Here is a 57,671-nt window from a genome sequence, read left to right as displayed (position 1 = left end):
TCACGGAAAATCGATGGCAAAAGTCCAGATGGGTCATTCCCTATTGGAGCCGTCTATGAACTCTTCGAGCGATGGTGGGTAGGGGGTCACAGCGAATACTTCCGGCGAGTAACACTCTCCCCACGCCAGCGCATACACGCCAATCCGAAGGACAGTATGCCATGGCGAGCGGGTTATCTCGCGAAAATACAGATCAATAATAGCATACCCCAGAATGAAATCGCAGCGACACTCGATGCGTTTGGGGGTGCAATATTGATGTCAGCAACCCTCTCGCCGCTCGACATTTACAGCGAAGTAACTGGCGTGACAAAACTCAAAAACGGTACTCAGCCTTCCGGGAGCCTTGTGACGAAAGCAAAAGGTGAGTCTGAGCGACAACACGAAGATAAAGACCCACGAGATCAACTTCCTGATTTGAGTGCTGTCGGAAAGGTTGGCTCATCCTCAGACAAGTCGATGCAAGAGAAGCGCCGAACAGTCGGTCACTCAGAGTTCGAACTTGGGTTTCCCAAAGAGCACCGGCTTTCGGTGGCGGTTGACGTACCGAAGTTTACGTACTCGAATCGGTGGCCCCCCGAAGAAAACCCCGGTCTACGTAACACCTACAACACTGCCCTGTCTACCGTGGTTAGAACAACACCAGGGAACGTGCTGGTGTGTATGCCATCTTATGACGAGGCTGCGTGGGCCAGTGATATCCTCAACGAGGACTCGAACGTTCAAAAAGAAATTCTTACAGACTCACCTAGTTCCGACGGACAAACCCAGTACCTCAAAGAGGAGTTTTTCGACGGCCCGCCGAAGGTGCTAACGACGAGCCTTCGGGGAACACTGACCGAAGGAGTAGACTACGATGGCGATAAGCTCCGCGGCGTCGTCATCTGCGGCGTTCCGATAACAACAACTGGGACACCTCTCGCCAAAGCAATCGAAACTGCATACAACCATCGGTTCGATGGGAAAGGCTTCGAATATGCATTCACGGTGCCCGCTGTGAGAAAGGCACGACAGGCTATCGGGCGCGTCATTAGAGGCCAAGACGAAGTCGGAGTCCGAGTGCTTATCGACCAGCGGTATGTCCAGACAGACAGTTACACTTCCGTACGTGAATACTTCCCAGAACACGCTCGCGAAGAGTTCATTCCCATTGGTATTGACGACCTCGGGTACGAACTACAAACGTTTTGGAAATCAGTCTGAAATGAATAGCGCAGTGCAACTCTTACCTAACATTTGAAAGGATTCCCGTGGGCGTGTTTGGTAAGATAACCGTCCGAAACTGTATTTTCTGTGGATCTTCGAGGGGGACAGAGTGATTTTTATCTCTCAATGCGAATTAGGAGATAGAGGTAGATAGTCCCCACACAACTCACCCCATGGAGACTAAGGATATTTGTGAGGGGGGTCTGAATACCTTATCACCGATAACAAGACTATGTCCCTGCAACTCTCAAATGTGAGTAAACGGCTGAAGTCGAAACAACAATGGATCTGCTGGCGGACCACAATGCGGGACGGGAAAGAAACCAAGCTCCCCGTCGACCCAAACACCAACCAGATGGCGAAAACCGACGATCCCAGTACGTGGGGTTCCGTGATGGACGCCGTCCGTGCATTCCAGAGCAATAAACAACTCAAGGGCATCGGATTCGTATTCACCGAAAACGATCCCTTTGTCGGCATTGACCTCGACGACTGCCGTGACCCTGAGAGCGAGGAGTGGGATGACTGGGCGCTCAGCATCCTACAAGACGTTGATGGGTTCCGTGAAATCAGCCCTTCCGGCACTGGCGGCCACATCATCACCATCGGCGAAATCCCTGGCGACAGAAACCGGAAGGGGAGTGTCGAAATGTACGAATCCACTCGATACTTCACCGTCACTGGGGACATCATTTCTGAGGATGGTGAGCGTACCGACGAAGTTCCGGAAATCCAAGAAAGCCAGAATGGTATTAATGCCGTCTACGACCAGTTCCTAGTTGACGAGGACAGCGACTCTGCGAACGACACTGAAGTTGACGTTCACCTCTCGGGGTTAGACCATCTTGAACTGGAGAATCACGGCAACGGCCCCTCTGGAACGTACACAAGCGGAGCAAATCTCGACAGTCTACCCGAAGAAGAGCAAAAAATCGTCAAGACTGCCAAAGGGTCAAAAAACGGCTACAAGTTCACCCAGCTGTGGCATGGTAACTGGAAGCAAGTCTATCCTGGCGAAAGCCATTCAGAAGCCGATATGGGGTTCTGTGATATGCTGGCGTTCTGGTGTTCTGGAGACCCAGAACGAATCGACCGCGTATTCCGTGCATCTGGACTCATTCGTCCCAAATGGGACGAGCAACGGTACTCAGATGGGTCCACCTACGGAGAGCGCACTATTCAACGAGCCATCGCGAAAGTTGACGACTACTATGACCCCGATCACTTCGACAATATCGCCAACGAGAACAGTGACGATACCGATAATGAAGACGAAGGGAGAGAAGAAAGCGCTGACGAGGGAAATGAGAGCTCCGAGGCAAACGGGGAAGACTCAGATGGCTCTTCTGATGATCAAGAGACGCCGCCAGCAGAAGACGACGAATCCGAATCAGATTCCAGTGACGACCAATCTGAGTTCGTTGACGAGACAGGTTCTGATAAGCAGAACGCACCGAAGCGGCGGTCGCGGCGAAGTCGCTCCAACTCTACAGTCTTCGCAGAAAGCAACTCTAACAGCCCATCGGAAAGCGTGGCGAAAGAGGATGCTCCCTCTGAATCTAGCAAGGAAGAACAAACAGAAGAGGACGACAGCACTGCAACCAGCAGCGATCCGAACATAAACTCCAGCGGAAACGCGGAAGAGAACAAGAGTAATGCCAGCTCCAGAGATAGCAAAACAACTGATGACGGACTTAAGACCACAAACGGTACTCGGAGGTCGCGTGGTGGGCAAAACCGGATTGATAACAGTTCCGAATTCGACCCCGTGAACGTCAGCAGTTCCTCGAGTGAGACAACTGAAGACGGCACATCAACGAAGAGCGAGAATGATTCCGGCACACCAACCCCCGTTGAGGACGGTGACAGCTTCTTCGATCGAGAATTCGATGACGACGGCTTCCTTGACGATGCTCTCGAAAACAGTGATGAGGAGAGCACTCTTGGTATCGACCGAGAAGAAGCAAAAGGAATCTACGACGGTGACGATGATAAGGAACCCACGTCTGATTCCGAGTCAAGGCAATCGACCCCCGATTTGACCCCACAGGAGGGGGACAGTGATCAAGGCTCTTTTGATTCTCGGATGTCAGCAAACGGAAATCGAAAGATTCCGGGTGTGCTCGACGCCAAACTCCATGATATCGTTTCCGAGGTTGACCGACTACGCGAAATTGTCACCGATCTAGAAACAAAGCACGACAACGATATCGCTCAACAAGCGGACAAAATCCAACTCCTCCGTAAGGAGATCGCATTCTACGAAAACCTCGTTGACCAGCAAGAACACAAGATCAATCAGCTCTCTCAAGTCGTCCTGCTCTTATGTCAACACCATCCAGAACCGCTCTTCGATCAGGTTGAGCAAGCCCTTCTCGATGGCGAAGAAATTCCGGTGGAAGATATCGTTGACCCATCCCAGCAACCTCGATGGGAGAGTTCAGCGGACGGTCGAGATTCAGATACAAGCAGCGAATGGGTCGAACAGAGCCAACGTTCCAGAACCAAGAAGAAAGAAAAGACGAGCGACTTAGACGAGGAAGAGGTCGCAACTGAAGAAGGAAAAGACGATGATGAGAATATCCGAGACCATTTGTCGAGATTCTTCTAAAATCACTCCTGTTTTAGGTCGCGACCGTAATCAGACCGAATAAAGAGGTCAGTAGTTGGGTGCGCTTTTCGCCGGTTAGTTGACCGCTAGTTTGATATAGAGCGGTTTAGATAATCAAGGTATACGTATGACCGCTTCAGCGAAGCGAATCGGACTAGCTACTTTAGCAATCTCTCTCGTGTTCCTCAGTAGCGGAGGGGTTGTAGGTACCACGCTCGCACAGACAGATTCTTGCGACCTCAGTGGCCCCGAATCTCTCGAAGATTGCGAAGACCCTAGCTTGAATCCGTTCGAGAACGTACTGAACAATCTCTACAAAATCTTTCATACGCTTCTCCAGTATCTCGGGTTCGTTGCGGTATTCGCTGGTTCAACACTATACTATACTTCAGATAAGAACTCTTCACGGGGTCAGACCGGTCTTTGGCTTTTCGTTGGTGGTCTAGCACTCATTGTGCTTTACTTCGGCATGTCCGCCTTCATTTCGATGGTTCGAGGGATTGCGGAAGGCGGTGCGATGTAAGCACGAGTCAAGAAGAGTCTCTCCTGGTTTTCCTTGTTCACAATACTAGGAGAGAACTGCTCTCTGTTCTAGTTAGTCCACCTCGGACCGCACGAATGGACTCACTGAAACACCGTTACACTGTTTCAAACCGCCTGCCGTATAACAATTACATATAAAAACCAAAATCTGGAACAGCGTAACTCTGTTTCACCAATTTAATCGAATACCACTCTTGTACCCCGATTTCCGATAATGGGTTGTCCGATTGACCGGTACATTAATATCCTATCTATGTTTTGTTGATACTGAAGTATGGCTAATTCAGTCAAGCGAGTCGGTCTAACAGCACTGCTGATGTCCCTAATGGTTTTCACAACTTTCGGGGCCAGCGTCGGCACGGTTGCCGCGCAGTGTGAGGACCCGACCAACGTCGACAACTGCGAAGGCGGGATGGATCAGTACGTAAACATGCTGGACAACGTTTATGAAGTGGCCCATACGACCCTACAATATGCAGGGTTCGTAGCGGTCTTCGCTGGTGCGGTTCTCTGGTTCACGGCACGTCGGTCCTCCGACCGCGCCCAGACTGGCGTCTGGCTGCTCATCGGTGGCCTGATCATGATCGTGTTCTACTTCGGCTTCACAGCATTCGTCAGCCTGCTGAAGTGGATCGCTGAAGGCGGGTAATCCCGTTTCACACAGCAACCACAATAGCAGCATTCCTGAGCGGCTCGTTCCCTATTTTTAAGATGACAGACCCAGTACCGACTGTTATAATTAGCATGATCCCCCGTCTGATTAGACATCTTACCCTTGAGGCTCATTCCCAAGCACTACCAGTGCTCACGCGGGGACCGCCTCTACTCGACATCCAAAGTGACATCGCGAGTTCGTTCTCCAAATTCCAAGGTGTGGACGTCGTGATGTACTACGTAGGGCTCATCCTCGCCGTTCTCGGATTCATGGCGTGGAACCTGAGCAAAAAGCACCAACCACGTCGGGCGTGGGGGAAACGCCTCTTTGGAATCGGAATCACGTTCATCTTGATCGGTCAGAACTTCAGTTGGTTCTTCAGCCTTGTCAATTATGTCCTCAACACATAACCGGCCATTCACTGCAACGATTTTCGCCGCACTAATTGTCACAAGTGGGATCGCTGCCTTCGTACCAGTTCCAGCGAGCGCAGCATCACCCCCAGAAGCCAGCTTCACCTTCGACCCATCCGCACCCAACGCGGAAGATACAGTTACGTTGTCCGCATCCTCTTCATCCGCATCAAACGGCAGTATCAGTGAGTACAGATGGGAATACGAGGTCTCTGATAACAGCACAGAAACAGCATACGGCAAACAAATCTCTCACATGTGGAACTCTGCAGGTGAATACCAAATCACGCTCACTGTAACAGACAGCAACGGGAATACAGACACTGCACGACGCACGATCGGTGTCGCTCCGAAACAAATCGATAGCTCAGAAGGCAACCCGCTAGTGGAAAACGAATCTGGTGCATATCGACTCTTAACCAATAACGACCACGAGTTGAATGGAACCGGCGAATACGGCACGATGTACAGTATCCCGGTTGCTCGGCTTGAACAGCGAATAGTCGCTGAAGGCTCACCGTTGATCCGGATTGACAACCAGGCGCTGACTCTCTCACAGGCTGCCCAGTTCGGACTACTCACTGATTCGTACCGAGAAAACCTCTACTTGCCTGTTCGACTGCCGACGAACGACACATGGCAATCTATACAGGATGTCGAGGTCGTCGATACGTACTTCCTCGGGTTCTCAGCAAACGAAACACACGGCCAATGGACAGGGGACAGTCGACTCATATGGGTAAAAACCAAATCTGGAGTCGGGTGGAAGCCAGTTCGGAACGCTCACGTCTATCGGAGCCACAGCGATGGCGAATACAGCACCGGCGAGTTCTACATCGACAATAAGGATGAAGCGGAGGTCTACAACGGGGATACAATCAACTACACCGAGTTCAATCAGCAAGTTGTCGAAGAGACGTTTATCAAAACCGGCCCAGATAAGTCCCAAGTTGTCGTTTCAGAAGGAGAACCCCGATACAGTCTCGGGAACGTCTCTGTCTCAGGACGTTGGAGTGGTACGCACGAGGTTATCGTCGACCAATATGCAAGTACCGCCCGTATCGACGGAGGTGCAATTTATGACGATTTCTGGTTGGTCAACCCCGACGGGATCAACGTCACTGTCCTCAATGACTACCGTCTCCAAACACCGTCAAGATATGAAAGTGAGAGTGATTGTACGTACACCGTTGGAAACGAAACCAAGCACGGAACCGACACAAAATGGGAAGAGTGGACGCGAACAAACTACGATAATACCGTCCGGATCTACCACGCTGGAACGTACTATGAACCAGAGACTGGAGAGTACATCTTCAATATCCAAGACCCACAAGACTCAAAGCTTGTTCCGTACTCTCGGACTGAAGTAACGTTCACCCATGAATACGGTGTGGACAGTACGTGCCCCGGAAACGACTGGTCTGAATCGGAAACCGTGACTGTCTCAAACACCTACAACGCCACCTCTCACAACATCAAGCCTGCGACAGCCGAAGATCTAAACATCACCGTCTACCTCGTTAACCAAGGGCAAGAGCGGGCCGTGTACTTCGACACAATTGGAGACAAGCGACCCGAAGCCAATCCACTCGATAATATCGAGCTCGTCGCGGACGGCGACCGGGTGAGTAGAAAGAATCTCATCCTCCGTACACCATGGATTTTCGTCTCGCAATCCCTGTACGACAGAGTCGAGATGCGTCAAGAGGGGTTCGACGAATGGCGGTACACAAGCACCGAACCCGAAGCCTCACTCCACAATCTTCACCGTGACTACTTAGACGCTAACAAATATAAAATTGGCAATCAGGGGAATATCAAAGTGACCGTCAATGAAAGAAGGCATTCACAGGTCTACGAGGGTGTGAACGTTAGCCCATACGTGAACAGCACAGCTGGGAACGTTCAACTCTACCAGACGGTTGGTGCAAAAATAACAGAGGTTCCTGGCGACCGCGAACTCAACAACCCCCGAGCATACGCTACTGATGTCTTTGGAAACAGATGGGAAGTTGATGTAGTGAGGCGGAACTACACAGAAACTGATATCGAACTTGAGCCCTCCGGAAGTAGAATTGACGGCCAACTTATTGACAGCGAAGGCAACGGTGTCCCAGAGAAAAAACTCTCCCTCAGCGGGGCTCAAAACTCCACAGTGACCACCAACAAAAACGGGAATTTCAGCATCTACGTTGCGGATGATGCCCCCATTACGTCCGTGGAATTCAAGGGCGACTCTTACCGAGCAGACCACGATACATACTACGATTCCTCCAAGACGCGAATCGCCACAGCTACCAATATGATAAACATCATCGGGACTCCGATGGGGTACCTGAGCGATATGATTTCGAATCTTATGGTCTTCGTCGAGTGGATGGCACTCGGCCTGTTCATCGTCTATTGGTTACGGTTCCGCGATCAAGAACCCCGAAAATAGTAGCAATCCAGTTCCCCTATTTCCGTACTGCCACATAACTCACACCACGCGATGATGCGGCGCAAGAAATAAATTCAGCGGGTCCGACTCCCGCAATATGGCGGACCCGAATAGAGACGATAGTGAGAACCGAGAACGAGACGACCCACCCTCTCGAGAATCTGTTGAAGGAAACGATAGGAATCCAGATACACCGACAAGTGAGCCGACTTGGGGGTTCGAAGACAGCAATCAGTCCGATACAGCCACCGAAGACGATCTGTCTCTAGGCGAGGATTCCCACTCCCGTCATCCAAAAGACGATGTCGAAGGTGGACTCGGCGATTTATTCAACGAAGACTCGTCCCCAGTGGAACAACGTAACGATGTTTCAGACACTCGATCTACTGACCCTCGGGACCAGACCAACGGCAGTCACACCAAGAGACACTCCAATAACACACACCAGGACAAACACTCTGGCCCTCAACCGCACCAGCAGTCGTCTGAAGATGGCAGAACCGAAGAAGCCCAGCGGCGAACGAAACCTCACAACAACCAACCAACTGAGGAGGAGGCCGACCCGAGTGAACACTTCGATGCAGAGCTTCCGAACGAGAAAGATGAGAGGGACGTAGAGGACTTCATCAAGGAAATTGAGACCTCGCAGGAGTACATCAAGATTCTCCCTGTTCGGGACAAAATCAACTCTGAAACGGTCTCCCGTGAACTGTATGGCCTTCACAAATACGGGACAGGGAGGAAGCTCCCGCTCGATATGGAGTTGCATATTGACGCTATACAAGGCGTCTCCAACTTCGAGTTCATCATCTACAAGCCCGAAGGATCGTCCCACTTCGACTTCTATCTAGGCCCCGGAGAGCGTGGCGACGTCTCCACCGATCGTCTCGAAAGTGCCACACGGTCGCAATATCCCGAAGACTTCGAGTTCGACCGGAAAGGCTTCGATATCACTACCATCTTCAACAATGTTCCCCACATGGTCCGTTACGAGGGCCGTGAGGAACGCCGCAAAGACTGGATGACTACACTCACAACCTACGACACAGAAACCGTCGACCGGTCTCCTCTCTCGAATCTTCTCGAAACCGCGATTCAGAGCGATGGATCCGTCATCTTCCAAGTTATTTTCGAACCACGCTCGGACTGGTCTCGGAAAGCCGAACGGCAGAAAGGTCTCCTCAAACAAGGCGTCAATTCCACCGCTGGGATGATTGGACGGACAATCCTCGATGGAATCCTCGGTGTATCTGATGAAGAGAAAGCGGAACGTCATCGGGCGGATGCGCCCCAAGAAGTCGGTGGAAGCATCCACGACTCCCAGACAGCTGGCCAACGTCATGGCACCGACCGGATGGGTCAGATCGACCTGAAAGACCCTTCCCACACCTACAACGTGAGCATCCGCGCAGCAACAAGCCTCAAAGACTGTGCAGAGAATCTCACAGACTCGCTAAACCACCTCAGTGGGCAATTCTACACCATAGAAGGGGAGTACCTCGGCCAGAACGAGTACGAGTACAAACGAATGCTTTCTCACGGCATCACGTACCCGAATGGGTACGAGATCGTCGGACGGCAAAAGCCGTTCCTCGTCTGTAACGTCAAAGAGCTCGCGAACTTCATTACCGTCCCAAGTATCGATTCACTCCCGAAAGCCAGCCGAGCGGGGACCGGCGGCACCCCGAAGGCACAGTCTCCACTCACCTCTCCGAACGAGGAAATATTCCGCGAGTTCTCGGATGGAATGACTATTGGACGCGCTGTCACCGCTATCCGTGATACAGACGTACCTCCCTCAGATATCAGCGCCATCGAGAGCAAAAACGAGTGGTGGGACCAGCTGAACCAACGCCACGCCATTGGGCTTTCAGCGAGTGACCTCACACATCACTACTTTCGCGCAGCTACCACTGGATCGGGGAAGACCGTCGCCACAGTCAATGACATCCTCTCCACCTACACCACCCTCAATGGCCCGACAGTCGTTGTCGACCCAAAAGGAGGTGATATGTGCGAGAACTACCTGCGTTGTCATCGCACCCTCTTCGGGGACCTTGACGACGTCGAGTACATCAAAATCCCCGAAGAAGACGGAATGATTCCGGGCATCCCCTTCTTCGACCTTCGCCCCCTCGTTGAGGCCGGTGACCTCGAACGTGCAACAGCTGTCCAGAACATTGTCGACCACTACTTCCAAGTACTGTACTTCGCGCTGGGAAAGGAAACAGTGGACCAAGCGTTCGTCGCCAACGAAATCCTGACGAACCTCATCAAAGCCTGCTTCGACCCCGTCTACGGCAGCGACCACTTCTCTATTGGAGAGCTACTGGAGGTAGCTCAGAACTTCCAACAGTTTGGCGCACAAGTTGATGATCTTCAAGACGATGCCCTCGCGGTGAGTCAAGCACTCCCGCAAGTCAGTGACGATCAAGTCGAAAGCATCCTACTGTCGCACCTGCAAAAGGACCAGCGTCAGTTTATGAACACAACTGATGCAGTCCTCAATCGAATTCGGAAGCTAAAGGAGCGCGACTTCATCTGGGATATGCTTTCGTTCGACGTCGATGACGAACACTGGGACCACGATACGGGCTGGTACGACCGCGAAGCAGTCCCAATGCTGGACCTCAAGAGCGTCCTAAACTCCGACAAGGTCATTCTCATCGACACCGGGGATATCCACGGTAAGTCCAGTAAGATGTTTACTATGCTGTTCCTCAGCCACCTCTGGACCTCAGTGCGTTCTATCTGGACGCCTAACGACGACGACTACATTGCGAACGTCATCATCGAAGAGTCCGCAGACATCGCCAGAACCGAGATCGTCTACGAAGACCTCCTTCCAAAAGGCCGCGAGTTCAACATGAGTCTGGGACTCATCATGCAGTATCCTGAGCAGGTTCTCGGTGACGATCCACAGGCAAACCGACGCGCCTACAAGGAGATTCTCAATAACGTCAATACCAAGATCATTGGCAACATCGCGACCGACGATATGCTCGCAGAATCATTATTCCACGAGGACTTGGACAGTGACGAGGTCAAAGACCGCATCGCCGGCCTTCGGCGTGGGGAATGGATCGTTCAACTCCCCTCCACTGGATTCCACGAGCAGAAACCCGAGATTCTCACCCTCAAACCACTCCCTATCCCACCAGGACACGATGAAGGCCCATTCGAGGTTCGCTCCCAAGCTGAGTTGATCCGCCGCCGGAGTCGTGCCCGACACTGCGTCAGTCGCGACCACGACGCCATCGACGTCGCGAGCGCAACGGCGAACAGTCGCGCCCCAAGCGAAGCAGAGCAGGAAGTCAAAGACGAGGACAAAGACGACATCGAAGGCGAGGGACTCTCGCATAAGCATCTCGCGTATCTGGAACTGGTCTTCGACGCGCTGACGGATGGTGTCGACGGGTACACCCTCGGTAAATCGATGAAGGAGTTGTCCTTCAGCGAAACCAGCGACGACCTGGAGGCGAAGGGGTATCTGGAGAAGGAGTATCTCGGCAACAACGAGATCTACTACAAGCCGACAAAGAAAGCAGAGACCACTGTCGACCGAACGCTCTCCCCAGAGGGTGGAGGCGAAAAGGGCAATGAAAGCCTCACTCACCGGATCGGCGTGCGCCTGACCGCGACCTACTACGAACAGCAAGGCTACGACGCAAAGATGTACCACAGTCCGGACGGCGACTCCAACGTCTACGACGTGTTCGTCGCCCCGGATGATAACTCTCCGAACCAACGCCACAAGATCGTCGAGGTAGAAACGTCCCCCGAGAAGCGCGGGCACGTCGAAGGGGACTACGACAAGCTCACAATGGCCTACGGGGAAGCAGTGTGGGTCGTAGAGAACTTCAAAGGAGCGAAGAAGCTACTGCGTTCCCTCTCTGACAAACTCGAATCCACCATCTCCACGGAGAGTGGGAACTTCTCCAGCATCAGCGACAAACTCGATTCGCCGGGTGCCCACGAAATCCTGAGCATCAACAACCTCCGAGACGAAGTCGAACAGTAGACTTCTCCGACACAGTTTCGCTCTTCGCACGACGCTTTCTCAACGCCGTTCTCAGACCGAACCTCAACAGTGACCACACGATTGACCCACAACGGAGCCCCCAAAGCGCTCGGCGGCTGACCACTACTCCGCTGGACGACTCCTCGGCGTGTAACCAGCCGAATCACGAGCGCTCACAGCGGGCAGTCAGTCACCATCGACGAGACTGCTATCAGATTCTGTATGTATGGGGCGGATTCGGCGGAACTAATCACGGTACGGGTACGTGATTCAGCGTCCTTCTAATCAAATCACTAATCACGGGACTGCGGTACGATTGGGTGGGTTCGTAATCACAGCCCGAAAACTGCGCTCAGATTTTCGTAATTACCACACGGCGTCGAGATAGGGCATATTCGTAGTTACATCGTTAATCACCGGACAGCGCCCAGTTTTCGAGGGTGTTGTAATCACGCAGCTGTGGCAGCGGAAGTGGTACCGATCCGGCTCCCACCTGCTCGGTAATTACGGGACAGCGTTGGGTTTGGTACCATCTGTAACTACTTCTCTAATCACGGTACGAGGGCAGGATTCGGGGGGTTCGTAATCAGCCGCGACGACGACGGCTAACGCACTGATAATCACCGGACAACGTGGCGATACGCCCACTTCGTGATTACTTCCGAGGCCACCGGCCAAATTTCATAATCACGGCACGGGGGCGGGATTCGGGGGGTCTGTAATCAGGCTACACCACCACACGATTCGGGCTGTATGGGCTTTCGCGGTACGAGAGGGCTTTAGAGCATCTCTAATATATCGGAGAATCGCTCCTGTATGGGCTGGCCAATTCACACAAATAGGGTCCAAGGGAGCTACCTACTCAGGGGTAGTCGCGTAGCGGGGGGTTCAGGCGGAGCCGAGGAGAGACAAGGGACAGGTGGGGGTTGCCAATGGGATGGACTACCAGTTTGCTGACAGAGTGATGGGACCCTGGTCGAGCGTTCGAGAGGGGGAGACAAAAGGCATCGAGAAGGACTGGAGAGAGTGGACAAAAATCGAAGGTTCGGTGATCGATGCTAGAGTGGATGGACAATGTTCGACGAGGAGACGGCACCAACAATTTCAACGCCGACAGGGACAGCGAGGACAGCAGCGTGCAGCGATGGCGGAAGCGGGACGGCAGCGACAGCGAGAGGGAGAGTGGAGCGAGGTCGCGTTCGAGTGGACGTTCGGTCTGGTCGCGCTCCGTGGGGGGTTCAGTCTGAGTGCGCTCGGGGAGAGTAGATCGGCGGTCGGGGCAAGACGCAGGAAGAAGAGTCCGGCTGCATGGCGAGAGAGGATTTGAGGCGGAACGCAACGGGAGGGAAAGGCAAGATCGCATTTCATCTCGCAGACGGGGTGCTGGAAGAGCGCGAAAGCGACGGCGGCGACAGCTTCAACGACGACCGGGATCGCACTCGAACAGCATCAGCGACGACGACGGCGAAAACAAAGCAACGAGAAGGAAGTTGAGCGAGTGAGCTTCGCGAGCGATGTCCAAGATGGATAGCACCGCAAGAGAGACCGCATCCAAGAGAGCGTCGACGGTTCGACGTCGACGTGACCCGGCCCATGTTCGGGATGGTCCGGGAGAAGGGGAAGCGTGGGCTAACGAGACCCACGCTAAAAGAACACATTTGAGAGCGTCAAAGTGTGTGTGTGTGGCACTGGGGGCTTCAGAGAGTGATTGGATGTGGATGAGGACAAGGCGGGAAGCACTCCCCCTGGTTGCCGTCGGCGAGATGTTCAGGACGGAGCCGACGCGATAGCACATAGGCGGGGAGTAGCCGGGGCCGGCAGACCGTGAGAGACAGCAGGGTCTGAGGGGATGGGAGCTCTCGCCGCCTTGTGAGATCGCGGATAGAGGAGCAACGACTTAGTAGGGTCGCCGGAAACGGGTGGGTATGGGAAAGCGAATCTCCGGCTATGTGTCTGATGAGTTGGGCAGCCAGATTGAAGCAATTGCAGATCACCACAACGTCGCTCGAAACCGGGTCGTGGAGATGCTACTTCAGCAAGGGATGAGTAACTGGGATACTCGGGTTCGGATTCTACAATTAGAAGCGAAGCTGGACTTGATTGTGGATAACTTTGCAGAGGAAGAGAACGCGAAGGACCGAATGCAGGAGCAGATGAGCGAGGCGTTGGAACTACCCCTACCGGACGGCGCAGTAATCGACGACATAGCTGAAGAACCATACGCGGCGTTTCAGTCGCTAGGGATTCGACCTGACGAGTGGAGTGGACCAGAGGGAGTTCAGACTGGAGTAGAAAATGAGAGCGACGACTGACCGAGCGAGCTCAGAGTCATAAAGAGGCCTCATGTGACGGGACACTTTCAGGGTGTGTTCTGGCAGTCAGTCGCAGTTCAGAGAGCTTGAAAGCCCTCGGCGGCTCGCGGTCGCTCAGCGACATATCCGCTAAGCGGATAGGGGTCAGCTGAGGCGACACCATCGCGAGCCACCTCGCCCTTTCAGTCCACCAGGATCGCAGTTCGTCTGCGGGTACTCGCTTCGGGGTGTCTGGCAGACATGAAACCCCCGACCATTCTCGGTAGCTTTTCCGACCCTCCTCGAACGGCATCTCGTCTCAAACGAGGCTCTCGACGAAGCGGCCTCAGGACTCACTCCACTGCTGCCCTCTCGTGAGTCGAGTTTTTACCCTTCCAAAACAGGTAGAAAGATGATTAGTACTGAAGCGCAGAACACGCAACCCGGCACGCAGACCACCAGCATCACCACACTCAGTTCTACCGTCTCAGGGCTCCCATGGGACATCTATCTCAGCAAGCATCCCCACCACGAGAAAGAGACGGTGACATTCACGTCCGAGCAAGTCGGCATCCTGAAGCACTTTGTCGAAGTCCGTCCGGTCTACACCAACGGAGAGTGCTGTGGCTACCGCGTCAGCCGGTACCACGACGGCCAGGAACAGCCGACCGTCCTTGAGGAGTGCGCTCCATCGCGTGATGAAGCACTCGACACCGCCCACGACTGTATGAAACAAATGACAAACTAACCGGAACGAGACTGTCTTTCTGGGTTGCTCCGTAACCCACAGTGCAGAAGAGAAACGAACCTGATCGTATTTTCTCTCCTCCAACAACGGCTGGTCCGCCTGACCGCAACCGAACACCGGAATTTTTACCCCTCACTGGCGAGTGAGAGGAATTCAGAATGAGCAAAGACTTCGATCCCGACTCAATGAGCATCGAAACCCCAACCGAATACGACAAAGTCCCTAACGCCAGTAGCCCCATCGAAATTCTCGTCGACGGACTCGCAAGAGACGAGGCGACATACCTCTGCCAGCAACTCTCGTTGTTCATCGAGACACACGACGTCGAGGCGCTTGGTCGCTTCGGCGCTGCGCTCCAAGACGCGACAAGCGACCAACCCCAGTCGGTCGTCAGACAGCGATTCGAGGGTGGCGAGCGGCGGCCCGGTCTCGAATGGCACACCGACACCGAAGCCGATCTCAACTCAGACTAACCTCTTAGAACTCATCTTCGATCAACAGCTGACGGCATATTTTTATCTCGCATCATAGCGAGCGATGACTGAATCAACCTCGCGCGAATCGATGTTCGCCAGTGCTCCAACTGAGGCAGACGCAGTTGAGGTCTTCACCGGTCAGGACCTTGACGCGCTGTCAGAGCTTGACTTTCAGCCAGGTGAGTGTCGTTGTGTCACCGGACTTGCTAAGGGCCGGTGTTATCATCTCCGGGTCGGAAACCTCTTGCTTGAAATCACTGCTGATGGCGTCCAACAGCGCTTGCCGTCAAACATCCACTTCGAGGAATCGTACGGATTCACAGAATCTGTTGACCCTGGAGAGGCCTTCGAGTTTCTCCATGGGGATTACAGTCCACACAGAACTTACATGTGTGCTGGGTGTGGAGCTACTCATCATGGAGAGGATGTTTGTGACTGTCCACTGGGGAGCAGTCTAAGTTCGATTGAGTGGCCAGATATCCCAACTCGGTCTCCCCGGAGGGTTGAGAGAGGCGAGTTACTCACCTGTTCTAAATAGGCCTACTAGCGCTTCCCGTTGCCCTCCTCATTGTCAGTGAGAGGGTACGGGGTCAAGCTCCCGCACGCGTTTGTTCGGATGATCCCATCAGAAAAAAACAACCGTTTCAGTGTGGAATCCGATAGGTCGTCACCCGAGAACTGTGCTTTTTCTTGAGGAGCCGTCCGTCTTCGGTTAATTCCTCTAACCGATTTCGGATTGTCTCCCGGCCTGCCTCAAATTCACCCTCCAATTCTGTCACCGTATACGGCTCACAGCCCTCAAGATGTTCATACAGCTCCTCAGTGCTTACAGCAGTTGGCCGACCACCACTCGCGGACTCGCTATCTGTCATTGTATATCTACTCGTACGGCCCCATCGTATTTACTATTTGGGTTCGTGCCCAATATGGGCAAAGTAACACTGTTGTTGACTTCTGGAGTGTCGCCAGCTCCGACGCTTCAGACTACTTCTTCGGACTAACCAGAACTGCCACTACTGCTACTACTGCTTTCACTGACACCGCAAGCACCTCGAAACCCCTCACCCGCTCGCGGCCGCTCAGCGACATATCCGTGCAGTAGCGCGGATAGGGGCCGCTGAGGCGACCAAGTAAACGCAAGCGGGCTCGCCGTTTCATCCCTCCAGGGCAACTACAGCGGAACCGCGAGACGGCGGCAAGAAACGCCGTATTCTCGACCCCGTAAAGGGGGCAACACTGCCGCCCCCTTTACGCGATCTCCGAGACGGGGATTCCCGCCGTCTCGCGGACACTAGTGCAACCGCAACAAGAATCCGCACAACCCGACATCCCCAACCTCCATAAATCACCTTCTAAAATCCTCTACAGGGTTTTTGGGCACGTAACCAAACATACTTATGCATGGCACTATATGTGTTAAATGGAGACAGACAATGTACGACACCAACGCCACTGAGACCGGAGCGCTTGAATCCAGCCACCACGATACCCACGACCTCGAATACCAGACGCAGACGTTCCAGTCGATTCCTCTGGGCAACGCCGTAGACAACGCTACCGGTATCATTGGCGATGCGCGGACTGTTGACAACAATGAGATGCGCATCGGCTGGGAGCGAGAGCAAGCTATTGAGAACCGCGCCAGCCGACGGCCAGACGAGCGTGTGGACCCGGACCGGCAGGACATGACCACTGAAACTATCGAACGCATCAACGGTGAACAAGAGGAACTCGAACGCCATCACGAGCGTGCCCACCGAGCCAAGGCCGCCGAACACGACAGAGCCGCCGCCTGCCGTGACGAGGTTACTAACACTGACCGCCACTACACCACCCATCTTGAAGATGGCCGTCCTGTCAGAGCCACCCCCGCGCCCGCCGACCACGACCTTTCGACCCGCTTTACGCCTATTTCAGACGACACCCCTGACACTGACACCCTTCCGAGTGACCCTTGGCCAAGCCTCAGTCAAGAAGAGGTCGCCGAAATCAACAAGTCCGCAAAACGGCTCTCCGAACAGTTTAGCGGCGAAACGGCAATGGGTCGCGCCTCGTTCGCCTCCCTCCTTGCGAAGTATGTGGCTGACGGTAGCACGGTCACAAGTGCCCTGTTCACGGTCAAGGAGGGGCTTGAATCCCTCCCGACGGTCTGCCAGCCAATCGCAAACATCGACCCGTACGACCAGTACGAAACGACCATTGAAGCCGAAGTTGTCACTCTCTGGCAGCCGAAAGGCGACGGTCAGAAGCAGGTCGGAGTCGTCCGTGACGATAGCGGCGAATCGGCCAAACTCACCATTTGGGAGAACGCAGGCGACAAGCCAACCCTCCACGAAGGCGACACGGTTCGGGTCGAGCGGGTCAAGGTCAACGCCTATCAAGGAGACGCCACCCTCGCTGTCGACTCCGAAGCAGTTGTCACCCGCCTCACTCACGGAGATGGGGACGCACCTCAGTCCCAATCGGCCACTGACGACCCGACTATCCCCGCGTGGAGAGCCGACAGCGACACCCATGAATGGCTTGAACAGGGTGACGCTGGTGGCGACCCCGATGCCTTCCTCACCCACGCAGAGAAAGAGCGAGCAAACGCCTTCGTCAAGGGGAACATCAACGCCGGCCAATTCATCGGTGTGGACGACTGACACCACCACCCGGTTGGTCTTCACCACCACACAGCCTCGGCCCAGCTCCGCAGCCGCACCGCTACCACATACAGCAGCCCTCCCCCGAAGCCCGGAGGGTCGGCCTCCGCCCTCCCCTCCTCCCCTCCTCACGGGCTCTCTCCACACCGCCCGAGCCCGTTCGGCTGCGCCTCTCGTACGCCGCCAGCGCCGCTACGGTACGCGCTCCCTTGGCGCACTCGCCCTCCAGTTCGCGGGTCTTAGAGCCATCCGACCACGTTCCTCGGTGTCAACAGCACGACGAATCCAACAGGGGCTTTCCCTGTCGGCCATCAACGGGGGTTATCGGGTCGCCAGAGGGGTAAAGCTCCCGCAATCGCCCTTCCGGTGCAGTAGCGCCGGCTTGCGATTGTCCCGATGGGATTCCAGTAGGACGGCAGCAATACACCCTCTGGCGACCCGCGCCCCACTTACGATGGCCGACGAAGTCTGCCCCTGTCTGGATTGCGACGCGCCGATAGTTGACTCCGAGTCCGCAGTGGTCGGAGACTCGCGCTCCCCTGACCCGCGAACCGAGTTCGTCGTCGAGTGCGCCGACGGACACAAGCGCGTACCGTAGCGGCTCGCGGCTCCAACTTCCGCGTCTATCGAACCTCCCACCGAAGCCGGAGCCCGACGGACGATGTTGCGTCGGCCTCCCCCTCCTCACGGGCTCTCTCCACACTACCTGAGCCCGTTCGGCTGCGCCAAAAAAGCGCACTCACAGATGCCTATACAAGTTGGAAATTAAGCAGATTGCACTCTGTGATAGCTCTGCAGACGACCAAGATATTACCTGAACCAGTAATTGGAGTTGCACCGGAACCCACAGACAGCACTACTGAATCGCACAGTAGTTTTTACCCCTCCAGTCGAAGTACGAGGAAAATGTCCAATTCAACTGCTTCAGACGGAGGGAAGCACGGCACGCCGACCCGCGTCGGCCACTGCAAGCGAAACGATTGCAGCGTCTACATCGGACGAAACCGCACGGACGGCGAACTTCGGCATATGAACAACACGCCAGTCAAGACACGCGGATGGCTGGGGAATCCGTATCCACTTGACGACGGCTACTCTCGCGAGGAGTCCGTCGCGAAGTTCACCGAAGACCTGTTAGCGCGAGTGGATTCCGACCCCGAGTTCCGCAAGGCGCTCTATGAACTTCAGGGGGAAACGCTCGGGTGCTGGTGTCAGGGACTCTCCGATGATGGGCCGCTGTGTCACGGCGAGCCGCTCTCAAGGGTTATCGACGCGATAGAAAAGCGCTAGCCGACCGTCGCAGAGCTGAGTTGAACAGGCACACCCTCCGAATCTGTGACCGCGACCTCAAAATCCTCTCATCACTCGCGATTGGTCAAGATGACCACGTAAGTGCTACGTACACACTTTTTCCTCACCTACCGCGACAGCCCCACGACCGCTCAGCCCCGCCAACCACGACGCGCGCGTTCCTCACGCGCGATTTCTTCGAGCCGACGGTCCACGCTCCGATTCGCCTGCTCTGCACAGATCGTCCTCACCGTTTCGGTACCAAACCGGGGGTAATCGGGTCAGGAGAACGTGAACCCGTCGCCGCTCGTCCCTCGCGGTTCCCTTCGGTCACCCCACAAGGGGGCGAGAATTCATCGGCTCCTGACCCGCGCCCCCGGATATGGCACCGACTTGCGAGGAGGACGATTGCGATGCAGAGCTTACCGAAATCGAGCGCGTGGCGTGCGTCGACTCGAAGTACAGAGGCGATGCCGTTGGGCGCTACGCTGGCGCTTGCGCCAACGGCCACCTCTCGGTCTGGGACGAGCTCGAGGCCTGACCACCAGGCCTCGACTCGTCCGACCTCGCGACCACGTTGCGCGCGTCGGAGTCACGCGCAGTTAACGAACGTCGACCGCACCACACGCCCGCTCAGCAGCCCTCCCCCGAAGCCCGGAGGGTCGGCCTCCGCCCTCCCCTCCTCCCCTCCTCACGGGCTCTCTCCACACCGCCCGAGCCCGTTCGGCTGCGCCGAAGGGCATCACCACCAAGTTTTTATCCGGCCCAGAGAAGTGACCCGTATGAGAATATTTAGCTACAACTTCGGATTCGATGGAGATCTTGATGAGCCGGGCAAGGAGAAAGAAGTGAAGTCAACAATACGAGGCTACTTCGACTCTCGAGACGACACTGAACTCATCAAATTCACGGGTAATCCTGACAATGTAGCAGCCGATATAATGACCTGCCGAGTACGAGTCTTTGAGGAAGATAGAGTCGATGGGTATAACATCATCGACGATCTGGTGGGCTCAGATGGGACGAATCTCGACAACGACGTGTATATCATACAAGGCGGTCCGGAATAAACGACTGCCATCTCTGACACCACCTCGAAAGCCCCTCGCGTTGTCGCAGCCGCTCAACGACATATCCGGACCTCACGCGCCGGCTCGGTCCGGATAGGGGTCGTTGAAGCAACCAAGCAAGCGCGACAACGCGAGCCCCTTTCATTCCCACCCACTACCACTCTGTCCAGCTCCGCCAACGACGACGCGCGCGTCCTTCGCGCACGGTTAGAATCGAGAAGCGACACGACGATCAGAGATAGTCGGTCGCTCTCATGTGGGTGATTTGGCCGTGCAAGGGTACCGGCGGCTGATTTCCGGGACACTGCTCTACGCGCGTTGGACACCTGAACCCGCACGCCTCCGGCGAATCGCGTAGCTTTCGCCGGACGCGCACGGCTCAGGAGTCAACCCCCGAGAGTCGATGTCTCCTTCGACCGCCAAAGACGGGAATTGCGCGGCCCCGAACCCACCGGATGTCGGCGGAACCTGCCCGCGCTCGCAAGCCTCGCGCGGGTCCTTTCCACCGACCTCCGCCGGCTCGGGACACCGCTCATAACCCGTCTCCGACGGCCTTCAGTCCCATCGAGTCGTGCTACGACCAGGTTTCCTCACTCCGTCTGCTCCCTTGCGTTGGCGCTGACGTAGCAGCGCCACGCACCCGCCGCGTTGGAACGCTGAGCCACCAGCGATATCCGGCGGACCCTACCCGCCCCACCGGGCGGGTCCCATCCACCGGATATCGGGCGGCTCTATGACCAACCCGACGGGTCGGGACGCCGCCGGGAACGCGCCCATGGAACGCCGACCCCACCGGAACCGCGTCGGTCGCTTCGCTCCCCTCCGTCACTTCGGAACGGTTGGCTGAACCGGACCGGGTCACGATTCCGCCAGACACTACCCGCGCAAACCGCACGCGGGTCCCTTCTCCCGGAATCGACCGGTTCAGCCACCGTTCTCGCCGTCGCTCGTACTCAGCGCGCGATTCGAACAGCGAGCGGCTCTGAGCCGGCTCACGATTCCTGTTGGGAATCGACCGGCTCAGAGGCTACGCTCGCTCTACGAATCACCCGTTCGAGGCCGACGGCTCATTCCTCCGCCCGACCATATCCGCCCGATTCATCGGCGTTCGCCCACCCGCGCACGGCTCTCGATCTCGGCAGACACTACCCGCGCAAACCACGCGCGGGTCCCTTCTCCCGAAATCGACCGTGCGCGGCTGGCTCACATTGTGAATCGACCGGATTTGACGGGTTCGTGCTTCCGGCGGCTCGGCGACCAGGGCACGTACCGGGCGGCGTTCCGGCGGTGGGGGCCGACCGCCGGAATCAGCGGAGCCACATCAATTTCTTTGCACTTAAGCGCCCACCGTTCCGCGCCGGGCCGACAGACCCACGACGCGCGCGTTCCTCACGCGCGTTTAGCAGCATTGCTGTCGGCCCGCCCCGGAACACGACGGCGCTCGCGGCAATCACCCAGCCGCGAGCACCGCCGTTCCGACAACCTGTGGGCACTGACACGGGTGATTCTGCCGGACCCTACCCGCTTCGCGGGTCCCTTCCGATTGAATCACCCGTCTCAGCGCTCCTCGCCGTGTCGGAAGGAACGCTTAAGTGCAAACCAACCCCCCCACTTGTCGGCTATCGACTGCACGCCTTGGGGAGCCACTTGCCGGTTGGAACTGCCGCGTCCCCACGCCGACCGTGGCCGATTCCGGCCGGACCCTACCCGCTTCGCGGGTCCCTTCCGATTGGAATCGACCACGTCGACGGGGACCCGACAGTTCCCTTCCAGCTTATGGCGGTGAGCACGTCCTCGATATCGACGGACCCTACCCACTCGAATCCGGTAGGTTCTCGTGGGTCCCTTCCATCGATATCGGCGCGCTCCCCGGCCAAGGCGCACAGTTCCTTCCAACTTTTGGGGGGGTTTGAAATCATAGGGGTAGGTGAGCCCACACGGGTCGTACCGGCCATCGGCGGTCGGTTGGACGTTCTCGTCCATCTCGCGGACGGACGTAGAACGTTCCGCGCGTTGTTTTTTATCCCCCTTCGAGGCCGAAGGGGGGCTCGCGTGACGCCCCTCGTGGACTCGGAGTGTTAGTTATGCACGACAACATCGATGCCACCGACAGCGGCGCACTGGAAGCTAATCATCACGATGCACACACGCTGGAGTACCAGACGCCAACGTTCCAATCGATGCCTCTCGGCGATATGGTTGAGGACGCGAGCGAAATCGTTGAGGGTGCTCGGACGCTTGAGGGCTACGAGATGCGCGTTGGCTGGGAGCGCGAACAAGCCATCGAACACGGAGTTGACAAGCGTCCCACCGAGAGCGTTGACCCGGACCGTCAGGATATGACCACGGAGGTCATCGAGCGCATCAATGGCGAACAGGAGGAGCTCAAGCACCAGTACGAGACTGCACACCGAGCCGAGGCGGCAGAGCACGACCGCGCTCAGGCGTGTCGCGGGGAGGTTACCTCAGATACCTACTACCAGGAGACGACACTCGACGAAACGCCAGAGGTGGAGGGTCAATCCGAGAACCCGTGGACGGAGCTGTCACAGGATGAAGTAGCGTCAGTCAATCAGGGCGCGAAGCAGTTGGCGGACCGATTCAAGCATGAGACGGCGATGGGGAGTGCATCAATGGGCAAACTGCTGGCCCAGCGCGTGACCGAGGGTCAGAACCCGGCGTCGGCAGCTCTAAATCTCAAGGATAGCATCGAGCAGTTGCCCGAAGTGAAGCAGCCCATCGCGTCTATCGACCCGTTCAATCAGTACGCAACCACCATCGAAGGGACGATTGACGTCCTGTGGTCTCCGAGAGGGGCAGGTCAGCGTCAGGTCGGACTGATTTCAGACGAATCGAATGAATCCATCAAAATAACCGTGTGGCAGAAGGCTGGACAGAAACCGACGCTCCACGAGGGAGACAAAGTGCGTGTCGAACGTGGGAAGGTTAACGCCTACCAGCGCAGCGGTAAGTGGGAAACGTCCATTGCCATTGATTCCGAAGCGCGAATCATCCACTTGGAGCAGGGAGACGGGCCGGCTCCTCGTCAGAAGAGGATGAGTGACGAGCCCCGACAGGCTCCGTGGGATGTAGACTCTCGCGCTCACTCATGGGCGAACCAGCACGAAATGGGCTCCACGGACGAGTAGAGTTGCATCGCCCCTTTTTTGCCCAGTGCGTAGCACACTGGTTAGTTGGCGGGCTATCGCCTTCTTGCTTGCACAGGGTGTCGTCCGCACGCTACAGCGCCCTCCCCCGAGCCCGGAGGGTCGGCCTCCGCCCTCCCCTCCTCCCCTCCTCGCTCCCTACCCGGTCGCTCGGCTTCGCCGGAGGGACTAACGCTTCAATCTGCCTCCATCGAACTGACTCTCAGCTAGCGACAGAGATTTTTATCCCCCTATTGCGGTAGAGGCTAAAATCAGATGTCCAGAAGCGAACACAGCACGGTGAACCCCGACAAACAGACGTACACCGAAGAGCAGTACCAGACCATTGTAGACAGCGCCCCAGCGTGCCTCAGCGATCCTAGTGAATGGGCCGACAATCGTATTGCCAAATTCGACGAAGATCCATCCTGTCCAGAATGCGGGATGGGACCAGCTGGTCTTCGAGATGTCACCGGCAGCGGTGACTGGGGCCAGCTCAAGACGTGGTACTGCCGTCATTGCGAGAACCGCTTCAATGCGGGCCGTAGATAACATTCCGAAGGTGGGTTTGTAGCTCCCAACGGAGGCAGAGGGTTATCAGTTATGACGCGCATTCCGACGATTCAAAAGACGAACCTCCAGACAATCACCCCGAAACGACTTCAGAGTGAAATAGACTACTCCGTCTACAAGCAATTCACCGACTTCATGCATCGGGGTAGTCGCTGTCAGGTTGACCGACTACTCTCCTACCTCGGTGCGTCAATCGACAACGCCGCAATCCAAGCCGGCAGCGAGTCTGCACCCTCCACTCTCTCCGAGTTTGACGTCGTCAATGTCGTCATCGACGCTGTCGCTAGCAAGTACCCAGCGTGGTTTGGTGAACCGAATGCAGTTCAAAACCTGGACCAGACCATCTCAGACTACCACTTGTCAGAAAGCGACCTTCGAGAGCAGTACTGGCAGGAACAACTCAATTCCGATGGTCACATCGAAGGCGATAACTGGTCCGACCAAAAGCGCGTTATCATTCCGCTAACCGGCCTCATTCTCCAGTCAGTCCGGACACAGAAGCAAGCCGACTCCCACGCAGCAACCGGTGATGCCCAAGACCGAATCAAGAAGACAGTGATGCGAGAATCGTACGAGAACGACCTATCTGAACATCAAGTACAGCAGGCAGTCAACGAGGCGCTGGGCACGCTGCATTCATAGCCCTCTCACTCCCATAATAATGACATCGGACTCACAGCCAACCGACGACGAGCACGGTACGATATCTATTGACGGACTCGGTGAAATCACCTCACCAAGCGCCCTTCGCGAGCAGAACCGCTCAAAGTACGAGACTAAACACGTCCCAGTCCCCGACAAGTGCCCTGTTCTCGGTTGTAGCGCATCAGGCTACAGTAACTTCAAGGAGCTCCGAGCGCACTTCGGGAACGCCGCAGACGCCGCTCACCGAGCTTATAACCTCAGCATTGACGACTATCGCAATACAGAGAAGTAGGCGTGATCATTATCCAACTATTATAACTAAGCGAACATTTGTTTCTACACCCCCTCCAGAGGTGAGGAGTGTCAGAAATGAGTCAGTCACAGCCAGAGCAGGTTGACCCAACAGAGTCCGACATTTCAGACGTTCAGACCGGCCCAATAAACATCGGGTCGGACTTCGACTTCGACAGTCGGTGTGGGAGCGATGTCAAACGAATTAGCGACAAGTCCGAGCGGAATGATGGCGTGTTCCGCCCCATCTACACCGCGCTCGGCGAAGACATTGAAGTCGAGCTGATCACACGCATCAACCAAGAGAACAGCCCATACAAAAACGGGCACCTCGTCATCACCCGCCCCAATTGGGATGAACCACGCGAGGCACCTCCACAGAACATCCGAATCGAGACGGAGGCCGATCTCCAATGAGCCCCATCTACGGATACCCCCTAGCTGGCTGTCTATTCTTCCTCTCAGGGTTCCTTACTCTCTGCATCTTCATATCCATCATCTAGCAGTGTACTCGCTTTTAGGCGATAGTGCCCTCCCCCGTGCCCGGAGGGTCGGCCTCCGCCCTCCCCTCCTCCCCTCCTCGCGCGGTCCTGATTGACCGCGCTCGGCTGCGCCGGAGGGCACCCCCAGTTATATGAATCCTCTACAACCAACCAATAGCACAACCAGTTTCTACTCCTCTACCCGAGTAGAAGGCGGCAAACGACGATAAGAACCATGTACTACTCTATCATGACCTTCGACGACAATGTCGCGCCAGCATATCTCGGTAAGATACCGCTTGTACAGGCAGACGACGGAATCCGATCTGTACAGCGAACCGGCGATAAAGGACGTCTGGTCGGTGAGAACAGGACCGTTGAGTTCCACTGGGGTGACCGGAACGCCTGCGAAGTTCCGCTCCCATCAACCGTCGATTCAACTGACCCGTTCCAACTCGCCCCAATGGCCAGCTACTACGGACGGCCCTGCGGACCTCGCAGCGAGTTCATCAAACACGGTCCCGACACAGTTTATGTCTATAAAATAGAAAGCGACTCTGACGAGACAGTCTCAGCCGCAGACCTCGACTGTATAGACTACCGTGAATCAACTGACGACACCGACAATCCGCACCCGAAAAAAGTCGAACGGTGGTACGAATGGGACGACAACGAAGTTCCGCCAAGAGAGGATCTGAGAGGCTATCCAAATTTCGACGACGCCAGCCACGTCATCGGCTTCGTCGACGGACAAGATATGTTCGACCCCTACACACACCTCGGTGTCAGCACAGCAGAGGACGGTGCTCAAGCTATCCGAAACGTCCTCGACCGACTCGATAGCGTCCCGCTATGGAGCCCACAAGCCACTCCAATCAAAGATATCCGGGCCTTCAACGCGACTTGTGTCTTCAACGTCGCAGCTCCGACCTCTACAGACGCCCTCGCATAACGTCAGTCACAGCAGGCCACTGAACTCACAGCCAAGGAGGGCGCTGGAGGCACAAAACTTGATTAGCGGACAACGAGAATCGAGTCATAGACAAAGAACGCACCGTGAGAGTTTCTACCTCCCCACGGAGCGATAGAGGATATAATCAATGAACGCAGTTCCCACCGCCGCAGACCTTGACGTGCCGGTCCCAGAAAGCATCCAGAAGCTCCTTCGCTACCCGAACATCAGCCTTACCAGATTCAACTGCCCACACGACCACTGTTCCAAGCCACTTGCATACACTGGAACCGAACACAACGATATATACGACGACGCTGGCTACCGCATCGGCCACAAAGAGCGTGAAACCTACAAGTGCTTCGCCGGTCACCGAGTCCACGAAACCGGCCCCGAGCGCGACCTCAGCGAGTAGCCACCATCACTCCCTTTTTGCTAACAGAGGGTTTCTACGCCCCCACAACCAGCGAGGGTTGCTCGATATGTCCTGCTACTGTAGTTCATCCGGCATCGATGTCTCGTTCGACGGCCAGCTCCCGATTAGCAACGATGACAGCCTCCTCGTCATCTTCGGCAGCCGTTCGTACGCCCAGCGGGGGCGGGCAGTCGACCTTGCCGAGGAGGTCATCGACGAGATCGAGGACCGCGAGCTGGTGTTCGACGCGATCATCAGCGGTGGCGCGGATGGTGCAGATGACGTAGCCGAAGCCGTCGGCGTGAAGTTGGGCGTTCCCGTCATCGTCTTCAACGTGGGAAAGCCCGCTACCCGCCACGACCTCCGGGCTGGCTTGAGTGACGCACCATACTCCGTCGAGACGGTTGCGTCCTACCAGGGCGATTCAGACGACCCCCGTTCGGGGAAGGGGGCCTACCTCTACCGGAACTGCCTGATGGCAGAGGTCACCGCACAGCACAGCGGAACCGGATTGGCCATCTGGGACGGACAGTCGAACGGCACCCAGCATATGATGGACGCCTGCGAATCCCACGGCGTCTCGCACGAGGTCTACCACTACGACGCCTAACGCCCCATTCCGACCGCCACTGGGGGTTTCTACCGACCCAGTTGAGTGATGCACTATGGAAAGTGAATTCGAAGTCCCCGAGGAAATCCAGAGTATGCTCACAGACGAAGAAATCGAGAACATCGAGTCTCGATCTGGCTGGGCTATCGGCACCGTCCAGTTAATCCGCGACGGCGGTGTCGTCGAAACGCTCGAGACCGTGTTCATCGAACTCTTCAACGGGGAGGGGCGCGCTGGCACCTTCGGCGGCGTCCGATTTATGGCCGCCGTCGACGAGGACAGTAGCCCGAAGTCATTCCGGGAGGCGTACGCCTACGCAACCACAGAAGCAGGACAGCAACAGGGCGGCGACGAGTACCACGTCGTCAGCGAGTATCTCGACCCCGAAGACCCAGACTACGGACAGGCCGCTCCCCCGCAGCGGCACGCGCTTTCGCTCAGTGGCCCTCCCCCGCGCCCGGAGAGGGCGGGCCGCCGCCCGCCCCTCCTCCCCTCCTCGCTCCAAGTGTTCGCTCGGCTGCGCCGGAGGGATACTGTTCTGTTGGGGTGAAGCGTAGCTCACGCTGACTGGAGGGGGGTGGCGGTGGGTTTCTGTCCTCCGAGTTTGGTGAAGGGTTGGCAATGTGGGACGACAAACGCGAACCGATGTTCGCTCCTCTTAGGACAGCCGTGGCTGTCACCGCGACAGCTCCGCACGGGTGTTTTTACTCCCCATTCTGGGTGAGAGGAATCGTTCCAAAATGCAGACGACACTCTTCATCTCGAGTTCCGTTCGCCCGCGTGGTGGCCTGCCCGCCGCAGGGAGGTTTATAATCCCCAAATTGGGTGAAGGGAGTAATCGAGATGCGCGGTGTGCACAGACCTCTGAGGTGCGTCCGGGTCTGGGTGGCCGCGAGCAGTCTTCGTTCCTCAAGCGCATTCGTGGGTTTATATACCCCGATGTGGGTGAGGGGCGAGATGCAGAGTGCGAGCGTCGAACGTCCCTTCAACTAGAGTGAATACCAATGAGCGCAACTGACGACACTCAGAACGGTAGCAACGGCAACGAACTCAACGTCCTCGTCGCGGCCCTCGGTCTCACCGGTAACTCCCGGTACGTTCCAAACGTGGAAGCACTGGCAGACAGGGCAGAGAAGGCCATAAAGTCGATTGCGGGTATCAACGGTCGCCGTGTCGACACCGTGGTCGTTCGCGAGAACTATGAGCTCTGTCAGGTCCTGCAGAATCGGATGGAAGGCGAGGCGCTTCCGGACGTGCAGTACTATGGGATCGACTGGCGGCGACTCCTCGACGACACTGACGAGACTGACTCCGAAGGCAACGTCCTCGCAAAGGGGGTGATGCAGGAGGATGAGAAGCCGGTCGGCCAACTGATGGCTGAAAAGTACGACGACGTCGACGCGGATGGGTTCAACCTCCATGACCGGGAGGACCGGGAAGAAATCGACTACGAGCTCCTTAGCCAGGACCGCATCAACCGTGCGAAGGCGCGTGCCCGCGGCAAGACAGACGAGCGTCTCTACAACGACTACTTCGATTCGGTCCCGACGGTGAGCGAGGCAATCTTCCTCAACGATGGGACGAACCGCGGAATCGCAGCAGTTGAGGCAGCCCGTGGCATCAATCCCTTCGTGAAGTACCCCTCAGAGTGCTCCGGCAGCGTGCTTGAGGTCTCCTGCAACAAGGACGGCGACCAGATCATCGACTGGGCGCGGTACTTGTTGGAGACGGGCAAGGTCGAGGCCGACGAACTCACCGAGACTCAAGAGACGCACCTGCGTGAAACCTACTCTGATGAAGATCTGGAGTACATGGGTCTCAGCGTTGAGGCTGAAGAAGAAGCAAAGGAGCCGGCTGTCGAGCCGAATGCTATGCCCGATCGCGATGAGGTCACTGCTGCCGAAGCGGAAGCCGTGGTCGGTCAGCCGGTGAGCGGGGACTGAGCAGGACGTTCGACGCAGGCTTTTTTTGCTACCGGGACGGAGCGATGCGACCCAGTCGGGTCGCGTTCCACCGCGCCATAAGGCGCGGTCCTCATCGACAGTTTGACTTCGATTCTCACCTGGCTGCTCACTATACCACTCCAAGAGTTTTTATCACCCTACTGGGGCAGAGGCGTTTCAAAATGGCGAGCAACCACACGCACACCTACGACGAACCAATTTCCGATACCAAGTTCCGATGCTCCTGCGGAGCCGTCAGTGACATCCGTTCGATACCCGACGGGGCGCAGCAGATGTCTCACACCGCTTCACCGATAGACACGGGTCGGAAGCAGAAGTGGTGAGCTGACCGCTGCACCAGCGCCGACATCCTCAGCATTTCGGCGACCGAATTGCCCTCCCCCGAGCCCGGAGGGTCGGCCTCCGCCCTCCCCTCCTCCCCTCCTCGCTCCCTACCCGGTCGCTCGGCTTCGCCGGAGTGCAATCCTGTGACTGCCTGACACGATATTTTTACCCCTCACCAACAGGTGAGAGATTCAAAAAATGAATTCAACCACCGACAATGACAGTCCAGTCGACTGCACGCCAGAAGGCGACAAACAGAACGCGGCACTCCCGAGCGGAGAAGTGTTCGACGAATACGGTGTTGTCGACCTCAACCGCAGCTTTCCCAGTGAGCGCAAGGAGTGGCATCCCGAACTGGGACCAGCTGAAGACCACGTCGTAGTCCCGTTCCGCGTCGTTGCTCGTGGATTCCGGTCGCAACGAGCCGCTGAAGCCAACGCAGAACGTCACGAAGAGGAAAACGGCGGGACATTCAGAGCCGTCAGACTGAACGATACGCGCGGCCTCTGATCGGGAGTTTCTAACTCCCAGTTCTATATGAGGTGTATGTGTATCGACCCAGCACCAGCACCACATGACCCCGAAGCGCGAGCGCACGCTCGTCAGAGCGCTGAGCACGGTACCTTTGAGGTCGTCATAATTGACGCCGATGGCGACAAACTGGGGTCGCTCAACGAGACGTTTAGCAACGGCTTCAACGCGAGCGTAACTGCCTACGACAACCAGATTCCTGATCTCGGCATCACTGCCGAGGTTCGCCGCATCGACGAGTAACCGCACCACACCGCCCTACACGGTAGTTTCTATCCCCCCATTTGGGTAGAGGAGTACAAAACGATGTCCGAGAGTCAACGCAGCACGCTCAGTCGCTTCGCCACCAGTACCGAGTCGGACCATGATAGCGACAAGTGGCCTGTTCAGGTCAACGGCCACACTGTCATCCGAGTCGAGCCCCAAAAAGTCGTCTACGGAAGCGTCGATGAAGAGCTTGCCTTCAAATGTGAGGACTGTGATAAACTCGTCCGCATCCCTGATGTTCGTGCCGTCCCTGACCACGAATACGCTGAGAACCGTTTCAACACCATCTCATGTACAACTAACGACGGCATCTTCTCATAACGTATACATCCCTTAGCACACTATGACACGAATTATCTTCACTGTGGACGGAGCGGATATCCAGGCACTCGTCGCTGCTGACGCATTGCTGAATGACTCAGGCCTCGCACCGCTCCTTCAAGCAGCCGGAACACAGGTCATCTCTTCCACAGAAGTCGGAGACGCCTTTACCGGCTCTACCGAGCTTGTGGGAGTGCACATCTCTATCAAAGTCGCCGCTGCTCAGAGCGCTCTGGACAGTATCACCAGAGCCAACAAGCGTGCTGGTTTCCAAATCAAACGGCTTGAGGACCTCGCTTCGACGATTCGCGCGGGACTCACTCAACACAGCAAGCCAGTCGACACCTCTGACGATGTCGAGTGGGTCGCTACATTCGACGGCGCTTCTCGCGGTAATCCTGGACCAGCTGCCGTTGGTGCGACCCTCACGCGAGACGGCAACCGTATCGACAGTACTCACAAGACGATCGGAACAACGACGAACAACGTCGCCGAGTACCGAGCGCTAGAAGCTGCACTTGAACTTGCTTCTGAAAACAGCGTCTCTTCGCTAACCCTTCGCGGAGACTCCCAGCTCATCATCAAGCAAGTCACTGGAGAGTGGAACGCAAACGAGAAGTTAGGCCAGTTACGCGACACTATCCACGACCAACTCTCTGCCTTCACAAACGTTGAGTTCGAGCATGTCAGTCGCAACGACAATCGAGCGGCTGATTCGCTGGCGAACCGAGCGCTTGACGCCTGTGAACCGTAACCATGTAGAGATCTGCCTACGCACTCGTATTTAGACGATAATGCCCTCCCCCGAGCCCGGAGGGTCGGCCTCCGCCCTCCCCTCCTCCCCTCCTCGCTCCTGCCAGTCGCTCGGCTGCGCCAGAGGACATAATGTCCTACTCTGCCCGCTCACACTCAGGATGCCTCTATCGCACTGCCAGGACTGTTTTTAGCCCCCACTTGGGGCAGAGGGGACAAAATGATTGCACTTATCGCAACGGTCATTAACGCCGTTTCCGACAGTTCCGACATCAAAACTGCTGGCGCAGATGAAGCCCCTATCGCTCTCGAAGACGTCAAAACGGAAACGACACTCTCGGACGTCGTCGACATCCACCGGCTATCGAATGAGTTCAATGCTCACTGGACGGCACGCTTCAATCTCTCGCAATCGTCCGAAGATGGGCTGTACGAGACGATTAACATCTCTCATCGGTCGAGCCATATGGAACTGACCGTTGTTCCAGCAGACTACTTAAAACCGACAGGCAAAACAGAACTTTATCTTGATGATTCATCGTTTACAAATTCACGAAAACACGTCAATACCTTCGATACCCTCGATGACGCCATCGAAGAGGTCAAAAGCCGTGCTTATCAGTAATTGGTAGCGCAATTTCTTTATTCAGATGATCCCTGAAACTGAAACAATCAGACCGGATACTGAACAGCGCGCTATCGCGTGATTTCTATGCCCCATTGGGGCGAGGGGCGTCCCACTGAGGGCGTGCCGCCGACCGATTATGAGTAAGAACAAGACGGACAAGACGGCTGCACAGCAGTACAACAACTACCCCGATCCCGACGCCATCGTTCACTTTGGCGACGCCTCGGAGGAACTGGTCGAGCTGATCGAGGAAACGCTGGAGACCTCCGAGTTCCTGTCGACCTCTCGCGACGACCTGCCCGAAACGACGCTGCTTGTTGAGGAGGTCGAAAATGAGTGACGACCACCTGTTCATCGTCGTTGAGGGCGTCGGGCCAGCAGATTTTTCCGAGAACGAGGCGAGTTCCAACAAGCAAGACGAGGCCGTTGCTCTCGCGAACGACATCCATGACCTGATTCGTGAAGAGTACGGTAAGGAGGATATCGAAGGCGTCATTCCGGTGGTCAATTCCGACGCACACAAGCAGATGCAGGCGACTGAACTCTAACCGAAGAGTCTTACCTAACATTCAGAAGTAAGTTTCGTCTGTTAGGTAAGACTCGACTTGTCCCCCTCCTGCTCCGATGCGTAGCTCACATGGTGGGAAGAGATTGAAGAGTTTGTAACTCCCAGTGGAGTGGGGTAAGATCCACTCAAAGCGCACTTCGGCCAGCGAATCTGTAGTGGGTCCAGAAGCGTCAACCCCTTCCAGATCCAGATGATTCCTGTTCACTCTTATTTCATCAGCGCGCTACAGCAGTCGATGGGAGAATTGGACGGTCAATCAGCTTGGATCCGGTTCCGGTCCGTGTGGAAGGGTCGGAGAAGAGGTAGTTTTGTATCCCCCATGTGAGGTGAGGGGGATTCGAGGTAGGTCGTGAAGCCTCGATCAACTAAGTTCATCCCTTCAAGCGAATTGCAGTTAGCTGTCAAGGTGACAACTATGAGTTCCAACGAAGACCCCAACAACGGTAGTAACGATAACGATTCGATCAACGTCCTTGTGCTCGCAACTGGCCTCGTCAAGGCTGAGAGGTACGTCAAGGACTACGCGGCAGTCGCTGAGCAGGCAGTGAAAGGCATCACCGGCATCGAAGCGATGCTCAGTTCAGACGTCGACAAAATCCTGACGCGCGGAAGCCGCGAACTCCAGACTGAACTGGACACGGTAGTCGATACGGAGGTCGATTCGGCATACTTCGGCTGGATCGGCTTCCTCAACGACGAAGCGGAGACTGACGACTCTGGAAACGAGGTCGTCCCCGCTGTGCGTCAAGAAGGCGAGATCGAGGTCGACACTGACCTCGACGATGTCTCGGAACTTCCATGGAGCAAGATCAGCAACGCTCGCATCCAACGCGCCAAGGCGAAAGCGGGCGCGAAAATGAACCACTTCCTGTTCGACGACTACTACGACCAGTTCCCCTCGGTCGATGCGGTCGTCACCCTCAATTGCGGGTCGCACCGTGGGATGAACGAGATCCAGGACTCTCGCGGCTCCAACACCTGGGTCGTTGGTCAGGCTGGACACGTCAAGCAGCTCGTGGACATCAATGTACAGGACGAAATCCTGTATTCACGCCACCTGCTCGACGGCGACGACGACATGACCGCCGACGATCTCCAAGATTCCCAGGTCCAAGAGCTTCGCTCGCACCTGTCTGCGAGTGAACTAGAGGACTACGGAATCGAGACCGCCGCGACGGCGAGCACTGGAGGTGTTCCAGCAAGCGCGGACTGAACGTCACACGCAGACCCCCATATCTGCCCGTCAAACCTGTCGTGCACGGAGTCCCACGTAGCGTTCTACGAGGGGGCTCCATAACACTCCACGCCCATTCGGTCTGAAAATCAACGGAACCATCGACGAGCGTCCCTCTGCATCTCAACGTGACCTCACGATTCACGCCAGCCAACGATGCGGACAATCGCCATCGTCGATCGGCTGGGTTCGACTCCCAGCAGGCCATTCTCTCAGCATCGCACGCATACCATGCCACAACTGGGCACGTCGACTCCAAATCACAGGGGTCCACGCGCTCACGCCCCGCGTCGACGCTTACCCGATACAGAAATTCGGAATACACTCGCCCGACAAGGGTAGCCCTATACGGGCTCGGAGTCCAACCCATCAACCGAGGACGACTCTACCGCGGAGGTCACAGAACACGAGTCGTTCGAGGCCGCCAAAGCCGAAGCGGAGAAACCGAAATCGAACCCAGCTCTTGCTTGAGCCTCACAGGGAGTGGATGCAACGCTACGCCCAGCCCGAATCGGGCAGGAAAACCGATTCGTACGCCATACACGTCCCGTATCCACAACGAAGGCCATGCCCGGCTTCCGGGCCATATGGCCAAGGAGACGCTAAAACCTACGGTATCACTGGATAAGAGGTATCCAGGTAAGTCGGCTGAATCAGACCCACCGCAAAAGCGGTTATCGAACTCGCGTCGACGCGAGGTGCCCTTCGCTTCTTGTAGGGAGGAAGGACATCTCCCAAGGAGTGCAATTTTCGGGGGGTGCCCTTCGTGACACCGTCCAACGTCCGGTGCCCCTCAACACCCGGTGCCCCTCAACACCCGGTGCCCCTCAACACCCGGTGCCCCTCAACACCCGGTGCCCCTCAACACCCGGTGCCCTCCGCTACCCGACAGGGCCTAAAACAACGAGGCCGCCTTCCCGTCGTTAGAGGCCCCTCGGTCAGTATCCCGTGGCTCTTGGATATCAGAGACCCGGCCACTTACGCCCGTTCCCCTGGATCCGTGCAATAGGTGACGTCGAGTGCCCACTACTACTGAGGCTCGCCCTTTCTCATGTTTTGATGTCTTGTGCCACAAGAATCCGTAGAACCTCGGTTTCCGGGTGCCCTTTACTGCCCGGTTCCCTCTGACACAACAAGTCCCGTCAACCTTCCACGTCTGGTGCCCTCCGTTGCTTGGTGCCCCCCATCACAACGGTGGCCGTAGTATTCTAATTCCCGGTGCCCCTCGCTGCCCGGTGCCCCTCGCCGCCTACAGTACCGATCTCTAAAAGCGGATTAGAACTACACCCAAATTTTCCAGTCATCTCCCGACAACCGCAGTTCAACCTTTTCTTCTCGCCGTTGTACGGACCCATCGGCGTCGGTCAGAACAAGCGTGAACGTCAGCGTCACCGACGCCCCGTCCGATTCGTCTTCGACACGCTGCATTTCCTCGATTTCGTACTCGTAGCTTCGAAGGTTCGACAGCGAGCCCTGAGTGTACCTGGAGACAGAGCTGTCGTTATGGAGAAGTTTGTTCGCCGTGTCCGAGTCACCAGCGTACAACGCTTCGTAGAACGTCCTCACCACAGCCTCCGGCTCATTGTTCTCGAGAGAGACAGTCTCTTCTCCCCACTGCGGCGTTCTGTTTTCAGTTGCAGCAGTGGTGTCTTCTTCAGGAGACGACGTCGGCTCCAAGGTTGGCGTCTCTTCTGATGGCGTGTCGGTACTCTCGTCCGTCGGGTCGATCTTGGGGATCATCGAGCAGCCCGCAAGCGTAGTGACTAGCCCGACACCTCCCGCAAGGTACGCTCGCCGTCGCATATTGGTTCTCACCAGCAATTTCTGTCCCCGGCTACATAAACTGAGGTGTGGATTGCTTCCACCCCGACCACATACCGCCTTTCTCTGAGGCCACAGCGCGCCGCTCACGGCGTTCCTCTATCGACACGGGGCAAACTACCTCAACAACCAACAGAAACGCCAACTCCTGCCTTGTGCCCCGCTCGTCGCTCTATAGTTGCCAGCAATCCCTCAGCCTTGGCGATGTTGTTCCACGAATAGAACCAACTTCTGGCAATTCGATGGTCCAGTATGGACAACTCGGCCGTAGCGTCACCATCAGGCGTCGATCTCGATTACAGACTCTCTGAATACGACGTGTCCCAACAATGAGCACAAAAAAAACGACCACTGTGGTGACGGTGCGGACTGGTACGTCTTCGCAGACAGAGTCATCTCAAATACGTCTGTGACGAGAACCATGGCTGGGCGGTTGATCAAGCAAAACCAGACACCGACTACAGCGATAGCAGACGGAGAAACGGCGGCGGTCACTAGCCCATGGAGTGAACGACAGCTGGTTGGTGGTGGGTTTTTGCCCCTCCTCTGCAAGCAGAGCGGTAGATGGGTAGAGAGGCAGCCGAACCCAGCATCCTTACTACATCACCCGGAGAGCATCCATGAGACAAGACAAATTCGTCCACAAGCAGCACGAAGACGACGTTGAGCTAGTCGAACGCCGAGTCGAAGGTCACCCGGTACTCGCGTGGTACGTCGAGCGAGCCTGCCCCCGTGACGACTGCCAGCATCACATCATCGAAGACTTTGAAGTCAGCCACAACGTCGAGCCGTCCATCGACATCGACGAGAAGTTGGACTGCTTTCTCGAAGAAATCGAACTGCCGGTCTTCCACACCTACCACCGGGCAGGTGGGATGGACGAGGGACGGGCAGCCTTCCGGACGATGGAAGAGGCATGTGCGTACATCTACGGGCGGTACGGCGATGGCAGCCGCAGTCCCGGCCCTGGCCAGATTCGGAAGACGTACAGCCGTACGAGCGGGTCGCATACCCAGCACGCTCGGGAGATGGACCATCCGATGGTGTTCGCCATCGTCAACACGGAATCGGGCGAGGCGCTCAAATCGAATCTCGTCCCGAGAGACGACGACGTCCCCAGTTCCGAACCACACTGGCGGAAGTCGGTGATGTATCATCTCGAGAAACACCTGAACCCGGCTGAACACATTGTTCAGTCGCGTCTTGGTGAGTTCGAGTACCACGCCCCCAACTGGTACGAGAAAGATGCCTTGGCGTGGTACGTCGAACAGATTCAGTACTGGGACGTCGTCATCCAGACGCCCCAGTTGCTCCTCGATGATGAGGAGCACGAACGCGCCATTGACCTCGTCGACGAGTACACTCCACCTAAGAATAGATTTTTATCCTCCCAGTGTACCCAGAGAAGTTCTACTTGAATTAGTCCCACATCAGACGTGGAGAACTGATTCAGAGAAATTGAACCTATGTCAACTCATAACAAACCGAGTGGAACCACTGATTCCACCCCAGAATCCGATGACGAACAAACGGTCCAGACGCTACAGGATGTCCAGCCTCAGTTCGACTGTGAGATTACTGTTATCGCTTCAGTCAGGACCGAGAAGAGTATGCGTATCTCCGGAGACGGCCACATCAGTACCGACGAAACCTTCAGGGAACCCGACTGGCTCACCGTCGAGATCGAGACGTATCGCTGTACTGGCTGCTTCGAGGATTATGACACCGAAGCCGAGGCTAAAGCGCACCTTCGGGAGAAGTACGGCCTCTGGCAGAACCGCCACACCCTTCCTGGGATTCCCGGTCAATCCACTGACACACCCGGACTGAAACCCGAGTTCCGAGAGGAGACGGAAATCTCCATTGGAGATTTCTCAATTTCGGGGCGTCTAGACTCCACCGACTGCCTCTTGCTTGTCAAAGACAGTATCGACATCCTCATCGAAACCAGCCGTCGCGAATATTCCATCCCATCGAAGTTCAATTTCGAGTCTTGGGACCCGATTAATGGCGGGCGGTTAACATTCCCGAATGGGAATAAACGAATCAGCAAAGAACAGCTTTCGAGAGCGATCAAGCACCTCTCTCAGGCAAACGGTCCAAGCTATGACGCAGAAGAGTTCACGCTCTACGATCATGGTGATGATCCTTTCCTTCTCGTCGCCTACGGAAAAGGAATCATGATTGCCCCCCGTATCACAGACTGCCCTACTGAGGAATAGCCACGATTAGACAGTCATTCCAATCCCTTACAGCATCATATTGCCGGATTGTTCGAGCAGACACTTGACCAATGTGCTGCGTCATTCGTCAACGCGGAAAACACCGTCCCGCGGTCGATAAAAAAGAATTCACAGATGCCAACATGCCAAGACTGCGGTAACCAGACCGCATTCGAGCACGAAGTGAGTGGTACCGAAACCCGTGTCTATGACCCCGATACCAGCAAGCTAGATGGGGTGGACACTGAATCGCTGAACACCGAATCCGTCACATGCGCGGAGTGCGGTTCATCGAACATCAACCGAGATTCTCGATAGCAATGAGTGCGACAGCCTCTCAACCCCGTCTATTAGAACAGAGTTCTCAACAGCCAGTTGCAGACCGGCTCAACGCAGCCAACAACTGGAATGGCGAATCCCTCGACTCCGTCGCTGTGTTCAAGGAGTACACGACCACCAACGAGGGCGAGTGCGGAACACGACCGCATGTCCTCAACCACCAGGTTCCAATCTCGATCGGAGAAGCGATCCTGACAACGCTCCCGCTTTCTCCCCTGTACCAATATCATCGGAAGACCGAGCAAGTGACGGCTTGGCGGGTTGGTGAAACGTCAAAGGCACTCATCCGACTGGACACTCAAACCCGCACGCTATATCTCCTTCCCGCTCTTGGTGAAACACAGCTAGACGTATTCTGGATGCTGGCTTTCAGCCTTCGGTTCCGTCACCCATTCACGCTGACCTACCTCACAGTATCGACCGTCGAATCGGTGCTATCCATTATCCCTCCGTCATGGCGAGAAGGTGCAGAGGAGCTACTCTACAACCACTTCGACCGAGACACGCCTCGCATGACCTCCAATTAAGTACCAATATTGGCGTCCTCAAAGCACCGGTTGAGGTATATCGGGCCGCACACGGGTTTGCTCCTACTGCTAACATTCGAACGAAACAGCTCCGCGAATGCTTTCCACCAGCCTACGTCAAGAAACTTCAAGAGCAATATCTCGTCTACAGGTGTGATGCGAGTAGAACAAACGGTCGTTGAATACCGAAAATGGACATGCCGCCAACCACAATATGAACGCACTCACAAAAGCGCTCGATGACATTCTCAAGCCGAAGTTCACTCGGTTCAATCGAGGCCGGAAACGGCCAACGAAGCGATCGATCGAACGACTCACCAAAGAATACGGACCTCCTGGCGAAGAAGACCACCATACGGTCACCTACTATCTCGTTGAGGTCGAGCTCGGATACCTTCGCGACCTCAACGCTAATCCACCAACGTACCCTGCTGCCCGAATAACATACCTCTCAGAAGACGGGCGGCTCAACCAATGTGTGATGAAAGCCGTTCCCAACGAAGACGGTAAACTTGAACCAAAAAGCGGGGTCAAGCCAGTTGTCGTTCGTCCTTGGATGGAGGGCACAGCCGCTACCAAGGAGCAGTGGCAGGAGTACGCTCCGATCCTGCATCGGGCTCACGGCTTGTCTCTCTCCCCCAACGAAGAGTAGGTCTTAGAACCGGAAAATCGCTGGACAGATGACGATTGTTTTTATCCCCCTTCCAGCCCGAGGGATACTATGAATAGGAGGAGTACCCGCAAAACCCACTCTCAGAGAGGTGTCCGAATCTATGGTTGACGCAACGTGGTCCCGAACGTGCCCGTGTGGAGCGAAAGTCCGAGTGAACCTACTTGGACAGCACCACCACACCGACTGCGAGCACAACCCGCTCCATCCAGGATGCTGTAGTGATCCTTCCGTCAAACGACTCTGGTACTTCGACGGGTCTGCAGGAACTCGATGCGAGTCATGCGGTGAGACATGGAATGAGACCCTCAGAAAGAAGGTTTCCGCAATGGCGTCCCATCTCGTCGACGATTACAACATCGAGCCCAAAGCACGTGCCGTGATCTACCAGCAGAACCGAAAAGCAATCACACGTAGTATCGGAACACCCCGATAACACTCACAATACAATGGACGACTCACGAAAAGTCGAGATACTGGAAGCACTGATCGATGACTCACTCTGGGGGCTCGTAAGCGTCTCTCCCAGCAGTGATGAAGGTACCATTCTCTACGAGCGAGGGGCCAGTCGTGTTGGCGGCGAACCCGCAATAGAAATCCCTCACGAGAATCCACATCTCGTTGACGAAAGCCAGCAGCAAGATCCGCTCACGGGAGGGGTAGAAAACGTTCCGGGAACCAGCCCGCCACAGAAGTCCTTGAAGGAACTACTCTCCGAGTATGGATGCCTAATGAAACAACGCGACAGCTTCACGTACGTAGTCGTGGACGAGAACGTCGCCTCAAAGCGACCTGCTAAAAACTGAAACAATCGAAGAAAAATATCGATGAGTGAAAGTCAGCGTCAATGGCCGATCAGAACGCGTCAGTAGACCACGAAATTATGTCTTATATTATTTTCGTTGATTCCAGGCTTCTCACTGCTCCATTCAGCAATCTCAGATAATCGGACTTGGCTCATAATCCTGGTAATATGGACCTGTATGTTTGGCCTTATTCCGAGCGGTGCATTAATAGTTCTGTAGGAGACTCTTATCAATGACCGAGAGAGAACAAATGACGGGGATAGAATTAAGACTCGTGGACGATATCGAGATCGCAAGTACGCCAGCAGACCACTCAGAAAAAGAATCCAACCGATTACTCGCATGGAGAGGTGAATAATGCATTTCACTGCAACAGATGGCCTTATTGTTGGACTCGGCTTAGGAGGCCTTCTAGCGCGGCAAGCGGTCCTTCCTGAGTGGTTTACAGTAGCGGTTATGGCTGGTCTAGTGCTTTTGAGTAGTGCGTCTAAGTTCACGCATAGCACGGATACACTTATCGGGGGCAGAGAGTAAAATGTCTAACTACACAGTGGAACGAGAATCACCGCTCCGTTACCAATCCGCATCCACTTACAGATGAAATTAAAGATTCTATCGATCACGCTTATCTTGGTCCTCTCAGCAGGTTGTAGCGGATTCCTATCAGATCCTACACCGACGCCAGAGCAAACCGAATCAGCACCAGAAACTATCGAGCGCACTTCTACAGCTGATCCAACCCCTGAAGTAGCAGATGCAAGCAGACAACAGTTTCAATTCGAGGATTCTCCGTTTGGGAAAGAGCGGGTTATTGTGGGAATCAATGACACCGTAAATTATGGTAACTTCACCTCTGCCGCATCTGATGCACTATCGTATTGGAACGAATATGGTAGTACATATGGAAGGTACGACGCTCACTTCGTGCTACAACCAAACGCCACGAACCCCGATATTGAGTTGCGGCGTTCAAAACAGGTTAACTGCCCGAAGGAGATACAGATCGGATGTTCTCCAACTCCTGCCGAAGAGACTGTTTTCAATGGCAGCTCCAATCACACTGCATTTGTTGATAACACAACAGTTATTGTCCGCATCGAAAGTAGCTCAGAAACGAACTGGCGGATGGATAGGAACAACGTCATTCATGAAATGGGCCACATGCTTGGCCTAAACCACTATAATTATCCAATCTGGGTCATGGCCCCCCCTGGGAAAGGCATCAAGCACTCTGTTAAGGACGTATCTGAGACATCATATCCTTGGCGTGATCCAGAGTTGAAGGTATACGTAGATACATCGAATGTATCCAAGAGCGAACAGTCGCAGGTGGTGAATTCAACTCAAGAGGTTATTGAGTACTATAATTCGGGCGCAGAGGATACCCGAATCAAGGAGTTGAATCTTGAGTTGACGGATTCACAGTACAAGGCTGATATTATCATTAACCCCGGAGCGAGCGTATCTGACATCTACCCGAAGGGACGAAGCGTTGACCGAGATGCAAATTTGGAGTATCTTGTCAAAGGTGTTATAGATATTGGCGCTGAAGATACTGACCGGTCGTACGATCTCATTGGGCGTATGATGGCCTACCTAACTCGGCCAGGTAGTCCCCCACCGGAGTTCAAACAAGTAACTGTGGGCACAAAACAGGGATAAGAAATCTCGTTCTGTACCAGTACCGCCGGCCCACCTTCGAGGTTAGTATACATATCGTTCTACGTGTCGGTAACAATCAACTTATTGGGTTGTCATTTCATTTTCCAATTGTTGAATATACAGTTAGTCCGGCGAGTGTTTTTAGCTCCCCAAAAGGGGTAGAGGTTTCCAGATATGAACTCGATGAAGACCCTAACAGCACGCGAAGCGTACCATGACTGCCTCCAGTTCTTCGAGAAGACGATTCGACCCTCAATGGAGATTGCGCTCTCAAACGGGACCTTCGGAATCTCGTTCAGTGGGAGGGTGGATCCATGCAGTGACTTCGAAGTGAAGGTAACTGCTACCCACGCAGCGCTGGTAGCATTCGTCAAGCGGTACCCTAGTGCGGAGTTCAAATTCCACTCTGAGCGAAACCGGATCCCCGGCGTTAGCGATGCTGCTCTCAAAGATGACCCGCTAAACACGCAGTACGTCGTTTTCACCATGAATTTTACCCCCTACGGAACGATGTTTGGAGGATCTTCGGACAACGACGGGGGGAACAAAACATTCGCCAAGTGTGGCGAAAGTGAAAGTGCAGGTCGCGGTGAGATTGAAGAATCCAAATCACCCGGACCGATGGAGGTACCCTCTGGCCCGTCCGGCCCCACTAATACATCTTCTCCTGTCACACCAGCTACCGCGTAACTGAGCAATCCAATCGGCTTAACAATTTCTGATAAACCAAGAGGTGTTATCTATCAGGAGGTATAGTTTGTCGCATATATGGTGCAGTTTCATGCCCCTACAGATACTGGGCAAGGAAAATCTCCGTCACAAAAGCAGACAACAGTTCTGCTGGTAGACGATGAACCGGACTTCCTCTCTCTTGCTAAATCAGAACTGGAGGATCAAATAGAAGAAACAAAATTCATCACTGCATCATCGGTCAGAAAGGCCCATTTCCGTCTATCCGAACTCGATATCTCTTGTATCGTTTCTGATTACGATATGCCTGCTAAGAGCGGTTTACAGTTCCTTGAAGAAGTTCGCGAAGACCACCCTAACCTTCCGTTCATCCTATTTACAGCGCAAGGCTCAGAAAATCTCGCCAGTAAAGCGATCTCAGCCGGCGTCACTGACTACCTCCAGAAACGCGATGGCGGTCAATTCGACATTCTCGCAAACCGAGTCATAAACGCCGTCAAACAGTATCAAGCAGAACAGACACAGAAGAAGCTCGCTGAAACAGCAAGTCGATTACGTGCCGTCGTTAACAGTACCCCTGACTCTATCTTTATTATCGACAGCTCTGGGGCGATCGTCGACGTCAATGAGCAAGCGGAAAAAACGCTCCAGTATAATCACAGCGAACTTGTGGGAAAACCGCTCTCATCAGTTATCACTTCCCGTGAAATCGATGATAGCATACCAGATATAATCGGAAGTAGATCCAGAGTCCGGTTCGAGGGCCACCATACTCGTCGGCGTGGGTCAAAGTATCCCGTTGAGGTCCGGATCAAAGAGATAGACCATGCTGACACAGACCAGTATATTGTCATTGCACAAGACATCACCTCTCAGAAAAAGCACAAACAGACAATCGACGAGTTGAACGAGACCGCGATGGCTTTGATGCAGTCTCGGTCGAAAGAGGAAGTCGCAGAAATAACGGTCCAGACTGCAAGAGAAGAGTTAACGATACCATTCATAGGCATTTGGTTCCACGACGACAAACACGATGTCCTAACACCAGTCAAGCAGACTGGGAAAGCAGAAGAGACACTCGGAGCACAATCTGAGATACCGCTGGAAGGCGCAGTCGCTGATGTGTGGGGTGAAAAAGAACCTTGCATCTTCGAGGGAATACAAACCCCCGAAACACGGTACCCCAAAGATGTAAATGTCGAAGATGAAATGCTGTTCCCGCTCGGTGAGTTCGGGATGATGATCGTCTCCGTCACCGACTCTCGCCTTTATAGAGAAGAAGATATCAATCTGGCCAAGCTCCTCGCGACGAACGCGCAGCGAGCACTGAAACAAACTGACCGGGAAGAGCAAGTTCGTGCTGAGAAGATGTTTTTCGACGCCGCGATCAACACCGTCGAAGACCTCTTTTTTGCTATCGACGAAAACGAGAACCTCATCCGGTGGAACGATCAGGTTTCGGCAGTCACAGGAAACGAAGCGACCTACATCGGCTCACCAACTCTTGACGACATATTCAATTCTGAAGACAGAGGGAAGATAACTCACGGTATCAACGAGGGATTTGAAACGGGAGGGTCACGGGTGAAAGCGACAATTCAAACGGTCGAAGGCCCTCAGACATTCGAGTTTAAGTCGTCGAAGATGGACTACCCTATTAACGACGAAACGTACCTCATCACACTTGGGCGCAACATAACCCCTTTAGAGGAAAAACAAGCAGAGCTCCGTCAGAAGAACGAACGGTTGGATAAGTTTAGCAGAGTCGTCTCTCACGACCTTCAGAGCCCCATCAATATCGCTTCAGGAAACTTCGGCATAGTTCGAGATGACATCAGCGATGAGCACGCTAGAAACGCGGAAGCGGTCGAGAATGCGCACAGCCGGATGGAGAACCTCGTCAACGATTTACTCACACTTGCTCGCCAGGGCCAGCAAGCGATTGAAATCGAATCGGTATCACTGGACCGCCTCGCGAGGGAATGCTGGGAAATCGTTGATGCCTCAGACGCAGACTTAGAGGTCCGCTCCAGCGAAAATATTCAGGCAGACCCTTCTCAACTGCAGCAGTTGCTTGAAAACCTGATGAAAAACGCGGTCACACACGGAGGGAACGATATAACGGTTACACTCGGTACCCTTGAGGACGGATTCTACGTTGAAGATAACGGAAGTGGTATCCCTGGTGACAAAATGGACCACATCTTCGACACAGGATTCACGACGTCTGACAGCGGCTCTGGTATCGGACTGATGATCGTTAGCGACATCGCCGAGAACCACAGCTGGGAGATCAATGTTACTGAAAGCGACAGCGGGGGCGCGCGATTCGAGTTCACTGAATCGCCTTGACCAGTGTAGAAGGCACTTCTGCCAGGCGGAGACAAGTTTACACAACACCACATCCGGTAGCAAGGTGAACTAGGGGCCTCTTGGTTTACATCTCCTCACCGCTGAGAGCGCCAGAATTGTTCTAATTTCGGTTGAAGCTCATCCGGTTTTACTGGTGTAAACTCATCTCTGACGTGCTTGGGGAAATGTTCTCGAACGTCGCTGAATCGGTCCGAGCGAGCGTACCGCTCGTCCGCCACAACACGGACTCCGATGTCGTCCGTCCCCCGAATCACGCGACCTAACGCTTGCCGTGTCTTGCGGATCGCGGGGACCGTATACGCGTAGTCGAATCCGTTCCCACCACCAAATCGGTAGCCGTATGCCGCTTCAATCGCTTCTGCAAATTCCGAGCCCGTGTGAGCAATCGGGACGCCGCAAATAACTGCCCCAGACAGTTTGTCGCCAGAGAAGTCAACACCCTCGACGAGCGTTCCGCGAAGCCCCGTCGTCAACACCTTCGGCTCACCACTGATGAATTCGCGTTTCAATCGTTCTGTTTCCGCGTCAGAACTGCTTTCATCAGAGAGAACCGGCTTCGAAACAGCCTGATTCTTCTTAAGAACCTGCGCCGCCCAGTTAGCCTCAGCGTAGCTCGGCATGAACACCAAAACGTTTCCTGGAGTCGTCGTTGCGACGGTTGTGATGATGTCGTTATACTGGTCGCGAAGATCACGATGCTCCTCAGGGGGCCACCGATTCGAGTACGTAAACTTCGGTACGTCAACCGCGAAGCTCGCGCGATTCTCTTTCGGAAAGTCAATCTTGAACATCGACTTCTCTACACGACGCTTCCGCTCATCTGGATCAAGCGTCTCCCGTTCAGACTCATCATCTTCGCCCCCATCACCACCGTCCTCTGTATTAGAACCATCCACTGACTGTTGAGAGGTGTTGGATTGATCCTGGTTGTAGCGCGCCGCTGCTTTGGTCACAAGGCTGTGGGAGGGTTGAAGACCCTCCTCTAGCAGGTCCACACCGGTCTCTTCGCTATACACGTCGATGGGGGCCAACGTCGCGCTCTGGAGGATAGTACCACCGAAGGCGTCGAGCGTGGCAGCAATCTCCTTCTCAGGGATGCAGTTGTTCACCTTGAGTTCTGCACGGAAGCCAGCTCGCCACGGGCAATCGTCTGGGATGTCCGAAGGAGGTTCTTCTGGACTCAGCAGGATTTCGCGGAAGTATTCGGTATGGTTGCCGATCAGCCATCGGTGGAGAAGCTCTCGGACTTCTGTGATTGCGAAATCGCCTTCAGGCATCCTGTGTTCAACTTTCCGAGCGACAGCATCTCGGATACTGCCTACAGCGTAAGAGAGATAGAGCGCTTGGACCCAGTCACCCTCCTCAGCGTTTGCGTCGACCCACCGCTCAAGGATGTCACCGTCCTTCCCTTCCTCGTTTTGAATCTGGATAGAGTGTTCTGATAGTGCGTCTGGCCCAGCACGTATCGCTCGCTTCCAATTCGAGCCATATTCCTGTTTTAAGAACTCAGTAATACGATTAGCGAACAGCTGCCTGATTTCCTTAAGGAAGACGTAGAGCGCCTTTATCTGGTTCTTTTCGAAACTCCCTCGCTCCTCCATCGCACGAACGAGCGACACTTTTCGGTGATATCCATTTCCGTTCAACCACTTGAGAGCCTTCGAGACATCCCCAATCGCGTAGTTCAGCGTGTTCATCGTAACCGCGTGCGAAAGTTCGTCTCGAACCTCGCTAACGAGTTCGTGAGCCTCATCGACTATGAGGAGCGTTTCCTCGTTCATTACGCGTCCCGTGAATCCTTCCACGGTCAGGGGGGCAAATACGTGGGCGTAGTTCCCGATGAGGACATCGCCTCCGGTCGCCATCTGTTTCATCGCGATGTGTGGGCACGTTCCAGCGCGAACGCCGTTCGCCATCGTCTCGACAGCCGTCATCCCCTCATCGACAGTCACCGGTTGCTTGTCTTGGTAGTCGTTGGCGAAATGCTGCGCGAAGAACGGGCAGTACTCTTCACCCTCCGCTACTGGGATAGAGTCTTGATACGGTGCTTTCGCTCCACCAGCCATCAGTGGTTCGGCATCGGACTCGGCACGAGCTGCGAGCTCATAGGCGGCTTCAGCCTTGACCTCAACAACTCCGTCGTTCGACGCTTCTCTCATCAGCCGGTCCGTGTTCTCCTTGAGTTCGTCGCACTTGTGGTAGATGTCCTTGGACTCAACCACACCCGCGTCCACGTACGGACAGACATCTGCCTTCCCAACCAGAGTCAGTCCCTCAAAATCGCCTCCGTGCGCGTTAATCTCTTTCAGGTCGTCCTCGAACGCCCGGATCTGCTGCTTCTTACTCGTGATGACGAGGATTCGTTGGTACTTCGTGTCCGGATTCCTGACAAGTGTCAGCCCTGCTGTGAGTGCGATCAAGGTCTTCCCGGTTCCGCACGGTCCCTCGAGAAGATATACTCCATTGTCCCGGAGTGTATCAATCGCAGTCGTGATACCTCGCGTTTGCTTGTCGTATGGGTCGTAGGGAAAGATATCCCGCCAATCTGTACCCTGACCCTGTGCTTTCTGACCTGCCATAGCTATCTCCGCTGCAACACTCTGTTATAGATTCGTTCCCACTTCGTCGTGTTACCTCTTTCCACATACTGTGGTCTACTTGGTTCAATGCACAACCAGCTATAATCACACCCCTTATCCCCGAAACTTCATAAGCGAAAACGTCACATTCCAGGGTGAATGAACGATTCCACAGACTCCAATGAGGTAGAACAGACTGAGCTTGGCTTCGACGGCGAGTCTGCTACTCAAGAGGACCGCATAGAGGAACTGGCGGAAGAAAACGAGATGCTCCGCTCACAGAACGAGCAGTTGGAGATGAAGCTCGTCGACGCGAATGCCGAGCGGAACAAACAAGAACAGAAGGCCGACCGTCTCCGTCGAGAGAACCAGAAGCTCAAGGATGATCCACTGTTCATCGCGACGGTACAGGAAGTGACGGACGACGGTCTCGTAATCAAGCAACACGGGAACAACCAGGAAGCGCTCACGGAGGTCACCGACGAGAAGCGAGAACGCATCGAAGCCGGCGACCGCGTCACGATCAACAACGCTCTGTCCATCGTCGACGTGATGGATTCAGAAACCGATACCCGCGTGCAGGCGATGCAGATCGACCAATCGCCGGATGTCACCTACGCCGACATCGGCGGCGTGGACACGCAACTGGCAGAGGTTCGTGAGACCGTCGAGATGCCGCTCAAATCGCCTGAGATGTTCAACGAGGTAGGCATCAACCCGCCGTCCGGAATCCTCCTACACGGCCCGCCGGGGACTGGAAAAACGATGCTTGCGAAGGCCGTCGCCAACCAGACCGACGCGACATTCATCAAGATGGCCGGCTCCGAACTAGTCCACAAATTCATAGGCGAGGGCTCGAAACTCGTTCGGGACCTCTTCGAGACCGCTCGTGAGAACGAACCAGCCGTCCTCTTCATCGACGAGATCGATGCAATCGCGTCCAAGCGGACGGACTCAAAGACCAGCGGTGATGCTGAAGTGCAGCGGACCCTAATGCAACTCCTATCGGAACTCGACGGTTTCGACGACCGAGGCGATGTCCGAATCATCGCGGCGACGAACCGATTCGATATGCTTGACGATGCACTACTGCGCCCTGGTCGCTTCGATCGTCTAATCGAGGTCCCAAAACCCGCCGTCAGCGGCCGTAAGCAGATCTTCGAGATCCACTCGCGAGAGATGAACACCGTAGACGATATCGACTTCGAAGCCCTCGCAGAGATGGCCGAAGATACCTCCGGTGCGGAAATCGAAGCAATCTGCACAGAAGCCGGAATGTTCGCAATCCGGGACGGGCGCACTGTCGTCAAGACCTCGGACTTCGAAGCCGCATACGAGAAGATCCGGATGGAAGATGACGAGGACACGGAGTCGAGCCCGTCATCTCTCGCCTTCGCCTAATCGCCATGGACAACCCGAATGATCCACAACAAGAGTTCAACGCAAAACTTGCCAACCATCGCGCCGACACACCCAGAGAAAGCTCCAAGCGTCGAAAACGACCGCTCTGCTCTCTCTCACCGTCATCGGCGTAAGTAGCGCTCTCGCGTGGCTTCTATTCGGAGTCTGCTGTCTCCAAGCTCGCCGAGCCCTCAAGCGGTGATGCACGCGGTACTCTATTAGTTGCGCCTGTCAGCGATGTATTCTCTGTGGAGCAGTTAGTTTTTCTCCTCCCTTCCAGCTGGAGGAGTTATCTTGAGATGAGTTCTGGACAATCTGAGCTGGATGACTACGGCATAGCAGTCCCTCAGTCTACAATCAATACTAATGAAGGTCAATCGGACTGCAGGCCCAAACTGGGCTTTGAGACTCCGCCATCTGCTCCGTCACTCGCAGACGACGTCGCCGCCGCGAGAAGCGCCGACTGGATCGTATTCACCGGACGCTATCCCTACGTCTTCGATGCAGCACGACTTGGCTTTAGTATCGGCCATCGAGAGGACTCCTCTTACCAATGGACGCCAGATGAAGTCCGTCTCCCAATCCACTTTCTCGACAATAATTACCAAGACGCCGATCTGGAGCGGTTCGTCAAAAGAGCCCTCAAGTTCGAACCTGAGATTGCAGTCTTGGGCGACATCTACAACGAAGACGACCTCCAGTCCTACTTAGATGCGGCTGACGAAATCTGGGAATCATTTCCGGAGATGGAACTGATGCTCGTTCCCAAATGCAGTGGTGTTCTTGAGGACATCCCCTCCGAGTTCGTACTCGGGTACGCGAACGGATCGTCCCAAATCCAAGCAATAGATGTTGCTTCCCGTCGGAAGTGGAGAAGTATCGAGAATCGACTGCACATCCTCGGCGGGACACCTCTATCCACATACGAGGAAATCGTCGCACTCACCAAGGAGTGGGTGACTGGCGAATCACCTGCAAACATCGCCGGCCTCGACTGGAACGGTTACCAACGATACGCCGAAGAGCACGGAGACTACGCTTCTGCGGCTGGGGGATGGCACCGAAACCTACGCGATCAGTATCTTCCCGCGAGGGACCTCATCCGCTACTCGCTGTTGAACGCGAAGCACTTCTGGATCAGCAAAGGCATCTGGCCGAATGTCGACGTCGACGACCTTCCGACCAGATCGGAACTCTTGGGCGCGAACCAGAGCGGACCGGTACCGTTGAATGCCCAATCAGACCGTCGTGAGCTTGTCCTCTCCCCACCACCGTCGAACAGACGGCACGAAACACCGATATACCGAACGGACAGCACGCAGGCCGAAATTATCGAGCCGCTCTCCCCTCTGGCTTCAGTCCTCAATGCTGCCGAGTGGTCGCCAAGTGGTGTATTCTCTAAATCTGTTCGCTACCAGACACCGAAGGCTCATCACGTCGAGTTGACGTGTACCGGCTGTGGCGCGCACATCCTTGCAGAACCCAAAGAATGTACCGGGGTACAGAATACTTATCGCCAAGACGGAGAGATTTTGGAACCACCTACATTCCAGATCGTTTCATACGAGCACCAGACGGAATCCCAGTCGAACGACTACGAGTCAGTCCCACAGCAGGGGCCATCCACATTAGAATCACGGAAGCGGTTCCCGCAAATTCACGCCTACTGCTCGGATACCTGTCGGCAGCGTACTGAAAGGCAGACTCCCCGTTTGCTTCTTAGCGCAGATTCGACTTCCAAGGGGTCAGAGGATTCATATCCAGATGGAGAACTGATCGCAGAGCTTACCCTCACCACCAAATAACGCTTGTTGGTTTTTATGCTCCAATGGAATGAGAGTCAATGAAATTTGGACTTGAGCCGCGGTTTGACCGAGAAGAACTGAAAGCGCTCAGCGATGACAAGCTAATCGAACTTCAGCAGTACGCACAGTCCAACTTGCCACATCAGCAGACGTACACGGAAGCCGACTACCAGATGATGCTGGACGAAATCAAAGAGCGGTTTAAAATGAAGTGCGAAGCTGAGTCGCATTTCGGGACGGAACTGACTGACCTCCAAGTCGGTGACGAGGCTGGCCTCATCGAAATCGAAAGTCGGTCAGGCTACATACGCATCGCAATCGAGCGCACTCCAAGTGAAGAAGCCGATCGTATGAAGCTCCAAGTCCCCAGTGGCAACAACGCTGAGGACTACACCGACGAAGAACTCATCGCGACTGCTGGACGGTGGTTCAGTCGTCACGCAACGTGGGAAGACTTCGCTACAGACACCTAATCAGAGCACGTTCCTGTGTCTTCCGTGGGACCCAGCTGCTAGTTTCTATCCCTCCACTGGGGAATGAGGTAGTGAGCAGGAGATAACGTGCCTACTCGCAGAATTATAGATCATGTCACCGACACCCGAATACCAACCAGGAATACCGAACAAGATAGTCGCGACGGTCAAAGAGATGAGAGACGCTCTGATAACCCGTAAACTCGGGGAAGACTGCTCTCCGTCCGATAACCGGCGCGTTCTCGATGGGTACTGCCACGAGAACGCCTATCACATCGCGAAGATCCTCCTTGAACGCGGATACGAACCATACGTGGTTTGGGGCGCAGTCTCCGCCACGCAAGGTCACTCACTCAAGATCGACACCATTGACCAACTGGAGCAAACAGACCGAATACACTTCTGGGTCGAAATCCACCCAAGGAGCGTCGACGAAGCAGACCATCCCATAGACGAGATTACCAGCCCAGTTATCATAGACCTGTGCAGTGAGACAATCGGTCACGTCAATTGCCCCTACGTGTCGCTGCAACGGCCTGCCAGATACCAACGGATGGGCGTTGACCCATCGTACATCCGGTTCGAACGATCATTCGAACCGGAAGACCTCATCTCAAAGGAAAGCTACCAGCGTCTACGTGAGCGCTCTCCTGAGCTATTCAGTACTTGCCCGTGGGCCAACGATGAGCCAACGGCCTGCACGGATGTAGACGAACAGAGACACAAACGTAACTCACTCGACACCCAATAACAATGGCGCGAAGAGGCGGATACAGAACGGATGCACAGAAACACGGCGGTGGGAAGACCCGCCAGCAACAGGTTCGAAACAAAATCAACCGGCATCGTCGCCGACTCCGTGAAAACGGGCTTGAAGACCTCGTGTTCAGTACGAAGCCAGCATCGGTAGCCCGCGGTGATGACACCGATTACGCGATCTTTGGAGTCTACAAGGACGGGTCAGAATGGGTACTTACCGGGCTCGCGGCCACCGACAAGATTGAAAAAGTGAACCGACACCGAGGAGGTGGCTACTCTCGAACCGAGGTTCGAGGTCGATATGTCGCAACTGGCGGCTCCAACGGCATCAAGCCCAACAAGGGTATCGAAATCAAGCGATTTGACACCAAGAAAGCCGCCCTAAAATACGTCTCAGCAGAAGGAAGCGAGCGAGTCGAGGCAGGATCATATCTGGTCCGCTCAAAACACAACCCTCGGACTCGCCGCGAAGAGGTCGACAAAAACGAGTTCCAGAAGTTCAGGCAGAAGGCCACCATCGTTCGAGAATAATCCCGAGAAACAGCTATGCCAAACACATCACCACTCCTCAAGTATATCTTGAACGACAAGAACAAAGAACCAGGCCACATCAACAACCGAGACGAACTCCGAGACGCGATCCGGAAACGAGACGAAACACTATTTTCAGCCCTAGCCGGCAAGCAGATCACGCGTCTCGCGAAGACCCTATCGTGGGATGACTACAATTTCACTCCGCGTGGTGAACAAACCAAGCGAGCGAAAGCTACCATCCTTGAGGAGGTGAACAACAAGACACTGTCCGTGCTCGCTCCAGACGGAGTCGTCTACCAGCTTGGAGATATCATCCGATTCGAAGCGACGACATCTTCAGTATGGGGAGGGACAAAAAGTCAGAAATCTCAGACATACAGAAATCAGATTGACTTCTTGAGCAACAATACGGCATCCATCTCCCGGATGCCGACGTACAGCAACCCGCCATCGGACTCCCCGACCGCATACTTCTCGCGGACCGACATCGAACTCGTTTCTCGAAGCAATCTTCAGGACTATCGGGACCGCTATACCGAGGGAAGTGATATCGACATTCCATCGTCCGTAAATGGCTGGGAACTTACTGAGACGAAAACCTACGAGAAGGACCAGACTACACTTCCCACGAACCTCGTCACGAGGATGCAGTGGTCAAATGGAGAGAGTACGTACATCACTGCCCAATGGCGCGGCGGGTACAGCACATGGCGTCTATCCACTCCGTGTGAAGGGGTGTTGACTGGCGAGAATATCGACGAGTACTTATACGAAATCGATGTCCCGCAACAGGTCGTTCGGACAGACACCATCATCACGCTTGCGACCGCCGCGATGAAGGAACTCGACCCCAACGACTTCCAAGACCCCTACGACCTCAGGAAGCCAGAGGACATCGAGCATCCGAACAAAATGCTCGTCGCCCCAGTCCCAGTTAAACTGCCAGCGCAGGTTGGAGACTGGAGCGTCGACGAACGACGGAAACGTCGGGTAGTATGGAAAAACACGAATCCGCAGTCGGCATGGAGTTCGTTCACCGTCAAGATTGACTACCACGGTGGTGTCTCAGTCCGGAACGAAGCCGAAGAGGAATCCCACGACCGTCGCCTCATAGAAAAGTACAGTCCGAACGGAACACCGTTCAACGGAAATATCGAAGCGGACTACGCCTGGAGACGTCGCGAGATGTTCCGTGAAAACTGGTTCTACGGTATCGCATTTATGATACAGTCGAGTCGAACACCAGTTGAAAACAGTACGCTTACCCAACTCAACGAACAGACGCCTGAAAGAGTCGACATCGAAGCGTTCAATCACGGCATTGACATGGACCCACAGAAGACGATGAACCGTGAAAACGGGACGTTATTCGCCTACGGACAGGGTTCTCAACCAACTCGCGGACGGGGCTAAGCTTCATCTAGCTCTACGCGACCGTCTGGTTGATGAGCGGTAAACTGCCAAGTTGTCCCGTCCACGTTTTCAAATGGGCCTCTATCTACAAGCTCCTTAGTTCGATTTCGGATCATGGTTTTTTCTTGCATGTCTGTTTGCCGGGTATAGATCTCTTGAATTTTAGTGATTGACACCTGTTCCGGATTCCATGCCTGAATCACCTGGAGAACAGCCACATCCCGGTGATCGAAATTGGGAGTCGTCAAATCTTCAACGCTCCCATCGGTCCCAACTCCAACGGTGTCTTCAACGTACGTGAGCCGGTCAGCGATTTCGTCAACAGTTTCATTGGTCGTAACCGCCTCTGCGCAAATTTTCACGAGTATTTCAAGTAATTCGTCGACTTGGTTATCTTCAACATCATCACGAAGGCTATCGATCCGGTCTAGGAGATAGTCGTTCGGCATATTTGCCGATATGATATCATATACTAAAAATCCATACTCTTGGACGGTTAACTTCAAACCTGCTCTGTAGTGTTTTTCTCTCCCCACCTCGGGTAGAGGGTATAATAGAGATGGCACCAAGCACGCAATCAAGCAGTGTCTCAGGGACTGAAGCGCGATCCCATCTTCAGACAGAGATCAAGCGTATTGCTCAATTCCTCAGCCAACGAGGATTCAGCACATCACACCAATCAAGGGATGTTGGAACTGGCAGTGGCTCAGGTAGCCGCCACCCCTCGATCGAAGTAAAGGTCGAACAAGACCAACGAGCAGAGCTCGAAAAAGCTCTCAAAGACGCCAAGACAACCGCCTCCTACCGTGTGATTTGGCCAGAAGACACATCGGCTCTACGTGGATGGCCGTCAGCTACTAGCGAGTCTCGTCAGAGCAGTCGAACCGCAATCGTCACGTCAGCCCCTGACTCTGGATTTGATGCTCAAGAGGAGGCACAGCAGCGGGCTTCATTTCTCTGATGGAACACCGTAAGGGTGTTTCACACTATGTGATGGTACAAAAACCAGTTCGCTGAGATGTTTCAAAGTAAGCATGATACCGGAAGAATTAATTAAGCTAATTGTTGTATATATGGGGCAGACATTCTATGCGCCTTTCAATATTCAAATCTGATAATTACTACTCAAAGACTATATCCCAAAACGTAGTTATCCATACTCAACACCTCCAACACTCATAAATGAACGTGCAATCGCCACAAACCAAACGCCCTGATATTCGTCCGGAAATCGAAGAGGAACGGGTTTGGAATTTCGTCGATAGAGTACTTGTCGACAGTCTCTCACGGGAGATTGCGCAGAAACATTTGCGGCCAACACAGACCGTCGAGTTGACTGCTCTGAGTATCAAGCAGATGATTCCACAACCAGAACACTGCTATCAAAACACTTTCCTCAGCAATTGGAGCGTGTCGATAGCAGAGACTGTTGGGACAGACGTAATTTCTGAGAGTCTCGAAAAAACTCAGCGAATGACCCCATCGAAATCGGTTAAGCAATTTTCGTATAAACAGGCCGTTCTCTGTGTATCCTGCTTCATTGCCAAAGAACTCGACGCCTACCTATCAAACTCTCCCGACGACGCAGACCGAATTTTTAGTCTCGCCGAGGATATTAAATTCGACCGACAAAAACTCATACAAGAGGCACACCGCTGAATCTGTTTATATCCCTCCAAAGGAGGTGAGGGTACACTTATGTCAGGATATCCGCCAGGCGTCAGCTCTGGCACGTCAAGAGCTCCGTGGAACCAACCTGCTGCTCCAGAATGTGGGTACTGTGAAGAGATCATCCACGACGAAAATGACCATAGCGATGACTGCATAAACGCAGGGATGGATGCAACCGATATCCGCACTCAGCGTGAAGAAAATGCGAAAGCAGACAGAGCCGAGGCAAAGATCGAAGAGCAGCGACTTCAAGAGCGATCCAAATGAGTTATCGAGGCCTCAGTGCAGACCCAGAAGGCTTGCTAGTTTTCGATGAACCCACAAGTGTCCAAGTCCATGATGGCTCCGGGTACTCGTCTGTGTCTGTTGAGGTTCTCCCATACAACGCCCTACTCGACGAACAGGAGCACGCAGATAGAGGAGTCGAACTATGGCTTGGTGACGAAACGTACTATCTCCCCGAAGGCGCGACGTATACCACCATTACAGACCTTGCTACGGTTCCGTCAAGGATCGAAGTAGCAACGTACGATTCAATCGATAGGCAATCACACCAAGCGGTGGAATCGTGAATGTAGTTTATACTCTCTGTCCGAAGTGAAGAGTAATCGATTCAGAGAAAAAAGAGAACGTTCGTGAATCAGTTCGAAGGAACACCAACTCAAACCGATGGTTACCAAACTCCAACTCGCTCTCGATACGAAAGATGAAGTACAGCACCTCAGCAATACGCTCAGCCACTTACTCGGAGACAAGATCTACCAGCGTAATGCCGAGCAGTACAACACCGATATCGATATTCCCGACAGTATCAACTCAGACAAGGCACTGGGGACGCCACCAGCTCGTGTTAGCGGGTCATCATTAGGGAGCGTTCTCACATTCAAAGGTGATGTTCCGTTCGCGATGGTCCACCTGTGGTACGACCCAGAAGACGGCCCTGCCTACTCACTCGGTACTCACGCCGGGTGGGACAAAGTTGGTGATGTCGATGATGTGCGAGAATACTGGAAAGCGCTCGATTCGATCCTCGACCAACTCGGAGTCCTCCCTGAAGCATACAAAATCTGCTGTCCGTGCGGTCACACCGAAACTGTTGCCGCCGGTCATGTGCCCGTGAAAGACGCAATTAGCACTCACTACGACGGAGACCATCCTGAGGACAGAATCCGGACGACAACACTCGTCGAACGTGAAGTCATCCCCGTCGACAGCACGTCTGGTCAGCTGTCGCAAACGACTCCGATAACCACCTGAAGCCAGCAAGGTTTTTATCTCCCCAGAGTGGGCAGAGGATAATGGTAGACCAGCACGACTCCACGCATACCGATGCAGCAGACGCTGAGCGGCAAGCAATAGCCGAAGACACCGACTTCACAACAGGCGGAAAGCCACCACTCGTTATCGACGAATCGGAGGCCGCGAACGTCGTTAGTGATCTTCGGGCGGAGGGCACCGTGGAGGCCATCCCTGAAGACCAACTTCTCATCCACACTCCTAGTGGCATCCTCTTCAAGTCTGACAAAGCCTTAGCGTACTTTCATAAGGGGTGGACATCTGGAGAGACCTGAATCAGACACCCCATTTTCGTGCGGTAACAGCCACACGAGAACTGCTCGCCACCCTCGGCGAAATGATTCAGGATATAAGCCCCGATGGGAATCGAAATTGGAGCCAAAACTACAGGTATTGATCCAAGTCGAACAGCAGCGGTTGTCCCGAGCGGTATCGTAGACAATCCACGATGTATCGCAGATCTCTCTCAATTGGCTCGCGAGATCGTGGACGGCCTATCGTCTATTCGGGGAAC

General features: G+C 54.8%; 53 protein-coding genes (1 of these 53 running past the window's edge). 48 read left to right on the top strand and 5 right to left on the bottom strand.

The features are described from left to right. From ACYJ11_RS18520 to ACYJ11_RS18505, 4 genes are all read left to right on the top strand, one after another. A protein-coding gene (locus tag ACYJ11_RS18520; protein WP_461648931.1) for an ATP-dependent DNA helicase crosses the window boundary here: on the top strand, positions 1 to 1,203 show its 3' portion. Its footprint begins 1,281 nt before the window's first position; only the last 1,203 of its 2,484 coding nucleotides appear in the window; its start codon lies beyond the left edge, outside the window; its stop codon occupies positions 1,201 to 1,203. A gap of 235 nt (positions 1,204 to 1,438) precedes the next feature. Continuing rightward, positions 1,439 to 3,817, top strand: a complete 2,379-nt coding sequence (locus tag ACYJ11_RS18515; RefSeq protein ID WP_461648930.1) for a phage NrS-1 polymerase family protein — start codon at positions 1,439 to 1,441, stop codon at positions 3,815 to 3,817. Positions 3,818 to 4,685: 868 nt separating this feature from the next. Continuing rightward, entirely contained in the window at positions 4,686 to 5,009 is a 324-nt protein-coding gene (locus tag ACYJ11_RS18510) for a hypothetical protein (protein WP_461648929.1), read from the top strand. Positions 5,010 to 5,408: 399 nt separating this feature from the next. Next, entirely contained in the window at positions 5,409 to 7,871 is a 2,463-nt protein-coding gene (locus ACYJ11_RS18505) for a PKD domain-containing protein (RefSeq protein WP_461648928.1), read from the top strand. A 370-nt stretch (positions 7,872 to 8,241) separates the two neighbouring features. On the opposite strand, the gene ACYJ11_RS18500 is transcribed toward ACYJ11_RS18505, so the two are convergent. Beyond that, positions 8,242 to 8,640 (bottom strand): hypothetical protein, encoded by a 399-nt coding sequence (locus tag ACYJ11_RS18500; RefSeq protein WP_461648927.1) that lies wholly within the window; start codon positions 8,638 to 8,640, stop codon positions 8,242 to 8,244. Here ACYJ11_RS18500 and ACYJ11_RS18495 point away from each other — a divergent pair. From ACYJ11_RS18495 to ACYJ11_RS18475, 5 genes are all read left to right on the top strand, one after another. Further along, positions 8,629 to 11,892, top strand: a complete 3,264-nt coding sequence (locus ACYJ11_RS18495; RefSeq protein WP_461648926.1) for an ATP-binding protein — start codon at positions 8,629 to 8,631, stop codon at positions 11,890 to 11,892. The genes ACYJ11_RS18500 and ACYJ11_RS18495 overlap by 12 nt on opposite strands. Before the next feature lie 1,323 nt (positions 11,893 to 13,215). After that, complete coding sequence (locus tag ACYJ11_RS18490) at positions 13,216 to 13,386, top strand: hypothetical protein (protein ID WP_461648925.1); 171 nt, start codon at positions 13,216 to 13,218, stop codon at positions 13,384 to 13,386. A gap of 431 nt (positions 13,387 to 13,817) precedes the next feature. Beyond that, positions 13,818 to 14,204 (top strand): hypothetical protein, encoded by a 387-nt coding sequence (locus ACYJ11_RS18485; RefSeq protein ID WP_064289167.1) that lies wholly within the window; start codon positions 13,818 to 13,820, stop codon positions 14,202 to 14,204. A gap of 391 nt (positions 14,205 to 14,595) precedes the next feature. Continuing rightward, positions 14,596 to 14,931, top strand: coding sequence for a hypothetical protein (locus ACYJ11_RS18480; RefSeq protein WP_461648924.1), 336 nt, complete (start codon positions 14,596 to 14,598; stop codon positions 14,929 to 14,931). Between the two features lie 158 nt (positions 14,932 to 15,089). After that, on the top strand, positions 15,090 to 15,404 hold the full coding sequence (locus ACYJ11_RS18475; protein WP_461648923.1) for a hypothetical protein: 315 nt from the start codon (positions 15,090 to 15,092) through the stop codon (positions 15,402 to 15,404). A gap of 647 nt (positions 15,405 to 16,051) precedes the next feature. Here the strand turns inward: ACYJ11_RS18475 and ACYJ11_RS18470 are convergent. Next, positions 16,052 to 16,279 carry a hypothetical protein gene (locus tag ACYJ11_RS18470; protein ID WP_461648922.1) on the bottom strand — a complete coding sequence of 76 codons (228 nt, stop codon included), beginning with the start codon at positions 16,277 to 16,279 and terminating at the stop codon, positions 16,052 to 16,054. Between the two features lie 561 nt (positions 16,280 to 16,840). On the opposite strand from ACYJ11_RS18470, the gene ACYJ11_RS18465 reads away from it, so the two are divergent. The 22 genes from ACYJ11_RS18465 (at position 16,841) to ACYJ11_RS18360 (ending at position 34,095) form a co-directional block, all read left to right on the top strand. Next, positions 16,841 to 18,052, top strand: a complete 1,212-nt coding sequence (locus ACYJ11_RS18465; RefSeq protein ID WP_461648921.1) for an SOSS complex subunit B family protein — start codon at positions 16,841 to 16,843, stop codon at positions 18,050 to 18,052. A 906-nt stretch (positions 18,053 to 18,958) separates the two neighbouring features. Further along, positions 18,959 to 19,342, top strand: a complete 384-nt coding sequence (locus ACYJ11_RS18460; RefSeq protein WP_461648920.1) for a DUF4326 domain-containing protein — start codon at positions 18,959 to 18,961, stop codon at positions 19,340 to 19,342. Between the two features lie 382 nt (positions 19,343 to 19,724). Then, entirely contained in the window at positions 19,725 to 19,883 is a 159-nt protein-coding gene (locus ACYJ11_RS18455; protein ID WP_461648919.1) for a hypothetical protein, read from the top strand. Between the two features lie 241 nt (positions 19,884 to 20,124). Continuing rightward, entirely contained in the window at positions 20,125 to 20,412 is a 288-nt protein-coding gene (locus ACYJ11_RS18450; RefSeq protein ID WP_461648918.1) for a hypothetical protein, read from the top strand. Between the two features lie 2,084 nt (positions 20,413 to 22,496). Further along, positions 22,497 to 23,561: a single stranded DNA-binding domain-containing protein gene (locus ACYJ11_RS18445; RefSeq protein ID WP_461648917.1), complete on the top strand. Its 1,065-nt coding sequence runs from the start codon at positions 22,497 to 22,499 to the stop codon at positions 23,559 to 23,561. A 273-nt stretch (positions 23,562 to 23,834) separates the two neighbouring features. After that, a complete protein-coding gene (locus tag ACYJ11_RS18440; protein ID WP_461648916.1) occupies positions 23,835 to 24,110 on the top strand; it encodes a hypothetical protein in 276 nt (91 codons plus the stop codon). 51 nt (positions 24,111 to 24,161) lie between these two features. Beyond that, the gene (locus ACYJ11_RS18435) at positions 24,162 to 24,773 is read left to right on the top strand and encodes a hypothetical protein (RefSeq protein ID WP_461648915.1); all 612 of its coding nucleotides are present in this window, start codon (positions 24,162 to 24,164) and stop codon (positions 24,771 to 24,773) included. A 19-nt stretch (positions 24,774 to 24,792) separates the two neighbouring features. Then, the gene (locus ACYJ11_RS18430; RefSeq protein WP_461648914.1) at positions 24,793 to 25,068 is read left to right on the top strand and encodes a hypothetical protein; all 276 of its coding nucleotides are present in this window, start codon (positions 24,793 to 24,795) and stop codon (positions 25,066 to 25,068) included. Between the two features lie 77 nt (positions 25,069 to 25,145). Beyond that, the gene (locus ACYJ11_RS18425) at positions 25,146 to 25,484 is read left to right on the top strand and encodes a hypothetical protein (RefSeq protein WP_461648913.1); all 339 of its coding nucleotides are present in this window, start codon (positions 25,146 to 25,148) and stop codon (positions 25,482 to 25,484) included. Positions 25,485 to 25,784: 300 nt separating this feature from the next. After that, the gene (locus ACYJ11_RS18420) at positions 25,785 to 26,501 is read left to right on the top strand and encodes a hypothetical protein (RefSeq protein WP_461648912.1); all 717 of its coding nucleotides are present in this window, start codon (positions 25,785 to 25,787) and stop codon (positions 26,499 to 26,501) included. Positions 26,502 to 26,649: 148 nt separating this feature from the next. Beyond that, positions 26,650 to 26,916: a hypothetical protein gene (locus ACYJ11_RS18415; protein ID WP_461648911.1), complete on the top strand. Its 267-nt coding sequence runs from the start codon at positions 26,650 to 26,652 to the stop codon at positions 26,914 to 26,916. A 67-nt stretch (positions 26,917 to 26,983) separates the two neighbouring features. Further along, on the top strand, positions 26,984 to 27,526 hold the full coding sequence (locus ACYJ11_RS18410) for a hypothetical protein (protein WP_461648910.1): 543 nt from the start codon (positions 26,984 to 26,986) through the stop codon (positions 27,524 to 27,526). A 55-nt stretch (positions 27,527 to 27,581) separates the two neighbouring features. Continuing rightward, positions 27,582 to 28,076 (top strand): hypothetical protein, encoded by a 495-nt coding sequence (locus ACYJ11_RS18405; protein WP_461648909.1) that lies wholly within the window; start codon positions 27,582 to 27,584, stop codon positions 28,074 to 28,076. Between the two features lie 454 nt (positions 28,077 to 28,530). Then, positions 28,531 to 29,469: a hypothetical protein gene (locus ACYJ11_RS18400; protein WP_461648908.1), complete on the top strand. Its 939-nt coding sequence runs from the start codon at positions 28,531 to 28,533 to the stop codon at positions 29,467 to 29,469. Between the two features lie 543 nt (positions 29,470 to 30,012). Further along, on the top strand, positions 30,013 to 30,324 hold the full coding sequence (locus ACYJ11_RS18395; RefSeq protein ID WP_064289154.1) for a hypothetical protein: 312 nt from the start codon (positions 30,013 to 30,015) through the stop codon (positions 30,322 to 30,324). A 36-nt stretch (positions 30,325 to 30,360) separates the two neighbouring features. Then, positions 30,361 to 30,588, top strand: a complete 228-nt coding sequence (locus tag ACYJ11_RS18390; RefSeq protein WP_064289153.1) for a hypothetical protein — start codon at positions 30,361 to 30,363, stop codon at positions 30,586 to 30,588. A gap of 63 nt (positions 30,589 to 30,651) precedes the next feature. Continuing rightward, complete coding sequence (locus ACYJ11_RS18385) at positions 30,652 to 30,933, top strand: hypothetical protein (protein WP_064289152.1); 282 nt, start codon at positions 30,652 to 30,654, stop codon at positions 30,931 to 30,933. Between the two features lie 22 nt (positions 30,934 to 30,955). Beyond that, positions 30,956 to 31,687: a ribonuclease HI family protein gene (locus ACYJ11_RS18380; protein WP_461648907.1), complete on the top strand. Its 732-nt coding sequence runs from the start codon at positions 30,956 to 30,958 to the stop codon at positions 31,685 to 31,687. Between the two features lie 219 nt (positions 31,688 to 31,906). Further along, the gene (locus ACYJ11_RS18375) at positions 31,907 to 32,311 is read left to right on the top strand and encodes a hypothetical protein (RefSeq protein ID WP_064289150.1); all 405 of its coding nucleotides are present in this window, start codon (positions 31,907 to 31,909) and stop codon (positions 32,309 to 32,311) included. Between the two features lie 139 nt (positions 32,312 to 32,450). Continuing rightward, positions 32,451 to 32,654, top strand: coding sequence for a hypothetical protein (locus ACYJ11_RS18370; RefSeq protein ID WP_064289149.1), 204 nt, complete (start codon positions 32,451 to 32,453; stop codon positions 32,652 to 32,654). Then, positions 32,647 to 32,862, top strand: a complete 216-nt coding sequence (locus ACYJ11_RS18365; protein WP_461648906.1) for a hypothetical protein — start codon at positions 32,647 to 32,649, stop codon at positions 32,860 to 32,862. Before ACYJ11_RS18370 ends, ACYJ11_RS18365 begins: the two co-directional genes overlap by 8 nt. Positions 32,863 to 33,297: 435 nt before the next feature. After that, the gene (locus ACYJ11_RS18360; protein ID WP_461648905.1) at positions 33,298 to 34,095 is read left to right on the top strand and encodes a hypothetical protein; all 798 of its coding nucleotides are present in this window, start codon (positions 33,298 to 33,300) and stop codon (positions 34,093 to 34,095) included. A 1,302-nt stretch (positions 34,096 to 35,397) separates the two neighbouring features. On the opposite strand, the gene ACYJ11_RS18355 is transcribed toward ACYJ11_RS18360, so the two are convergent. Beyond that, entirely contained in the window at positions 35,398 to 35,919 is a 522-nt protein-coding gene (locus ACYJ11_RS18355; RefSeq protein ID WP_461648904.1) for an NTF2-like N-terminal transpeptidase domain-containing protein, read from the bottom strand. Positions 35,920 to 36,557: 638 nt separating this feature from the next. On the opposite strand from ACYJ11_RS18355, the gene ACYJ11_RS18350 reads away from it, so the two are divergent. The 8 genes from ACYJ11_RS18350 to ACYJ11_RS18315 all read left to right on the top strand — a co-directional run bounded on the left by ACYJ11_RS18350 (position 36,558) and on the right by ACYJ11_RS18315 (position 45,205). Continuing rightward, positions 36,558 to 37,355: a hypothetical protein gene (locus ACYJ11_RS18350; protein ID WP_461648903.1), complete on the top strand. Its 798-nt coding sequence runs from the start codon at positions 36,558 to 36,560 to the stop codon at positions 37,353 to 37,355. A gap of 192 nt (positions 37,356 to 37,547) precedes the next feature. Next, the gene (locus ACYJ11_RS18345; RefSeq protein ID WP_461648902.1) at positions 37,548 to 38,159 is read left to right on the top strand and encodes a hypothetical protein; all 612 of its coding nucleotides are present in this window, start codon (positions 37,548 to 37,550) and stop codon (positions 38,157 to 38,159) included. Between the two features lie 320 nt (positions 38,160 to 38,479). Then, positions 38,480 to 39,025 (top strand): hypothetical protein, encoded by a 546-nt coding sequence (locus ACYJ11_RS18340; RefSeq protein WP_461648901.1) that lies wholly within the window; start codon positions 38,480 to 38,482, stop codon positions 39,023 to 39,025. 214 nt (positions 39,026 to 39,239) lie between these two features. Beyond that, the gene (locus tag ACYJ11_RS18335) at positions 39,240 to 39,677 is read left to right on the top strand and encodes a hypothetical protein (RefSeq protein ID WP_461648900.1); all 438 of its coding nucleotides are present in this window, start codon (positions 39,240 to 39,242) and stop codon (positions 39,675 to 39,677) included. Between the two features lie 467 nt (positions 39,678 to 40,144). Further along, positions 40,145 to 40,501, top strand: coding sequence for a hypothetical protein (locus ACYJ11_RS18330; RefSeq protein WP_461648899.1), 357 nt, complete (start codon positions 40,145 to 40,147; stop codon positions 40,499 to 40,501). 630 nt (positions 40,502 to 41,131) lie between these two features. After that, positions 41,132 to 42,163, top strand: a complete 1,032-nt coding sequence (locus tag ACYJ11_RS18325; RefSeq protein ID WP_461648898.1) for a hypothetical protein — start codon at positions 41,132 to 41,134, stop codon at positions 42,161 to 42,163. Between the two features lie 174 nt (positions 42,164 to 42,337). Then, on the top strand, positions 42,338 to 42,853 hold the full coding sequence (locus tag ACYJ11_RS18320) for a hypothetical protein (protein ID WP_461648897.1): 516 nt from the start codon (positions 42,338 to 42,340) through the stop codon (positions 42,851 to 42,853). A 78-nt stretch (positions 42,854 to 42,931) separates the two neighbouring features. Then, positions 42,932 to 45,205 (top strand): hybrid sensor histidine kinase/response regulator, encoded by a 2,274-nt coding sequence (locus tag ACYJ11_RS18315; RefSeq protein ID WP_461648896.1) that lies wholly within the window; start codon positions 42,932 to 42,934, stop codon positions 45,203 to 45,205. Positions 45,206 to 45,300: 95 nt separating this feature from the next. On the opposite strand, the gene ACYJ11_RS18310 is transcribed toward ACYJ11_RS18315, so the two are convergent. Continuing rightward, entirely contained in the window at positions 45,301 to 47,805 is a 2,505-nt protein-coding gene (locus tag ACYJ11_RS18310; RefSeq protein WP_461648895.1) for an ATP-dependent DNA helicase, read from the bottom strand. 159 nt (positions 47,806 to 47,964) lie between these two features. Between ACYJ11_RS18310 and ACYJ11_RS18305 the strand changes: the two genes are divergently transcribed. The 6 genes from ACYJ11_RS18305 (at position 47,965) to ACYJ11_RS18280 (ending at position 54,190) form a co-directional block, all read left to right on the top strand. After that, entirely contained in the window at positions 47,965 to 49,206 is a 1,242-nt protein-coding gene (locus ACYJ11_RS18305; RefSeq protein WP_461648894.1) for a proteasome-activating nucleotidase, read from the top strand. A gap of 299 nt (positions 49,207 to 49,505) precedes the next feature. Then, positions 49,506 to 51,011, top strand: a complete 1,506-nt coding sequence (locus tag ACYJ11_RS18300) for a DUF6610 family protein (RefSeq protein ID WP_064289135.1) — start codon at positions 49,506 to 49,508, stop codon at positions 51,009 to 51,011. Between the two features lie 38 nt (positions 51,012 to 51,049). Next, positions 51,050 to 51,484, top strand: a complete 435-nt coding sequence (locus ACYJ11_RS18295) for a hypothetical protein (RefSeq protein WP_064289134.1) — start codon at positions 51,050 to 51,052, stop codon at positions 51,482 to 51,484. Between the two features lie 112 nt (positions 51,485 to 51,596). Then, a complete protein-coding gene (locus ACYJ11_RS18290) occupies positions 51,597 to 52,235 on the top strand; it encodes a hypothetical protein (RefSeq protein ID WP_461648893.1) in 639 nt (212 codons plus the stop codon). A 2-nt stretch (positions 52,236 to 52,237) separates the two neighbouring features. Further along, complete coding sequence (locus ACYJ11_RS18285; RefSeq protein ID WP_461648892.1) at positions 52,238 to 52,774, top strand: hypothetical protein; 537 nt, start codon at positions 52,238 to 52,240, stop codon at positions 52,772 to 52,774. A gap of 15 nt (positions 52,775 to 52,789) precedes the next feature. Further along, positions 52,790 to 54,190: a hypothetical protein gene (locus ACYJ11_RS18280; protein ID WP_461648891.1), complete on the top strand. Its 1,401-nt coding sequence runs from the start codon at positions 52,790 to 52,792 to the stop codon at positions 54,188 to 54,190. On the opposite strand, the gene ACYJ11_RS18275 is transcribed toward ACYJ11_RS18280, so the two are convergent. Then, a complete protein-coding gene (locus ACYJ11_RS18275; RefSeq protein WP_461648890.1) occupies positions 54,187 to 54,639 on the bottom strand; it encodes a hypothetical protein in 453 nt (150 codons plus the stop codon). The two genes, ACYJ11_RS18280 and ACYJ11_RS18275, sit on opposite strands and share 4 nt — an antisense overlap. Before the next feature lie 733 nt (positions 54,640 to 55,372). On the opposite strand from ACYJ11_RS18275, the gene ACYJ11_RS18270 reads away from it, so the two are divergent. The 3 genes from ACYJ11_RS18270 (at position 55,373) to ACYJ11_RS18260 (ending at position 57,432) form a co-directional block, all read left to right on the top strand. Next, positions 55,373 to 55,849: a hypothetical protein gene (locus ACYJ11_RS18270; protein ID WP_461648889.1), complete on the top strand. Its 477-nt coding sequence runs from the start codon at positions 55,373 to 55,375 to the stop codon at positions 55,847 to 55,849. Positions 55,850 to 56,530: 681 nt separating this feature from the next. Then, the gene (locus ACYJ11_RS18265) at positions 56,531 to 57,118 is read left to right on the top strand and encodes a hypothetical protein (protein WP_461648888.1); all 588 of its coding nucleotides are present in this window, start codon (positions 56,531 to 56,533) and stop codon (positions 57,116 to 57,118) included. Positions 57,119 to 57,159: 41 nt separating this feature from the next. After that, positions 57,160 to 57,432 (top strand): hypothetical protein, encoded by a 273-nt coding sequence (locus ACYJ11_RS18260; RefSeq protein WP_461648887.1) that lies wholly within the window; start codon positions 57,160 to 57,162, stop codon positions 57,430 to 57,432. The last annotated feature ends 239 nt before the right edge of the window (positions 57,433 to 57,671 follow it).

The organism is Haloarcula sp. H-GB5, assembly GCF_054850705.1.
Note: the sequence above shows the minus strand (reverse complement) of the source record. Positions and strands in the feature narration are given on the sequence as shown.

Excerpts from the sequence above, each read along its gene's own strand:
- ACYJ11_RS18515 (WP_461648930.1), top strand. The coding sequence starts at position 1,439 with ATGTCCCTGCAACTCTCAAATGTGAGTAAACGGCTGAAGTCGAAACAA.
- ACYJ11_RS18510 (WP_461648929.1), top strand. The coding sequence starts at position 4,686 with ATGGTTTTCACAACTTTCGGGGCCAGCGTCGGCACGGTTGCCGCGCAG.
- ACYJ11_RS18505 (WP_461648928.1), top strand. The coding sequence starts at position 5,409 with ATGTCCTCAACACATAACCGGCCATTCACTGCAACGATTTTCGCCGCA.
- ACYJ11_RS18495 (WP_461648926.1), top strand. The coding sequence starts at position 8,629 with ATGGAGTTGCATATTGACGCTATACAAGGCGTCTCCAACTTCGAGTTC.
- ACYJ11_RS18500 (WP_461648927.1), bottom strand. The coding sequence starts at position 8,640 with ATGCAACTCCATATCGAGCGGGAGCTTCCTCCCTGTCCCGTATTTGTG.
- ACYJ11_RS18485 (WP_064289167.1), top strand. The coding sequence starts at position 13,818 with ATGGGAAAGCGAATCTCCGGCTATGTGTCTGATGAGTTGGGCAGCCAG.
- ACYJ11_RS18480 (WP_461648924.1), top strand. The coding sequence starts at position 14,596 with ATGATTAGTACTGAAGCGCAGAACACGCAACCCGGCACGCAGACCACC.
- ACYJ11_RS18475 (WP_461648923.1), top strand. The coding sequence starts at position 15,090 with ATGAGCAAAGACTTCGATCCCGACTCAATGAGCATCGAAACCCCAACC.
- ACYJ11_RS18470 (WP_461648922.1), bottom strand. The coding sequence starts at position 16,279 with ATGACAGATAGCGAGTCCGCGAGTGGTGGTCGGCCAACTGCTGTAAGC.
- ACYJ11_RS18465 (WP_461648921.1), top strand. The coding sequence starts at position 16,841 with ATGTACGACACCAACGCCACTGAGACCGGAGCGCTTGAATCCAGCCAC.
- ACYJ11_RS18460 (WP_461648920.1), top strand. The coding sequence starts at position 18,959 with ATGTCCAATTCAACTGCTTCAGACGGAGGGAAGCACGGCACGCCGACC.
- ACYJ11_RS18455 (WP_461648919.1), top strand. The coding sequence starts at position 19,725 with ATGGCACCGACTTGCGAGGAGGACGATTGCGATGCAGAGCTTACCGAA.
- ACYJ11_RS18450 (WP_461648918.1), top strand. The coding sequence starts at position 20,125 with ATGAGAATATTTAGCTACAACTTCGGATTCGATGGAGATCTTGATGAG.
- ACYJ11_RS18445 (WP_461648917.1), top strand. The coding sequence starts at position 22,497 with ATGCACGACAACATCGATGCCACCGACAGCGGCGCACTGGAAGCTAAT.
- ACYJ11_RS18440 (WP_461648916.1), top strand. The coding sequence starts at position 23,835 with ATGTCCAGAAGCGAACACAGCACGGTGAACCCCGACAAACAGACGTAC.
- ACYJ11_RS18435 (WP_461648915.1), top strand. The coding sequence starts at position 24,162 with ATGACGCGCATTCCGACGATTCAAAAGACGAACCTCCAGACAATCACC.
- ACYJ11_RS18430 (WP_461648914.1), top strand. The coding sequence starts at position 24,793 with ATGACATCGGACTCACAGCCAACCGACGACGAGCACGGTACGATATCT.
- ACYJ11_RS18425 (WP_461648913.1), top strand. The coding sequence starts at position 25,146 with ATGAGTCAGTCACAGCCAGAGCAGGTTGACCCAACAGAGTCCGACATT.
- ACYJ11_RS18420 (WP_461648912.1), top strand. The coding sequence starts at position 25,785 with ATGTACTACTCTATCATGACCTTCGACGACAATGTCGCGCCAGCATAT.
- ACYJ11_RS18415 (WP_461648911.1), top strand. The coding sequence starts at position 26,650 with ATGAACGCAGTTCCCACCGCCGCAGACCTTGACGTGCCGGTCCCAGAA.
- ACYJ11_RS18410 (WP_461648910.1), top strand. The coding sequence starts at position 26,984 with ATGTCCTGCTACTGTAGTTCATCCGGCATCGATGTCTCGTTCGACGGC.
- ACYJ11_RS18405 (WP_461648909.1), top strand. The coding sequence starts at position 27,582 with ATGGAAAGTGAATTCGAAGTCCCCGAGGAAATCCAGAGTATGCTCACA.
- ACYJ11_RS18400 (WP_461648908.1), top strand. The coding sequence starts at position 28,531 with ATGAGCGCAACTGACGACACTCAGAACGGTAGCAACGGCAACGAACTC.
- ACYJ11_RS18395 (WP_064289154.1), top strand. The coding sequence starts at position 30,013 with ATGAATTCAACCACCGACAATGACAGTCCAGTCGACTGCACGCCAGAA.
- ACYJ11_RS18390 (WP_064289153.1), top strand. The coding sequence starts at position 30,361 with ATGTGTATCGACCCAGCACCAGCACCACATGACCCCGAAGCGCGAGCG.
- ACYJ11_RS18385 (WP_064289152.1), top strand. The coding sequence starts at position 30,652 with ATGTCCGAGAGTCAACGCAGCACGCTCAGTCGCTTCGCCACCAGTACC.
- ACYJ11_RS18380 (WP_461648907.1), top strand. The coding sequence starts at position 30,956 with ATGACACGAATTATCTTCACTGTGGACGGAGCGGATATCCAGGCACTC.
- ACYJ11_RS18375 (WP_064289150.1), top strand. The coding sequence starts at position 31,907 with ATGATTGCACTTATCGCAACGGTCATTAACGCCGTTTCCGACAGTTCC.
- ACYJ11_RS18370 (WP_064289149.1), top strand. The coding sequence starts at position 32,451 with ATGAGTAAGAACAAGACGGACAAGACGGCTGCACAGCAGTACAACAAC.
- ACYJ11_RS18365 (WP_461648906.1), top strand. The coding sequence starts at position 32,647 with ATGAGTGACGACCACCTGTTCATCGTCGTTGAGGGCGTCGGGCCAGCA.
- ACYJ11_RS18360 (WP_461648905.1), top strand. The coding sequence starts at position 33,298 with ATGAGTTCCAACGAAGACCCCAACAACGGTAGTAACGATAACGATTCG.
- ACYJ11_RS18355 (WP_461648904.1), bottom strand. The coding sequence starts at position 35,919 with ATGCGACGGCGAGCGTACCTTGCGGGAGGTGTCGGGCTAGTCACTACG.
- ACYJ11_RS18350 (WP_461648903.1), top strand. The coding sequence starts at position 36,558 with ATGAGACAAGACAAATTCGTCCACAAGCAGCACGAAGACGACGTTGAG.
- ACYJ11_RS18345 (WP_461648902.1), top strand. The coding sequence starts at position 37,548 with ATGCGTATCTCCGGAGACGGCCACATCAGTACCGACGAAACCTTCAGG.
- ACYJ11_RS18340 (WP_461648901.1), top strand. The coding sequence starts at position 38,480 with ATGAGTGCGACAGCCTCTCAACCCCGTCTATTAGAACAGAGTTCTCAA.
- ACYJ11_RS18335 (WP_461648900.1), top strand. The coding sequence starts at position 39,240 with ATGAACGCACTCACAAAAGCGCTCGATGACATTCTCAAGCCGAAGTTC.
- ACYJ11_RS18330 (WP_461648899.1), top strand. The coding sequence starts at position 40,145 with ATGGACGACTCACGAAAAGTCGAGATACTGGAAGCACTGATCGATGAC.
- ACYJ11_RS18320 (WP_461648897.1), top strand. The coding sequence starts at position 42,338 with ATGAACTCGATGAAGACCCTAACAGCACGCGAAGCGTACCATGACTGC.
- ACYJ11_RS18315 (WP_461648896.1), top strand. The coding sequence starts at position 42,932 with ATGGTGCAGTTTCATGCCCCTACAGATACTGGGCAAGGAAAATCTCCG.
- ACYJ11_RS18310 (WP_461648895.1), bottom strand. The coding sequence starts at position 47,805 with ATGGCAGGTCAGAAAGCACAGGGTCAGGGTACAGATTGGCGGGATATC.
- ACYJ11_RS18305 (WP_461648894.1), top strand. The coding sequence starts at position 47,965 with ATGAACGATTCCACAGACTCCAATGAGGTAGAACAGACTGAGCTTGGC.
- ACYJ11_RS18300 (WP_064289135.1), top strand. The coding sequence starts at position 49,506 with ATGAGTTCTGGACAATCTGAGCTGGATGACTACGGCATAGCAGTCCCT.
- ACYJ11_RS18295 (WP_064289134.1), top strand. The coding sequence starts at position 51,050 with ATGAAATTTGGACTTGAGCCGCGGTTTGACCGAGAAGAACTGAAAGCG.
- ACYJ11_RS18290 (WP_461648893.1), top strand. The coding sequence starts at position 51,597 with ATGTCACCGACACCCGAATACCAACCAGGAATACCGAACAAGATAGTC.
- ACYJ11_RS18285 (WP_461648892.1), top strand. The coding sequence starts at position 52,238 with ATGGCGCGAAGAGGCGGATACAGAACGGATGCACAGAAACACGGCGGT.
- ACYJ11_RS18280 (WP_461648891.1), top strand. The coding sequence starts at position 52,790 with ATGCCAAACACATCACCACTCCTCAAGTATATCTTGAACGACAAGAAC.
- ACYJ11_RS18275 (WP_461648890.1), bottom strand. The coding sequence starts at position 54,639 with ATGCCGAACGACTATCTCCTAGACCGGATCGATAGCCTTCGTGATGAT.
- ACYJ11_RS18270 (WP_461648889.1), top strand. The coding sequence starts at position 55,373 with ATGAACGTGCAATCGCCACAAACCAAACGCCCTGATATTCGTCCGGAA.
- ACYJ11_RS18265 (WP_461648888.1), top strand. The coding sequence starts at position 56,531 with ATGGTTACCAAACTCCAACTCGCTCTCGATACGAAAGATGAAGTACAG.
- ACYJ11_RS18260 (WP_461648887.1), top strand. The coding sequence starts at position 57,160 with ATGGTAGACCAGCACGACTCCACGCATACCGATGCAGCAGACGCTGAG.